Annotated in this window: 60 protein-coding genes and 1 other annotated feature; of the genes, 17 read left to right on the plus strand and 43 right to left on the minus strand. The window is 53.3% G+C overall.

Going from position 1 to position 55,453, the window contains the following annotated elements; translation table 11 throughout:
• Window positions 1-441: 441 nt before the first annotated feature.
• From clpB to rluD, 3 genes are all read right to left on the minus strand, one after another.
• The gene (clpB, locus tag ACOTZB_RS13770) at window positions 442-3,015 is read right to left on the minus strand and encodes an ATP-dependent chaperone ClpB (protein WP_023308864.1); all 2,574 of its coding nucleotides are present in this window, start codon (window positions 3,013-3,015) and stop codon (window positions 442-444) included.
• 129 nt (window positions 3,016-3,144) lie between these two features.
• On the minus strand, window positions 3,145-3,876 hold the full coding sequence (yfiH, locus tag ACOTZB_RS13775; protein ID WP_421627452.1) for a purine nucleoside phosphorylase YfiH: 732 nt from the start codon (window positions 3,874-3,876) through the stop codon (window positions 3,145-3,147).
• A complete protein-coding gene (gene rluD, locus ACOTZB_RS13780) occupies window positions 3,873-4,853 on the minus strand; it encodes a 23S rRNA pseudouridine(1911/1915/1917) synthase RluD (protein WP_023308866.1) in 981 nt (326 codons plus the stop codon). Before rluD ends, yfiH begins: the two co-directional genes overlap by 4 nt.
• Before the next feature lie 131 nt (window positions 4,854-4,984).
• Here rluD and bamD point away from each other — a divergent pair, with 131 nt between their 5' ends.
• From bamD to pheA, 4 genes are all read left to right on the plus strand, one after another.
• On the plus strand, window positions 4,985-5,722 hold the full coding sequence (bamD, locus tag ACOTZB_RS13785; RefSeq protein ID WP_023308867.1) for an outer membrane protein assembly factor BamD: 738 nt from the start codon (window positions 4,985-4,987) through the stop codon (window positions 5,720-5,722).
• A gap of 268 nt (window positions 5,723-5,990) precedes the next feature.
• Window positions 5,991-6,332 carry a ribosome-associated translation inhibitor RaiA gene (gene raiA / locus ACOTZB_RS13790; protein WP_008502470.1) on the plus strand — a complete coding sequence of 114 codons (342 nt, stop codon included), beginning with the start codon at window positions 5,991-5,993 and terminating at the stop codon, window positions 6,330-6,332.
• Window positions 6,333-6,442: 110 nt separating this feature from the next.
• Window positions 6,443-6,568 (plus strand) — a sequence feature (Phe leader region).
• Window positions 6,444-6,491 carry a pheA operon leader peptide PheL gene (gene pheL / locus ACOTZB_RS13795; RefSeq protein WP_100249759.1) on the plus strand — a complete coding sequence of 16 codons (48 nt, stop codon included), beginning with the start codon at window positions 6,444-6,446 and terminating at the stop codon, window positions 6,489-6,491. (Overlaps the previous feature by 48 nt.)
• Window positions 6,569-6,598: 30 nt before the next feature.
• On the plus strand, window positions 6,599-7,759 hold the full coding sequence (gene pheA / locus ACOTZB_RS13800) for a bifunctional chorismate mutase/prephenate dehydratase (protein WP_421627455.1): 1,161 nt from the start codon (window positions 6,599-6,601) through the stop codon (window positions 7,757-7,759).
• Here the strand turns inward: pheA and ACOTZB_RS13805 are convergent.
• The 23 genes from ACOTZB_RS13805 to ACOTZB_RS13915 form a co-directional block, all read right to left on the minus strand.
• Window positions 7,756-8,628, minus strand: coding sequence for an SMP-30/gluconolactonase/LRE family protein (locus ACOTZB_RS13805; protein WP_193805810.1), 873 nt, complete (start codon window positions 8,626-8,628; stop codon window positions 7,756-7,758). The genes pheA and ACOTZB_RS13805 overlap by 4 nt on opposite strands.
• A gap of 700 nt (window positions 8,629-9,328) precedes the next feature.
• Window positions 9,329-11,053, minus strand: coding sequence for a hypothetical protein (locus ACOTZB_RS13810; RefSeq protein WP_421627458.1), 1,725 nt, complete (start codon window positions 11,051-11,053; stop codon window positions 9,329-9,331).
• Between the two features lie 3 nt (window positions 11,054-11,056).
• Window positions 11,057-11,596: a hypothetical protein gene (locus tag ACOTZB_RS13815; RefSeq protein ID WP_032638393.1), complete on the minus strand. Its 540-nt coding sequence runs from the start codon at window positions 11,594-11,596 to the stop codon at window positions 11,057-11,059.
• Complete coding sequence (locus ACOTZB_RS13820) at window positions 11,568-12,290, minus strand: hypothetical protein (RefSeq protein WP_421627459.1); 723 nt, start codon at window positions 12,288-12,290, stop codon at window positions 11,568-11,570. Before ACOTZB_RS13820 ends, ACOTZB_RS13815 begins: the two co-directional genes overlap by 29 nt.
• Window positions 12,280-12,888 (minus strand): tail fiber assembly protein, encoded by a 609-nt coding sequence (locus ACOTZB_RS13825; RefSeq protein ID WP_421627460.1) that lies wholly within the window; start codon window positions 12,886-12,888, stop codon window positions 12,280-12,282. The genes ACOTZB_RS13820 and ACOTZB_RS13825 overlap by 11 nt, the downstream gene beginning before the upstream one ends.
• Entirely contained in the window at window positions 12,888-14,831 is a 1,944-nt protein-coding gene (locus ACOTZB_RS13830) for a phage tail protein (protein WP_421627462.1), read from the minus strand. Before ACOTZB_RS13830 ends, ACOTZB_RS13825 begins: the two co-directional genes overlap by 1 nt.
• Before the next feature lie 7 nt (window positions 14,832-14,838).
• Complete coding sequence (locus ACOTZB_RS13835; protein WP_421627463.1) at window positions 14,839-15,432, minus strand: phage tail protein; 594 nt, start codon at window positions 15,430-15,432, stop codon at window positions 14,839-14,841.
• Window positions 15,425-16,609 carry a baseplate J/gp47 family protein gene (locus ACOTZB_RS13840; RefSeq protein WP_421627464.1) on the minus strand — a complete coding sequence of 395 codons (1,185 nt, stop codon included), beginning with the start codon at window positions 16,607-16,609 and terminating at the stop codon, window positions 15,425-15,427. The genes ACOTZB_RS13835 and ACOTZB_RS13840 overlap by 8 nt, the downstream gene beginning before the upstream one ends.
• Window positions 16,602-16,937 carry a DUF2590 family protein gene (locus ACOTZB_RS13845; protein ID WP_032638403.1) on the minus strand — a complete coding sequence of 112 codons (336 nt, stop codon included), beginning with the start codon at window positions 16,935-16,937 and terminating at the stop codon, window positions 16,602-16,604. The genes ACOTZB_RS13840 and ACOTZB_RS13845 overlap by 8 nt, the downstream gene beginning before the upstream one ends.
• Window positions 16,934-19,012 (minus strand): phage tail tape measure protein, encoded by a 2,079-nt coding sequence (locus tag ACOTZB_RS13850; RefSeq protein ID WP_421627465.1) that lies wholly within the window; start codon window positions 19,010-19,012, stop codon window positions 16,934-16,936. Before ACOTZB_RS13850 ends, ACOTZB_RS13845 begins: the two co-directional genes overlap by 4 nt.
• A 1-nt stretch (window position 19,013) precedes the next feature.
• A complete protein-coding gene (locus ACOTZB_RS13855) occupies window positions 19,014-19,193 on the minus strand; it encodes a DUF6890 family protein (protein ID WP_032638407.1) in 180 nt (59 codons plus the stop codon).
• 8 nt (window positions 19,194-19,201) lie between these two features.
• On the minus strand, window positions 19,202-19,477 hold the full coding sequence (locus tag ACOTZB_RS13860) for a putative phage tail assembly chaperone (RefSeq protein ID WP_032638410.1): 276 nt from the start codon (window positions 19,475-19,477) through the stop codon (window positions 19,202-19,204).
• Window positions 19,478-19,582: 105 nt separating this feature from the next.
• Window positions 19,583-19,963: a hypothetical protein gene (locus ACOTZB_RS13865; protein WP_048962608.1), complete on the minus strand. Its 381-nt coding sequence runs from the start codon at window positions 19,961-19,963 to the stop codon at window positions 19,583-19,585.
• A complete protein-coding gene (locus tag ACOTZB_RS13870; RefSeq protein ID WP_049027674.1) occupies window positions 19,963-20,301 on the minus strand; it encodes a M15 family metallopeptidase in 339 nt (112 codons plus the stop codon). The genes ACOTZB_RS13865 and ACOTZB_RS13870 overlap by 1 nt, the downstream gene beginning before the upstream one ends.
• Window positions 20,288-20,599, minus strand: coding sequence for a holin (locus ACOTZB_RS13875; protein ID WP_048962605.1), 312 nt, complete (start codon window positions 20,597-20,599; stop codon window positions 20,288-20,290). Before ACOTZB_RS13875 ends, ACOTZB_RS13870 begins: the two co-directional genes overlap by 14 nt.
• A gap of 4 nt (window positions 20,600-20,603) precedes the next feature.
• Window positions 20,604-21,062, minus strand: a complete 459-nt coding sequence (locus ACOTZB_RS13880) for a phage protein (protein ID WP_421627467.1) — start codon at window positions 21,060-21,062, stop codon at window positions 20,604-20,606.
• The gene (locus tag ACOTZB_RS13885; protein WP_421627469.1) at window positions 21,059-22,207 is read right to left on the minus strand and encodes a DUF2586 domain-containing protein; all 1,149 of its coding nucleotides are present in this window, start codon (window positions 22,205-22,207) and stop codon (window positions 21,059-21,061) included. Before ACOTZB_RS13885 ends, ACOTZB_RS13880 begins: the two co-directional genes overlap by 4 nt.
• Before the next feature lie 2 nt (window positions 22,208-22,209).
• The gene (locus ACOTZB_RS13890; RefSeq protein WP_421627643.1) at window positions 22,210-22,866 is read right to left on the minus strand and encodes a hypothetical protein; all 657 of its coding nucleotides are present in this window, start codon (window positions 22,864-22,866) and stop codon (window positions 22,210-22,212) included.
• Between the two features lie 35 nt (window positions 22,867-22,901).
• Window positions 22,902-23,378 (minus strand): phage tail protein, encoded by a 477-nt coding sequence (locus tag ACOTZB_RS13895; protein WP_421627471.1) that lies wholly within the window; start codon window positions 23,376-23,378, stop codon window positions 22,902-22,904.
• Entirely contained in the window at window positions 23,375-23,848 is a 474-nt protein-coding gene (locus tag ACOTZB_RS13900) for a head completion/stabilization protein (protein WP_059445697.1), read from the minus strand. Before ACOTZB_RS13900 ends, ACOTZB_RS13895 begins: the two co-directional genes overlap by 4 nt.
• 104 nt (window positions 23,849-23,952) lie before the next feature.
• Window positions 23,953-24,657 (minus strand): phage terminase small subunit, encoded by a 705-nt coding sequence (gene gpM, locus ACOTZB_RS13905; RefSeq protein WP_421627472.1) that lies wholly within the window; start codon window positions 24,655-24,657, stop codon window positions 23,953-23,955.
• A 2-nt stretch (window positions 24,658-24,659) separates the two neighbouring features.
• A complete protein-coding gene (locus tag ACOTZB_RS13910; RefSeq protein WP_048962589.1) occupies window positions 24,660-25,682 on the minus strand; it encodes a phage major capsid protein, P2 family in 1,023 nt (340 codons plus the stop codon).
• A gap of 27 nt (window positions 25,683-25,709) precedes the next feature.
• Window positions 25,710-26,771 (minus strand): GPO family capsid scaffolding protein, encoded by a 1,062-nt coding sequence (locus ACOTZB_RS13915; protein ID WP_421627473.1) that lies wholly within the window; start codon window positions 26,769-26,771, stop codon window positions 25,710-25,712.
• 175 nt (window positions 26,772-26,946) lie between these two features.
• On the opposite strand from ACOTZB_RS13915, the gene ACOTZB_RS13920 reads away from it, so the two are divergent.
• From ACOTZB_RS13920 to ACOTZB_RS13930, 3 genes are read left to right on the plus strand one after another with little or no spacing between them, the layout of a single operon-like run.
• Window positions 26,947-28,764 carry a terminase large subunit domain-containing protein gene (locus ACOTZB_RS13920; protein ID WP_421627474.1) on the plus strand — a complete coding sequence of 606 codons (1,818 nt, stop codon included), beginning with the start codon at window positions 26,947-26,949 and terminating at the stop codon, window positions 28,762-28,764.
• Window positions 28,761-29,825 (plus strand): phage portal protein, encoded by a 1,065-nt coding sequence (locus ACOTZB_RS13925; RefSeq protein WP_421627475.1) that lies wholly within the window; start codon window positions 28,761-28,763, stop codon window positions 29,823-29,825. Before ACOTZB_RS13920 ends, ACOTZB_RS13925 begins: the two co-directional genes overlap by 4 nt.
• 56 nt (window positions 29,826-29,881) lie before the next feature.
• Window positions 29,882-30,139: an ogr/Delta-like zinc finger family protein gene (locus tag ACOTZB_RS13930; RefSeq protein WP_072163863.1), complete on the plus strand. Its 258-nt coding sequence runs from the start codon at window positions 29,882-29,884 to the stop codon at window positions 30,137-30,139.
• Window positions 30,140-30,180: 41 nt separating this feature from the next.
• Here the strand turns inward: ACOTZB_RS13930 and ACOTZB_RS13935 are convergent, their stop codons facing one another.
• The 7 genes from ACOTZB_RS13935 to ACOTZB_RS13965 all read right to left on the minus strand — a co-directional run bounded on the left by ACOTZB_RS13935 (window position 30,181) and on the right by ACOTZB_RS13965 (window position 37,466).
• Complete coding sequence (locus ACOTZB_RS13935; protein ID WP_421627477.1) at window positions 30,181-32,469, minus strand: AAA family ATPase; 2,289 nt, start codon at window positions 32,467-32,469, stop codon at window positions 30,181-30,183.
• 217 nt (window positions 32,470-32,686) lie between these two features.
• Entirely contained in the window at window positions 32,687-35,284 is a 2,598-nt protein-coding gene (locus ACOTZB_RS13940; RefSeq protein WP_421627479.1) for a replication endonuclease, read from the minus strand.
• The gene (locus ACOTZB_RS13945; RefSeq protein WP_047368323.1) at window positions 35,281-35,508 is read right to left on the minus strand and encodes a hypothetical protein; all 228 of its coding nucleotides are present in this window, start codon (window positions 35,506-35,508) and stop codon (window positions 35,281-35,283) included. The genes ACOTZB_RS13940 and ACOTZB_RS13945 overlap by 4 nt, the downstream gene beginning before the upstream one ends.
• A complete protein-coding gene (locus ACOTZB_RS13950; protein WP_421627481.1) occupies window positions 35,505-36,491 on the minus strand; it encodes a DNA adenine methylase in 987 nt (328 codons plus the stop codon). The genes ACOTZB_RS13945 and ACOTZB_RS13950 overlap by 4 nt, the downstream gene beginning before the upstream one ends.
• Window positions 36,492-36,560: 69 nt before the next feature.
• Window positions 36,561-36,944: a hypothetical protein gene (locus tag ACOTZB_RS13955; RefSeq protein ID WP_421627482.1), complete on the minus strand. Its 384-nt coding sequence runs from the start codon at window positions 36,942-36,944 to the stop codon at window positions 36,561-36,563.
• Window positions 36,945-36,966: 22 nt separating this feature from the next.
• Window positions 36,967-37,191 carry a phage filamentation protein Fil family protein gene (locus tag ACOTZB_RS13960; RefSeq protein WP_163310278.1) on the minus strand — a complete coding sequence of 75 codons (225 nt, stop codon included), beginning with the start codon at window positions 37,189-37,191 and terminating at the stop codon, window positions 36,967-36,969.
• Between the two features lie 2 nt (window positions 37,192-37,193).
• Window positions 37,194-37,466, minus strand: a complete 273-nt coding sequence (locus tag ACOTZB_RS13965) for a Cox family DNA-binding protein (protein WP_059445706.1) — start codon at window positions 37,464-37,466, stop codon at window positions 37,194-37,196.
• A gap of 158 nt (window positions 37,467-37,624) precedes the next feature.
• Here ACOTZB_RS13965 and ACOTZB_RS13970 point away from each other — a divergent pair, with 158 nt between their 5' ends.
• Window positions 37,625-37,918 carry a helix-turn-helix domain-containing protein gene (locus ACOTZB_RS13970; protein WP_221703067.1) on the plus strand — a complete coding sequence of 98 codons (294 nt, stop codon included), beginning with the start codon at window positions 37,625-37,627 and terminating at the stop codon, window positions 37,916-37,918.
• Window positions 37,919-37,987: 69 nt separating this feature from the next.
• Complete coding sequence (locus ACOTZB_RS13975) at window positions 37,988-38,968, plus strand: phage integrase (protein WP_221703066.1); 981 nt, start codon at window positions 37,988-37,990, stop codon at window positions 38,966-38,968.
• A 187-nt stretch (window positions 38,969-39,155) separates the two neighbouring features.
• Here the strand turns inward: ACOTZB_RS13975 and tyrA are convergent, their stop codons facing one another.
• Both tyrA and aroF read right to left on the minus strand, forming a co-directional pair.
• Window positions 39,156-40,277, minus strand: a complete 1,122-nt coding sequence (gene tyrA, locus ACOTZB_RS13980; RefSeq protein WP_193805809.1) for a bifunctional chorismate mutase/prephenate dehydrogenase — start codon at window positions 40,275-40,277, stop codon at window positions 39,156-39,158.
• Between the two features lie 10 nt (window positions 40,278-40,287).
• Window positions 40,288-41,358, minus strand: coding sequence for a 3-deoxy-7-phosphoheptulonate synthase AroF (gene aroF, locus ACOTZB_RS13985; RefSeq protein WP_046889730.1), 1,071 nt, complete (start codon window positions 41,356-41,358; stop codon window positions 40,288-40,290).
• Window positions 41,359-41,572: 214 nt separating this feature from the next.
• On the opposite strand from aroF, the gene ACOTZB_RS13990 reads away from it, so the two are divergent.
• The 4 genes from ACOTZB_RS13990 (at window position 41,573) to ACOTZB_RS14005 (ending at window position 44,347) form a co-directional block, all read left to right on the plus strand.
• Window positions 41,573-41,947, plus strand: a complete 375-nt coding sequence (locus ACOTZB_RS13990) for a DUF2799 domain-containing protein (protein WP_193805808.1) — start codon at window positions 41,573-41,575, stop codon at window positions 41,945-41,947.
• A 137-nt stretch (window positions 41,948-42,084) separates the two neighbouring features.
• A complete protein-coding gene (locus ACOTZB_RS13995) occupies window positions 42,085-42,636 on the plus strand; it encodes a YfiR family protein (protein WP_200882513.1) in 552 nt (183 codons plus the stop codon).
• Entirely contained in the window at window positions 42,629-43,849 is a 1,221-nt protein-coding gene (dgcN, locus tag ACOTZB_RS14000; protein ID WP_337281442.1) for a diguanylate cyclase DgcN, read from the plus strand. The genes ACOTZB_RS13995 and dgcN overlap by 8 nt, the downstream gene beginning before the upstream one ends.
• 12 nt (window positions 43,850-43,861) lie before the next feature.
• Complete coding sequence (locus ACOTZB_RS14005) at window positions 43,862-44,347, plus strand: OmpA family protein (RefSeq protein ID WP_126329455.1); 486 nt, start codon at window positions 43,862-43,864, stop codon at window positions 44,345-44,347.
• A 2-nt stretch (window positions 44,348-44,349) separates the two neighbouring features.
• Here ACOTZB_RS14005 and ACOTZB_RS14010 read toward each other — a convergent pair whose 3' ends face one another.
• The 7 genes from ACOTZB_RS14010 to ffh all read right to left on the minus strand — a co-directional run bounded on the left by ACOTZB_RS14010 (window position 44,350) and on the right by ffh (window position 49,767).
• The gene (locus ACOTZB_RS14010) at window positions 44,350-45,720 is read right to left on the minus strand and encodes a PepSY-associated TM helix domain-containing protein (protein WP_421627484.1); all 1,371 of its coding nucleotides are present in this window, start codon (window positions 45,718-45,720) and stop codon (window positions 44,350-44,352) included.
• 38 nt (window positions 45,721-45,758) lie between these two features.
• Entirely contained in the window at window positions 45,759-46,163 is a 405-nt protein-coding gene (locus ACOTZB_RS14015) for a DUF2946 domain-containing protein (protein WP_421627486.1), read from the minus strand.
• Between the two features lie 132 nt (window positions 46,164-46,295).
• Complete coding sequence (rplS, locus tag ACOTZB_RS14020; RefSeq protein ID WP_002914145.1) at window positions 46,296-46,643, minus strand: 50S ribosomal protein L19; 348 nt, start codon at window positions 46,641-46,643, stop codon at window positions 46,296-46,298.
• A 43-nt stretch (window positions 46,644-46,686) separates the two neighbouring features.
• Complete coding sequence (trmD, locus tag ACOTZB_RS14025; RefSeq protein WP_014832949.1) at window positions 46,687-47,454, minus strand: tRNA (guanosine(37)-N1)-methyltransferase TrmD; 768 nt, start codon at window positions 47,452-47,454, stop codon at window positions 46,687-46,689.
• A 31-nt stretch (window positions 47,455-47,485) separates the two neighbouring features.
• The gene (gene rimM, locus ACOTZB_RS14030) at window positions 47,486-48,025 is read right to left on the minus strand and encodes a ribosome maturation factor RimM (protein ID WP_029741020.1); all 540 of its coding nucleotides are present in this window, start codon (window positions 48,023-48,025) and stop codon (window positions 47,486-47,488) included.
• 15 nt (window positions 48,026-48,040) lie between these two features.
• A complete protein-coding gene (gene rpsP, locus ACOTZB_RS14035; protein WP_003863133.1) occupies window positions 48,041-48,289 on the minus strand; it encodes a 30S ribosomal protein S16 in 249 nt (82 codons plus the stop codon).
• Window positions 48,290-48,405: 116 nt separating this feature from the next.
• A complete protein-coding gene (gene ffh, locus ACOTZB_RS14040; RefSeq protein ID WP_014884878.1) occupies window positions 48,406-49,767 on the minus strand; it encodes a signal recognition particle protein in 1,362 nt (453 codons plus the stop codon).
• A 166-nt stretch (window positions 49,768-49,933) separates the two neighbouring features.
• Here ffh and ACOTZB_RS14045 point away from each other — a divergent pair, with 166 nt between their 5' ends.
• Together ACOTZB_RS14045 and ACOTZB_RS14050 are read left to right on the plus strand one after the other, a co-directional pair.
• The gene (locus ACOTZB_RS14045; protein WP_014884879.1) at window positions 49,934-50,725 is read left to right on the plus strand and encodes a cytochrome C assembly family protein; all 792 of its coding nucleotides are present in this window, start codon (window positions 49,934-49,936) and stop codon (window positions 50,723-50,725) included.
• Window positions 50,726-50,744: 19 nt separating this feature from the next.
• On the plus strand, window positions 50,745-52,031 hold the full coding sequence (locus tag ACOTZB_RS14050; RefSeq protein WP_025759264.1) for an HlyC/CorC family transporter: 1,287 nt from the start codon (window positions 50,745-50,747) through the stop codon (window positions 52,029-52,031).
• Window positions 52,032-52,082: 51 nt separating this feature from the next.
• On the opposite strand, the gene grpE is transcribed toward ACOTZB_RS14050, so the two are convergent.
• A complete protein-coding gene (gene grpE / locus ACOTZB_RS14055) occupies window positions 52,083-52,676 on the minus strand; it encodes a nucleotide exchange factor GrpE (RefSeq protein ID WP_023308880.1) in 594 nt (197 codons plus the stop codon).
• A 122-nt stretch (window positions 52,677-52,798) separates the two neighbouring features.
• Here grpE and nadK point away from each other — a divergent pair, with 122 nt between their 5' ends.
• A complete protein-coding gene (nadK, locus tag ACOTZB_RS14060; RefSeq protein ID WP_008502500.1) occupies window positions 52,799-53,677 on the plus strand; it encodes an NAD(+) kinase in 879 nt (292 codons plus the stop codon).
• Window positions 53,678-53,762: 85 nt separating this feature from the next.
• On the plus strand, window positions 53,763-55,424 hold the full coding sequence (gene recN, locus ACOTZB_RS14065) for a DNA repair protein RecN (protein WP_421627489.1): 1,662 nt from the start codon (window positions 53,763-53,765) through the stop codon (window positions 55,422-55,424).
• Window positions 55,425-55,453: the final 29 nt, after the last annotated feature.

Here is a 55,453-nt window from a genome sequence, read left to right on the forward strand (position 1 = left end):
AACTCTTCAATTTAAGTTTGATGCTCGTGAATTAAACTTCGTAATGAATTACGTATGTTCACTCAGAGACTTGGTATTCATTTTTCGTCCGGGGACGTTAAGAATCCATGTCACTTTGAGTGCCCACACAGATTGTCTGATAAATTGTTAAAGAGCAGTGCCGCTTCGCTTTTCGCTGCGGCGCGGGGTGTGCATATTACGCTTTCCCGCTTCAGAGTCAAGCGTATATTTTCGCTTTTCTCTGCTGACCCGGCGGCGTGTGTGCCGTTGCTCCGTGTCAGTGGAGGCGCATTATAGGGAGTTATTCCGAAGCCGCAAGGGTAAAGTGAAAATTATTTACTGACCGCTCACTTTCCAGGCAATATTTACTCCAGACCTCAATTTTCGCCTGGTTTTTAAACAAAAACGAGCCGCAAGCGGCTCGTTTTTGCGTTTTGTGACTTACTGCACTGCCACAATCCGATCGTCGTTGGCTTCCAGACGGATAACTTTGCCCGGAATCAACTCTCCGGAGAGGATCTGCTGCGCCAGCGGGTTTTCGATCTGCTGCTGGATAGCACGTTTCAATGGACGCGCACCGTACACCGGGTCGTAACCATTTTCGCTCAACAGCTTCAGCGCCTCGTCGGAGATATGAATTTCATACCCACGCTCTTCCAGACGTTTGTAAAGACGCTGCAGCTGTATCTGCGCAATCGACGCAATGTGTTTCTCACCCAGAGGATGGAACACCACCACTTCATCAATACGGTTGATGAACTCCGGACGGAAGTTATGGCTGACGACACCGAGCACCAGATCCTTCATATGGCTATAGTCCAGTTCACCGAAACGTTCCTGAATCAGATCGGAACCCAGGTTCGAGGTCATGATTACAACCGTATTACGGAAGTCGACCGTTCTCCCCTGCCCGTCTGTCAGACGACCATCGTCCAGGACCTGAAGCAGAATGTTGAACACATCCGGGTGCGCTTTTTCCACTTCATCCAGCAGGATGACGGAATAAGGGCGACGGCGAACCGCTTCCGTCAGATAACCACCTTCTTCATAACCGACGTATCCCGGAGGCGCACCAACCAGACGCGAAACAGAGTGTTTCTCCATAAACTCGGACATATCGATACGCACCATCGCATCGTCGCTGTCGAACATAAAGTTAGCCAGCGCTTTACACAGCTCGGTCTTACCGACGCCGGTTGGCCCCAGGAACAGGAACGAACCAATCGGGCGGTTTGGATCCGACAGCCCTGCACGGCTACGGCGAATGGCGTTGGAAACCGCCTCAACCGCTTCGTTCTGGCCAATCACCCGATTATGGAGATCCTGCTCCATGCGCAGCAGTTTTTCACGCTCGCCTTCCAGCATGCGCGCCACCGGAATACCGGTCCAGCGAGCAAGCACTTCCGCGATTTCTGCATCCGTCACTTTATTACGTAACAGACGCATCGTTTTCCCTTCTGACTGCGTCGCTATCTCAAGCTGTTTTTCCAGCTCAGGAATTTTGCCGTACTGCAGTTCAGACATCCGCGCCAGATCGCCGACACGGCGAGCCTGCTCAATGGCAATTTTTGCCTGTTCGAGTTCAGCTTTGATGGTCTGCGTACCGGAAAGGGATGCTTTCTCGGCTTTCCACTCTTCTTCCAGCTCAGAATACTGGCGCTCTTTATCGTCCAGTTCTTCATTGAGCATATCCAGGCGTTTCTTACTGGCTTCATCAGACTCTTTCTTCAGCGCCTGCTGTTCCAGCTTGAGCTGAATGATGCGTCGATCGAGTCTGTCCAGCTCTTCCGGCTTCGAGTCAATCTGCATACGAATGCTCGACGCCGCTTCATCAATCAGGTCGATCGCCTTATCCGGCAGCTGACGGTCAGCAATATAACGGTGCGAAAGCGTTGCCGCCGCAACGATGGCCGGGTCAGTGATCTGCACGTGGTGGTGCAGTTCATAGCGCTCTTTCAGACCACGCAGGATCGCGATGGTATCTTCAACGCTTGGCTCAGCAACAAACACTTTCTGGAAACGACGTTCCAGCGCAGCATCTTTCTCAATGTACTGACGGTACTCGTCGAGCGTGGTGGCACCGACGCAGTGAAGTTCACCGCGTGCCAGAGCAGGTTTCAGCATGTTCCCGGCATCCATCGCGCCGTCGGCTTTACCTGCACCAACCATGGTGTGCAGCTCATCGATAAACAGGATAACGTTGCCTTCCTGCTTCGCCAGATCGTTAAGCACGCCTTTGAGGCGCTCTTCAAACTCGCCGCGGTATTTCGCACCGGCCACCAGCGCGCCCATATCCAGCGCCAGTACGCGGCGACCTTTCAGGCCTTCCGGCACTTCCCCGTTGACGATACGCTGCGCCAGCCCTTCAACAATAGCGGTTTTACCGACACCCGGTTCACCAATCAGCACCGGGTTGTTTTTGGTACGACGCTGCAGTACCTGAATCGTACGCCGGATTTCTTCGTCACGGCCGATAACCGGGTCAAGTTTGCCCTGTTCAGCACGCTCGGTCAGATCGACCGTAAATTTCTTCAAAGCCTGACGTTGGTCTTCGGCTCCCTGATCGTTCACGCTTTCACCTCCGCGCATTTTCTCAATCGCCTGAGTCACATTGGCGGTGGTCGCACCGGCAGATTTCAGCAGGTCGGTCAAGGTACCGCGTGATTCAAGCGCCGCCAGAACAAACAGCTCTGACGAAATAAAGTTGTCCCCACGTTTTTGCGCCAGCTTGTCGCAAAGGTTAAGCACGCGCACCAGATCCTGAGAAGGCTGAACGTCGCCGCCGGTACCTTCTACCTGCGGTAAACGGCTCAGCGCCTGATCGATAGCGGTGCGTAACTGGCCAGCATTAATGCCAGCGGACGTTAATAAAGGACGTACCGATCCCCCTTCCTGATTCAGCAAGGCGCTCATTAAATGAAGAGGTTCGATAAATTGGTTGTCGTGCCCCAGTGCGAGGGACTGGGCATCGGCGAGAGCAAGCTGGAATTTATTGGTAAGACGATCCAGACGCATAACTCCTCCCATAACAGGTCAAATTTGCTACTGGAGATTAAATGAGGTCATCCCTCAATTATTCAAGGTTAATGACCTGAATTATGTGAAAAGAAAACGGCACGTACCGGATCGTCTTGATTCTTTAGGTTATATCAGCCAAATGAAACTTGCCATACGCCCCGTGGTCTTGTCGCGACGATAGGAGAAAAAATCACCCTTTTCGGTGAATGTGCAGCGATCGCCGCCGAAGATCTGCGTCACGCCGACGTTATTCAGGCGCTGACGGGCAAGTTGATAAATATTGGCCAGATATTTTTCTCCAACGGGTTTGAAGGCATTAACGGCTTGCGGATCTTTCTCCATAAACGCTTCACGAACCTCCGGGCCCACCTCAAATGCCTGAGGACCAATTGCCGGGCCAAGCCAGGCAATTATATTGTCAGGGGAATCTTTGAAACAGGCGACGGTCTCTTCGAGCACGCCTTCACACAGACCACGCCAGCCCGCGTGTGCTGCTGCCACCTCGGTACCCGCACGGTTACAAAACAGAACCGGCAGACAATCGGCGGTCATCGCGGCACAAACGTTTCCCGGAGTATTACTGTAAGAGGCATCTGCGCGTTTAGAAGCATAGGGTTCTCCCGTCAACTTCAGCACCGCGTTACCATGAACCTGTTCCAGCCAGACCGGTTTCGACGGCAAGTTCCCCGCAGCAAACAAACGTCTGCGGTTCTCTTCAACGTGTTCCAGGCTGTCGCCACAGTGCGCACCGAGGTTCAAAGACTCCCACGCGCCCTGACTAACACCGCCAATACGGGTTGAACTGCAGGCAGCCACGCCTTCAGGCAATGGCCACTCCGGGACAATCAGTTTGGTCATAACCAGTCCACTTGATCCTTATGTTCTTCGAAATCAGCACGCATGGCGTCGATAAGATCCACCATATCCTGCGGGATAGGCGCATGCCACTCCATCTGAATACCGGTGATAGGGTGGTAAAGACGCAGCATGGTCGCGTGCAGCGCCTGACGATCGAATTTACGCAATACGCTGATGAACTCATCCGATGCGCCTTTAGGCGGACGCGGGCGGCCCCCGTAGACCTGATCCCCCACCAGCGGATGGGTAATGTGGGCCATATGCACACGGATCTGGTGAGTACGTCCGGTTTCCAGACGCAGACGCAGGCGCGTATGAATACGGAAGTGCTCCATAATGCGATAGTGCGTCACCGCCGGTTTACCCATCGGATGCACCGACATATGGGTACGTTTGGTTGGGTGACGGCTGATTGGCTCTTCCACCGTTCCGCCAGAGGTCATATGCCCAATGGCTACCGCTTCATACTCGCGGGTGATTTCGCGCAGCTGCAGCGATTCCACCAGACGGGTCTGAGCTGGAACGGTCTTCGCCACTACCATCAAACCGGTGGTGTCTTTATCCAGACGGTGCACGATGCCCGCGCGCGGGACATCCGCGATCGGCGGATAATAATGGAGAAGTGCGTTAAGTACCGTACCATCAGGGTTCCCCGCGCCCGGATGTACAACCAGGTCGCGCGGCTTGTTGATCACCAGAATGTCATCATCTTCATAGACGATGTCCAGTGGGATATCCTGCGGCTCGAAGCGGATTTCCTCTTCGATTTCAGCATTGATGGCGACAGCTTCCCCACCTAACACTTTCTCTTTTGGTTTGTCCCAGATCTTGCCGTTTACCAGCACGCGCTGGTCAAGGATCCATTCTTTTATGCGTGAACGCGAATAATCAGGGAACAATTCGGCCAAAGCCTGATCTAAGCGTTGACCGAGCTGATTTTCGGAGACTGTTGCGGTGAGTTCTACTCGTTGTGCCATAAACTGCTTCTTCGTTTAACGTTGGGTTTTACGGCTTTGCCGTTTAATATAGTGTGCTATTGTAGCTGGTCTTAATCGGGAGCAGGAACAGAGTTTCTCCCGGACAAACATTTGAGGAAAGTCAAAACGTCATGACGCGCATGAAATATCTGGTGGCAGCGGCCACGTTGAGCCTGGCTTTGGTGGGCTGCTCCGGTTCAAATGAACAGGTCCCTGACAATCCGCCGAATGAAATCTATGCGACTGCACAACAAAAGTTGCAGGACGGTAACTGGAAACAGGCGATAACGCAACTGGAAGCGTTGGATAATCGCTATCCATTTGGTCCATATTCGCAGCAGGTACAGTTAGATCTCATCTACGCATACTATAAAAATGCCGACCTGCCGCTGGCTCAGGCAACTATCGATCGTTTCATGCGTCTGAACCCGACTCATCCTAACATCGACTACGTGATGTACATGCGCGGCCTCACCAACATGGCGCTGGACGACAGTGCGCTGCAGGGCTTCTTCGGCGTGGATCGTTCCGACCGTGACCCGCAGCATGCGCGTGATGCCTTCAATGACTTCTCCAAGCTGGTGCGCGGCTATCCGAACAGCCAGTACGTGACCGACGCCACCAAACGTCTGGTGTTCCTGAAAGATCGTCTGGCAAAATATGAATACTCCGTAGCGGAATACTATACCCGCCGCGGCGCATGGGTTGCCGTGGTTAACCGCGTAGAAGGTATGCTGCGTGATTACCCGGATACTCAGGCAACGCGCGACGGCCTGAAGCTGATGGAAAATGCCTATCGTCAGATGCAGATGACCGCTCAGGCTGAAAAAGTGGCGAAAATCATCGCCGCGAACAGCAGCAACACCTGATCTTGCCTCAATGCAAAACGGCAGCCCGAAGGCTGCCGTTTTTTTATTCATTTTAGCGCGTCGCTGAAGCGCTTAAGCCCCAACACATCCAGTCAACTATGGCCCCAATTTTTTCCTTCGACAAGGTAAATCTCACCTCTTCCTGCCCTGCCTCACAAAAAAGATTCCCTGACAAAAACCGACAAAATAACGTGATCTAAATCACACATTTTGACATTAGGTCGGGTATGCTGGAATCACCAAGACGGAAAGACAAGAGGTAAAATTTATGACAATGAACATTACCAGTAAACAAATGGAAATTACTCCGGCAATCCGCCAGCACGTCGCAGACCGTCTCGCCAAACTGGATAAATGGCAAACTCATTTGATTAATCCACATATCATCCTGTCCAAGGAGCCGCAGGGTTTCATCGCTGACGCAACTATCAATACTCCAAACGGCCATCTGGTCGCCAGCGCAAAACACGAGGATATGTACACCGCAATTAACGATTTGATCAACAAGCTGGAACGGCAGCTCAATAAAGTGCAACACAAAGGTGAAGCCCGTCGCGCCACGACGTCGGTGAAAGACGCCAGCTTCGCGGAAGAAGTTGAAGAAGAGTAATCCTTTAAATTGAGTGTACCGCCAACGCGCCTCCGGGCGCGTTTTTTGTTTTTTATTGACAGGGTGAAAACAGTACGGGTACTTTAACGGTATCAATCACAGGATGACTTCATGAAACTTACGCCGTTCTTCTTCGCATTCTTTTTTACCTTCCCCTGAACGGGAGGCGTTTCGTCGTGTGATAAAGAATGCGAAGACGAACAACAAGGCCTCCCACACCGGGGGGCCTTTTTTATTGATAACGATAAAATGAGACCGACAACACTATGACACCGGAAAACCCGTTACTGGATCTGCGAGTAAAAATCAGCGCGCTGGATGAGAAACTGCTGGCGCTGCTGGCCGAACGCCGCGCGCTTGCCGTTGAAGTGGGCAAAGCCAAGCTGGATTCCCATCGTCCGGTCCGTGATATTGACCGCGAGCGGGATCTGCTGGAACGTCTTATTCAGCTCGGCAAAGCGCATCACCTCGATGCCCACTACATTACCCGGTTATTCCAGCTCATCATTGAAGACTCCGTTCTCACCCAGCAAGCGCTGCTCCAGCAGCATCTGAACAAAACCAATCCACACTCTGCGCGTATCGCCTTCCTCGGTCCGAAAGGATCTTATTCTCACCTGGCCGCACGTCAGTATGCCGCACGCCATTTCGAAGAATTTATTGAGAGCGGCTGCGCGAAGTTTGCCGACATATTTAATCAGGTTGAGACCGGCCAGGCGGATTACGCCGTCGTACCGATTGAAAACACCAGCTCCGGCGCCATCAACGACGTTTACGATTTGCTGCAACACACCAGCCTGTCGCTGGTTGGCGAGCTGACGATCCCAATCGATCACTGCGTGCTGGTCTCCGGATCAACCGACCTGAGCAAGATCGAAACGGTTTACAGTCATCCACAGCCGTTCCAGCAGTGCAGCCAGTTCCTGAACCGCTATCCGAGCTGGAAAATTGAGTACACCGAAAGCACCTCGGCGGCGATGGAAAAAGTGGCGCAGGCTAACTACCCAACCGTCGCTGCTCTCGGCAGCGAAGCGGGCGGGGCGCTGTATGGTTTACAGGTGCTGGAACGCAACCTGGCGAACCAGACGCAAAATATCACCCGCTTCGTGGTGCTGGCCCGCAAGGCAATCAATGTATCAGACCAGGTGCCGGCCAAAACCACGCTGCTGATGGCGACCGGCCAACAGGCCGGTGCGCTGGTTGAAGCCCTGCTGGTACTGCGTAACCACAACCTGATCATGACCAAACTGGAATCACGCCCTATCCACGGTAACCCGTGGGAAGAGATGTTTTATCTTGATATCCAGGCCAACCTGGAGTCTGCTTCCATGCAGAAGGCCCTGCGCGAACTGGGCGAGATCACGCGCTCCATGAAGGTGCTGGGCTGCTATCCGAGCGAAAACGTCGTCCCGGTCGATCCAACCTAACGTTCGATAAAGCGGCTTTTCTTCATCCCTGCCACGTTCACCGGCAGGGTGAAGATGGCGCCGGAGAGCGGATACTTCGCCACCTCGTCCGCATCCATATTTTCCCGCGTGGTGGTAATAAACAGCGTTTTCATGTCATCGCCGCCAAAACAGACCATCGTCGGGCAACGTACCGGCATGCGATATTCTTCCAGCTGTTCCCCTTGCGGAGAAAAACGCGCAATACGCCAGCCGTCAAACAGCGCGCTCCAGTAGCAGCCTTCCACATCCATCGCCGCGCCGTCCGGTATCCCTTCGCCCTCTTTAAACTGACGAAACACCTCACGCCTGCCGGGTTCGCCCTGCTCATCAAGCGGCGTACGGTAAATAACGCCATTTGGCGTATCTGAAGTAAACATCCACTGCTTATCCGGGCTAAACGCTAAGCCGTTGTGGCCGTGAATATCACACTGGATCACTTTCGGCGTCAGGTCGTTGTCGATGCGCATCAGCAGGGCACCGTTGTAATCTCCCGGCCCCCAAAACGTGCCCGCGTAGAATCGTCCCAGAGAATCGGTGCCGCCGTCGTTAAAGCGTGCGAGCTGTGGGTTAGAGGGGTTATCGCACACCTTGCGCTGCAGGAGGCCATGCTTATCGGCAAGCCAGATGCCATTACGCATGGCGACGATAAACCCGCCGCGCTCCCGCAGCGCGAAACAGCCCACCTCTTCATGGAAAGAAAGCACAGTGTGTTCTTCCGTTGGCAGATGGTAGCGGTGGATCTCCCCTTCCAGAATATCGGCCCAGTAGAGCGCGTGCTCTTCTGCGCTCCACGTCGGGCATTCAGGCAAATGCCCGGTGTAATTCAACAGCAGCTGCGGTTCAGCCATGACAGTTCCCCAAAATAAAAAAAGCCAGCATTGCTGTTTTAATTTTAGACGCAATCCCATGAAACAAAAGGATTTGTTTCTTACGATGTCCACACGTCGTCCACACATCGAAAAAAAGCGTCCACGGACGCACACCAAACCCCGCTTTTCTGCGGGGTTTTTTACATCTCATTTGCAGATCGTTTTGATGGGTAAAAGTCGCAGCGTTTTGCAAAAACTAAATTATCCCCAACAGTCCGCCAGCCAGCGCCGTGCATGGCCTGACCGCATTACCTTTTAAAAAACCAGACAACCGCCGCTCACATTTGATCGTGACGGAAAGTAAAACGATCCTTTTAAAAACATCATGTTAACCAATCGGTTAGGCGCTGACTGGTCGGCAACTTTTGCAAAGCGCTGCAAATCCTTGCGCGGTGTGCAAACGCCAGCAGACCGCAGAAGCCCAGCGGTGGCGCGGGCTGACGGGTTGCTTTGCGCAAAAATTCTTTTGCAAAATTTTTATGATCCAAATACCGCAGGCGGGTGCGGTGTAGCGCCGTTTCCGTCTCGGATCCGCTTCCGTCTGCGCTCTGTCGCTTCGTCTCTGGGGCGTGGTTAAACGAACGCAAAAAAGGCCGAACGGTGTCGGCCTTATGTTTCTGCGCTTGCTGTGGGGCGTTCTGTGGCGTCTGGTGACGTGATGGTTTTCGCCTGCGTTTTGTCAGGCAATAAGGGGGCTGTATTTAGCTTTCAAAGCGTTGGTTTTTTCGGCGGTTCCGGTGAACTGCGATGCCTGCCCGCTGGCTCCCGTGTTGGGGTGCGTATGGGTCGCACATAACTGCGCCAGTTCGCGGACAACGTCCAGGGTGTCTGTCAGCAACGTCAGGACGTTGGTTTCCTCGCTGCCCAGCTTAACGGAATCCCCGATCAACTGCTGCGCTGCGGCAACGCTTTTTTTAATGCCTGCGATTTTCTCGTTAAGCGCTCCGCCGATAGTGACGTCGGCGTTACCCTGGATGTTGTCTTCCAGCTTGCCGCCTACATCGCGTTTTACGTTCTGGCCCACACTGACAGAATTGTCTTTGCTGCAAGTCACCGTCAGGTTGCCAGACGTGCCGACGCTGTAATCACCCTCGCTTACATGCACAACCGCACCGGCCAGAAGTGTGGCCGTTCCCAGCACGGTTGTTTTATCCGTGGCCTGGACTGTTGTTTCACGGGCAACCAGCTTTCGCTTTTCATCATCTGCGGTCACTTCCCGCGTCATGGATGTTTCGCTTATCGCCTGGTCGGTCTGGCGCACCCAGTCACCGGCAACGGTAACGCGCTGTGATACCCCATCGCGCTGTTGCTGTAACTGTTCGCCAGGCTTAACCGCTGGCAGGTTATGCCCCTGCGGCATGATCTGACGAATAAACGGTTTATCCTGTCGGCCCTCCACGAAACCAATCTCAACCAGCGTGCCAGGCGGCGGAAACTGAAACATTCCCGATTCACTCCCGGCCATTGGAACCGGCAGCGGCACAGCGGAATAAACCGGCGTGTTGGCCGCCGCGTTGCCGTCTTCATCCAGCAGTTGCAGATCCACAGCGTAACGGGGCCGGAATGGGTCCGCGATGTTACCCCCTGAAACGTCTTCGCTTGGCGCTTCTACCCTGGCGAGTTTTGGCAAATGCAGCCCGGAAGCCAGTTCCGGGTATACGCTTTCTATCTGGCGCTGAATCGGTGATTTTTGCAGTGGCTTGCCGGTTGCCTTATTGCGTGGCAACCAGGTGATTGTCATATCGTCATTGTTAAGCTGAACCTGGCTTAAGCGCTGGCCGTTGACCTCAACACCGGGGCGCAGGCTCTGGATCATCGGCACAACCATTGAATTACCGGCTGCGGATGCCTGGCTAAATTCGTGTGGGATCTCCACTGGCTTACCGGCAAAAAGGCTATGCTCTGCTGCGCCGGTAAAGACGGCCCCGTCCGGCAACTGATACCAGACATAATCTTTGATTGAGAAAGCCCGCCCCAGGCTGGCTAATAGCTGATAGCCGGTTCCGCTGTGGGTAAAGTGCGGGATAGGTTTATCCGCATAAGCCGCACCGGCAGGCGGTGCCACGGTTAACCCGCTTTGCTCCGTTAACCAGTCAGTGATCTGGCGTAACGTTGGGTGCTGGAACGAACACGGCCACAGCTTATCGAACACCCCGACAAGCTCACGCACGAACAACCGGCAGGCTCCATTATCAGCAGGCTGCGACCGCTCAACATAGCCGGTGAACCAGCGCAGGACCAGCCCGTCATAACCCACATCGACCCGAACCAATTTGCCGGTGTAATCCATTTCAGTGCTGGCCGTGATGAATCCACGCCCGCAGGCGTTTTGCTCAAGCACGATATTGCAGTCCACCATGTGGACCGGGTCACTGGACAGGAAAAGGCGTTTAATTGGTTTCATGCTTTACCCCAGCGCATCATTGACGGGTTTCAGGACTTTTTCTTCAAACCAGCTCATTTTGTCGGCTGGTTCATCTGCCGCTGCGCCACCTTTACCCCCCGCGCCTGTTTGCTTCGTGCTGGCGGTTGCGTTGCCTTTTCGTGCCTGGCGTTTTTCCGGCACGCTGTTTTTTTCCCGCAGCGTGAAACTGACCTGCCAGGCGAGGCGGTCTTCCTGGGGAACGGCATCAATCTGACCGGTAAAGGTGGCTTCGCGGAAGTTGATTGCGGTTGCCGTGGCATTGGCGACGCGATAAGTTTTCAAGGCTCCGCTGGCCTCTGTAGCGGATGCCAACTGGAAAAGGCGCTGTAAAACTGCCTCGTCGTCAAACGTCACCAGGCCCGACACGCGCAATTCTTTGGCTTTGATGCCCTGTTCGGAATTGGTCGTGCTCGATGTCTGGCCTGACTGGTCTTTTTCCTGAAATTGCATAGAAGGGGAAACCAGCATGTTTTGCATCGCGATCCCTTCACCATTAAGCGCGAGTAGTGCGGTCTGGCTCATTAATCATCTTCCCCAAATCTGCAAGCGAATCACCGATAAACATCATTGCCGCTGTATGCACGGCGGTTGCCTGCGGTATGTCTTTTAGCAATTCAATAGCCGCCATTCTGTGATTGCCGGTGTAACTGAATGACCAGGCTTTCGCGCTGGCCCCTTTCAGGTCTTCAAGCGACTGACTAACCGAAGAAAGCAGGCCAGCACGCGCCTGGACGAATTCGGCAATTTGTTTTTTCAGCCCTTCGGTTGTCGTGCTGACAGCGGCAGCTAGCTGCGCGGTGGCAACCCGCTGCGCGTTCACCGCAAGGCGGTTTGTCGCGACGGACAGCGGCGCGGCGACCGGCAGCGAACTGGATTTCGACGGCAGTTGCATTTTAACCGTGCTAAGTTCGGCCGCCGCAGCCGCCATGCGGCTAACCTGGGTAAATGCGGGCGCAGGAAATACCGTGGCAAGCCCGTTCAGGGCTTTCATAAATCCATCATGGGTATTTTCGGCAATCATCATCACGATAACGTCACCGCTCCCGCTGCTGGTTGCCAGCTTCCCCGCCAGATAGCCCAGGGCATTAGCCGGACTCAGATACCCCCCTGAATCTGCCGACTGACCCAGACCATAAACCCACGGATGCGCCGGGATGATTGAGCAACTCAACCCCGCCATATCGTCGGCAATTTTAATAACTGAATCACGCCACATCTTCGGGAGGCTCCGGCCATTCGGGCCTGGTGGTATCAACCCGGTTTAATAAAACGCGGTATTTTCTCCACTCCGGCAGGTTTTTTTCCTCTTTATTGGTCGCCATACCCAGATCAACGGCATCCTGAAGCGTGGCAATCACGTTATTCGCCTGGTTTAATAACTCCAGCTTTTTACGTTCTGCCTCTGCCTCATAATCAATAGGCGCGGCAATGATCTCCCCACCATCAAAAAGAAATGCGCCGCCTAATGCTTTCTCGCCCGCTGCGGTAAATTCATCCGGTACACTCTCCGGCGCGACTTCAACGACAATCTGATTAATCGGGAAAATCGCGCTTGCATCATAAGAGAAATGGATAATTTCTTTCGTGTCAGGGTTAAATGATACCTTTAGCGTTTCCTGTGAAAGCGTTTTAAGCCACAAATACCAGTCATTGCCGTTATCATCTTTCAGGAAAACAATATTCACCTCTGGCGATTTTGCAACGTAATATAATTCGAGTTCCTCCGGTGATAGTTTGGCTACCTTCGCCGGGGTGTATTTCCCCCACTTATCTAATGGGTCATATTTTTTAAACACTCCAGATTGCTTCGTCATTAAGCCACCCATGCTGTGTACCAGTTTCCGCCGATGTTATATTGAAGAGAACGATATTGTACCGCCGTGTAATTCGTTTTTTGCTGCACAGCAGTAACTACCGTTCCGTTAGGCGCATACGCAAATTCGTTATCATTATTTCCGTTTGTGGCGACTCCTGCTGATGCCAGCCTAAGCCCCCCTTGCAGGAAGTTAGCGATAGTCCATGATGTTGTTGCATAAGCGCTTAAATTTGGGGGGTTGTTCGAAGAATAAACCCGCACACCCGGAGTATCGAAAACGCCAGCGCCAGCTACCAATTTGTCACCTGCGGAAATTGCACCGGAAGATATTAAATTACCATTCTTATCTATTCTTAGGCGCGTATATCCGTTGTGCTGAAATACTAAACCGTTTGTGCCGGTGCTTCCGTCGCGGGTGATGCCGACTGTAAATTTTTGACCGTACCAGTTAAATTCAACACCTGACACAACCCCACCATCACCTGCCCGTACATTATAAAGGGCAGACATATTTGATTCTGTAGGCAAGGTTTCAACTCTTCCCAGCTTGAATGTGGCGTTATAATCACCTCCATTCGCTGACACCGCACCAATATCTGACGGTGTAGGTTTATTGGCTGAGTCATACTGTTTTGCCCAGGGTGTCCATGCGCCATTATAAAAAATCCGGATATATGAGCGTGAATCAGCATAAATCCGATATACCTGCGTAACACCTGCATGTTTGTAAACTTCAAGCGACCCTGCCACCGTTTCGGGATAGTTAGTTCCAGCTTGCGCCTGCGCATTGGATGACTGGTAATATAATCCCGGTGTAGTAAAGCTATTCAGATCGGCAGCATTCCCAATCAGCACGGCCTGACCATTAAAAATGTCCTGCGAAGTGATATTGATATCTTCTGTCAGCGCTCGCCCGTTAACCTTCCGCCCTGACGGCACGCGGCCATTTGCGTTGTCATTAGCAGCTTTTACCGCTTTCGGTGTTGCGGCTTCCGTTTCTGATTCGCTATCGACTGCGCTACTTAGCTTTGTAAATCCCTTTTCGGTAGTGGTCGCGTCAGGGTGATTTCGTGATTTTTCATGCTCTTTGATTGACTGGTCGTTAAGGGAGCCTTTCGGGCGCAGATCGGTAATATTGCCGCTTGCGTCGATGCTCGCCACGGCAAACACATAATGCTGGCTACCGTTTTCCACATAATCGGCATGACTCGCAGCCACAGTAATTTTGCTCTTTACAGCCCATTCGCTTGTCAGCGTTCCCGACCAGGACACATCCAGCCAGACCTTTACCGGCCTGGCCGAAACGGTGATGTTCTGATTCTCGGCCAGTTCTGCACGTAGCCCGGCAACGTAGCCCGCACCTTTTGTTACGTAATATTGTGCGCCACTTTTGGCGACCAGATAACCGCTATCAAAAAATGCCGCCATACCATAAAGATCGATATTCTCCCGGCGCTGACGTTCGTCAATTGCCGCCAGTCGTGCGGTAAAGTCAATCTGCCAGGTTTCTGCTGGCGTGGTGATATTGGTTGCCGACTCAGCCCCGCTATACTCCATAAGCATGGAACGGACCAGGACGTTACCTTGTTGCCCGCTGGCGTTCTTAATTTTGCTCTGGGTAGGGGCGTGAATAATCATCGCCAGCGCACCGGTTGCTTTGTTCGCCAGACCGATCCAGTTGAAATTAAAGTCGCCGACGTCCGCACCCAGAGTGACGGAATACACAACGGAATTCGCATTAACCACGCCTGATTTGCTCACCGCCTGGCGATGGACGATTTTATCGGCAGGTGGCAACCCCTCTGTATTCTCAACCGGCTTTGTCACATCCAGATCGGGAATATAGGCGAAAATAAATTCATCCAGATTAACCGGCTGATTATCAATTGCCTGTTGGGCTTTCCACTCTGTGAACGCTTTTGTAATGACTGTCTGAGCCATAATTCCTTTACTCCAACCTTGCGCTAAATGTCGCGCTTAACTCGTTTTGCACATCGCCCAGGGTCGCAGGCCAGCAAACATAATCACCCTGATACCATCCAACATTGATATGCAGCGGCATGGTGGTGATCACTTCAAACTGATAACGGCGGCAGGTCCGACCATACTTGCGGATAATCTCCAGCAGGAGATCGCTGTTATCCGCTATCTGGCTATCAGTGACGCGGACGGTAATCACGTCCCAGTCCATCCCCTCCTGGCGTTCCAGTAGTTCGACATACCCGATCCCGAGCCGCTCAAAAATGGCAATAAACCCCGCCACCTCGCCCGCCTGCTGCGCATTGATAAAGGCGTAGCTGACTCGTTTACGAAACAGGCTTAACGGCTCACCTTTAAAGCGGGTGATATCACGTTCCCATGCGATCAGGTTCAACACTGGCTCGACGCAGGTCAGCGGGTCGAACTGCCTCAACGGCCAGGTGATCCACTCGTAAACCTGCAACCAGAATTTCACGCAGGCACGCAGCAGTCGCGCGGGGTCGCCACGGCCCATCCATGACGGCAGCTTCAACCCGGCCAGCAGTCTGGCAAACTCAGTCATTGAGGATCTCCACTGATAAGGAGGCCAGACGCGGGACCGATAATTCGCTGACAATATCTGTCAGTGAAAAACTCAGTGAATCTATGACCGGGAATGCTTTGTGAATCTCCCGGCCCAGGTTCGAAAAGGAATAACGCGAATACGGCCACGTCTTTTTAACGTCGTAATTGGCGTTTTCCCTGAATGCGCACCGGATCAAATCTGAAACCCCGCTTTCTAAGTGGCTCAGTTCTTCCGGCTCCATATTTTCTTTGCTTTCCACATACACCTTTACCGCCAGCGCGTGGGTCGTTTCCGGCATCGCGTAGCACTGCAAATCATCGCCGTGGCCGTGGTGACCCTGGGAGTTAACGTAATCGTTAACCGCATCAATAAAGGGCTGCGACGTTTCCCCACTATCCAGTAGCAGGTAGGCATTTGCGGTTCCCGGTCCGCGCGGGGCGTCATGCAAAAAGAAAATGCGATCAATGCTCAATCCCACAACACCCGCAATCATGCTGCGGTATATGGCATCGGTGTGGTAATTGCCCACCAGGTTGAACTGGTTGCGCGTTCTGTCGCGTAACTCGTCGTCGCTTTCCTCGTCTGCGCCCGGTGTGATCAACCAGTCTTCCTCATTCACTGCGCTGGCGATACCTGCAACGGCCACGGGCAAAATACGAAAATATCCCGGCGCAAGGTTGTAACCGCTGCCGGTGTCGGTCGCGGTAACGGGAACAAGCCCGCTTTCAAGACCCGCCCCCAGTGTCGTGTCTTCGTTGACGGCCAGCACATAGATCACGCCGTTGATTCGCTCCGTCTGAATCAACGTGCCGGCAGGCACGATCACAACGTCCGAAGGATTTGTCTTGTAAAAGCGGATTACCCCTGCGGCAGCGCTTGCCGGTTTCGGGGTGATGTTCACCGCCCAGGCGAGCAAGCGCAGCATTGCACCCGTGGCGGTTGCCACAAACATGTTTCGCAGGACGACATTGATTAGCGCAGCCTGCAACCACAGCACGGGTGTGGTGACAATTTTCGAAATCAGACGCCAGAACGGTGACATTCGGGAAGTATTGGTAATAAATCCCTCAGCCTTAACCGTCTCTTTAAACACGGCTGTGATTTCCGCTTCCGTCGTTGGCATCCCGCTGTCACTCAGGACTTTTTCGAAATCAACTTCCGGTTTCTCAGTCATAATTCACCTCCGTGCCAACGCTGCCGAAATCGTAGGTTTCAGCGGTGACATACAGCCGCGTGATACTTTCTTCTGTGATCACAATCGTGCCGGGGACCAGACGTTCGTCACTTTCAACCAGTAGCGATAGCTGGGTCAGCGCGTCGCCTCGCATGGTCGGGCTTCGTTCACCGATCAGGCGCGTGGTGATGCCGCTTTCCAGAATGCTGTGGATTATGTCCTGGGCTATGCTGTCGCGGTTATTGCACCGCTGCGGCTCGTTGCCACTGTCCAGCGTGAAATCGCCGTCAGTGATCAAAAGGTCGATGTATAACGGTTCGGTACTCATCCGGCGTTAAGCTCCTGCCATTCGGCCAACTGGGCCGGGGTGATTCCATTCGGGGCGTTGATATAGGTATCGCCCCACGTCTTGCGGCTATCCACAACGGTTTTACTGTCGGTTTTTACCTGCCCCATCAGGCCGCCACGCGGGATATCTGCATTAACCGTGTTACCCGTCAGCAAGGACGGGCCGTTCAGTTTTGGCGGCGCTCCGGCTCCCGCAGGCGGGGATACGTTTTTCAGATCGATATTGACGCCGGGGATTTTGTTTAGCTTTTCCGCAATCCAGTTATAGGTGGATGCAAACGTACTTTTCAGGACGTCAAAAAGCTTGCTGAATACACCGCCGATGGTGTCCGCGAATCCTTCAAATGTGGCGAGTGGTGAAAGACCGGCGAAGAACGCAACCACAGAATCCCAGCCGTCAGTGATGGATTTCCAGACGTCAGAAAAGACCTGGCCCACCTGACCGGCAACATCCATCACCCATGCAAAAGCCTCGGTATTCATTACCGCCGCTTTCAGCTCCTCCCAGTGATTCACTACATACCAGACACCCAGCGCCAGCAATGCCAGGGCGGCAATAATCAGGGTGATCGGACTGGTCAGCAGTTGCATGGCCACACCGGCAAACATGGTCGCAACGCCATAAATGCGCATGGCAACCGCACCGGCTTTTAACACAACGTTCCAGGCGGCCAGCGCGACACGACAAACGCCGGTCCACAGGGCTAACAGCTTTGACTGGATCCACAGTGCGGCCAGCCCGATGCGGGTTGTAAGCAATGACGGGCGCAGCAAGTTAAGGGTCCATAACAGGGCTTTCCATACATTGCCCAGACCTTTGGCGATACTGGTCAGGCCCGTCATCGTGAAACCAAAGATGCCCATCACGATATTGGTTGCCGCACCGGCCAGCCCGAAGGACAGCACGCCCAGGGTGATATAACCCAGCCAGCGGGCAATGTTGGGGAACATCTCCAGCCAGCGGGCAAATTTTGCCCCCACGTCGGCGACACGGTTCATCATCGGCGTAAGGATAGGGATCAGCGTATTACCCAGCGCGACGCGCATCGCGTAAAACGTCGCGACGATGCGTTCCCACGGCTTCGCCATACGTTCGGCCATTTCCTGGGCGCGCTTCATGCCGTCATTGCGCCCCAGTTCTGCGATGCTGCGATTTAAATCATTCTGCTGGCCGTACAGCTTTTTAATAACATCAGCACCGCCGCCGAAGGCCGCGTCCAGCGCCTGCTGGGCTTTGACGTTCCCTTCAATGCTGGCCCCGTATTTGTCCTGCAACTTTTGCAGGATGTCGCCCATAGGCAGCATTTTGCCGGTCGCATCTACAAAGCTCATGCCCAGCTTTTCAGCCGCTGCCGGTGCGCTTCGCAAAAACTGCTCGTAAATGCCGCTGGACTCCGTGCCCAGGGTGCGCGAAAGCGTACCCAGCACCGCGAACTGTTCATCCATGCTGACGCCAAAATCAGCACCGGCGTTTTTGGTCCCCTCGATAAGCTCCTGCATGGTCTGCATTTTCACGCCGAAGTTTTGCACCATGTACGCCGTTTTACCGGCCAGTTCTTCGGCAAATTTCACATGCCCCAGGCTGGACAGTTCCGCGTTGAAACGGGATGCCATCGCGCCGATATATTCGCCCGCTTCCTCGCCGCTGGCCTTAACGCCTGCCGCCAGGGTGTTGGCCGCCACTGTCACGCGTGGCAGATCTGCATCGCTCAGGCCGGACATTGCGCCTTTCATCGCATAGCTGGAATTCACCACATCAACCGCGCTTTTACCGTAGCGCATGCTGAATTTCAGGACTTCGCTGGACAGCCTTTTCAGCGTGTCTTCTGCTACGCCTTTGGCGCCCACTTCGGAAAGCGCAGCATTCATTTCATACGCGGGGCCAACCACGCCCGCGATGGACTGGGCAACACCCCAGACCGCCGCCGCACCGATGCCGATCTTTGCAAAAGACGCCTGCGATTTTTCGGCAAAGCCAGTCAGCGAAGACTGGGCCGTTTTTAGTGGCCGCGTCAGCTTATCAATCAGGCTCAGCGTAAAATCCAGGTGACTCATATCAGCTTCCGTTTAGTGCAATGGCGATACCTTCCGCCGTTTTATTCGCCCTGGTTTTGGCGAAATACTCGTCCAGCCAAAGGGCGCGGGCGATGCTTTCTTCGTCGTCGGGTTCATGCGGGAGGTAGTAGCGGCGAAGGGCAAGGTATTGCTCCAGCCCGTTCGTGCGAATGGCCGCCACCCGCGCCGCTAGTTTTTTACTTCGATCTCAAGCTTCGGCGAGTAAATCTCATTAACCTTCTCGACGATCTGCATTTCACAGCCTGGGTAATCTTCCATCAGCTTGTTTAATGCCTCTTTGGATTCGGCATCAACAATGCGGCCCAGATAGGTGACCATCGGCGCAACTTTGTTGGTCATGGTCATTTCGTTAATCAGGTTGTTGTAAGCGGTTTTGTTTGGCTCAAAGCTCAGGCTGACGCCCGCAACGGCCAGGGCAATTTTTTTAGAATCAGACTTGCTCATTTTGTTAAATCCTTACGTTGTCGAATGATGCCCACCAGGGCGTTATGTCTTACGGCGCAATCGGTGTACATCTGCCGATAGGCAGTTAACGCCGCGTCAAAGTCGTTACCGGTTGGCCCTGCCAGTCTGGGCAGATTCACCGGGCAAAGCGTTAGCTGGTTTTCCTGATAATGCTCGCTCGGCGCGATCTGCACTTTCGTTGAACAACCGGACGTAATCATCAGAAGCGCAAACGTTGCTAAATACCGGCTTGATGATTTCGGTGCGAATTTCCCGTTCCGTGTGGATCTCATTACCTTTTAGCTCCGCGATTTTTGCTTCCAGCGCTTCACCAGACTGCCGCGTCACTTCGGCGACAATCTGGCGGGTTTGCTCTGCCGATTCGTTGGCGGCCAGCTTTAGCTTTGCGTCGTGCCAGTCGTGCGCCTGCCACCCTGCTGACATGGCAGCAATCAGGATCAGCAGCAACCCCAGCAAATTACGCATCAGCGCACCCCGTTATGCTCAAGGGAAAAATGATTGCCGTCCGGCTTACTGAAACGGCCACCCCATGAGCCGCCGATTGATTCCCAGTATTCGCCCAGCGGGCGATAGGCGGCGCTGTCGGTCTGGTACTCCCCATTGATAAACAGGTTGAAATCCACGGCCAGGCGCTGGGTATGCAGGCTGTTTGCAATACCGCTGCCTTTTTTGGCATTTAGCGCGGCCTGCTCAGGCGTGCGGTATGCCTCGCCAAACGTCAGGCGGTAGCCTTTTTCCTCCGCGAAGTGGATCAGATTTGCGATCATCACGGTGAAAAGCTGTTGTTTTTCACTCAGTTTCATGGCGTTTGCTTCCCCATCGTTTAATCCAGTATTCCGCGAGGCGTTTTAAACCCGCCTCGATAAAGGCGCTCCCCAGGATGCCCAGGGCGCAGGCAATGCCCACGACAACCAGTTCCGGCATATCGGGAAATTTCAGCAGCGGGATTGCGGCGAGCGGGGCCACCGCAGCCCCCAGAATCATCCGCCCGACCAGCAGGCGGGTTGTGATCTGCTCACTGCTGACCATCAGTTGCCCCAGGCCGATCACGGCCCCGATCAGCAGCAGCTTTGCCAGCAGTGATGTTTCTCCATTTGGCATCTTGTTAACCTTTCAGATCGCGGGTGTCGCGGGCTGACAGGTACGGAACGCCGTCAATCGCCATAAAGTCGGGGCTGGTCACCATGAATTTAATTTTCTTCGTGGTTTTGCTGGCCTCGTTGGGGTTGATGTTGACGATGTCAGACAGCGCGGGAACGCAGCCAAACACCTCGATTTTTTCTTCGTCGTCTCCGGCGTTCGCATAGAACAAAAAGTCCTTTGCGGGGATGCCGCGCCACGAACCGGCAGCGCGGGCCACGGCGGTGAATTTTTTAAAATTCTGGGAATCGACTTCGATTTCCACATCCGCCGACACCGATCCCTTTGTGTGGCCGTTCGGAACGCCACGCGTTTGCGCCACGGCGCTGTTATCCGTAATGGTGACGGTTGCGTTTTCGACGTGAATCATGACGCCGTCATAGTTCACATCGAACGAACCGCCGCTAATGCGTTCTCCGCTCATGCCTGATTCTCCAGTGATGAATCCAGTTCGATGCTGACGCCGATTTCCTTCGCGCTCTCATACGGGCGGACAATCAAATAAATCTGCACCGCAACGCTACTGATCCAGGTGATAGTGACGTCGCCATCTTTTGGCGGTTTCACTTCACCGGGGAACTCCACGCCGTTGATCTGCGTTGCAATCGACATTTCGCGCAGCGGCTTGCCGAAATAGGTTTCATGCGCCGCAATGCTGCCCGGTGTGCTGTTAAGCGAGCGATCCGCGATTTTTGGAATGGCGCGTAAACGGACGCGGCGGGATGCCTTATCCACGACGCGGACGTTTTCAATGACCTGATAATCGCCGCCCTCAACATCCAGCGTGCGACCGTCTGACCAGTAAATCCCGTCATAGTCGTGATACCACATCGGCACGCTGAAGCGGTTTGCCTGCAATCCCTGCAAGACGGCCAGATCAATTTCTTGCCCGGTTCCGTCTTTCGGCAGGTCGTCACTGCCCAGCGCAGTGACCGCGCCGGTTGCTACACGGGCCGGACTGTCTGCGACGGTCACCGCACGGTTGCACAGGCGACCGGCGAGAACGCCCGGTTCGTTGCCCCACAGTCGCGGCACAAGCTGGACGCCAGGCGATGCGATACCGTTTTCAAGCGCAGCCATGCGCGTCTGGTAATCCGCCCAGGATTCGTCTTCCTCCGGGCCACCCACAGACAGCACAAACCAGACAAAGCGCCCGAATTTAGCCTGTAAGGTCGTTCGCATTTCTGTGGCGCGGCTGATGGTCGCTTTTTCAGTCACATCAACCGCCAGGACAACCCCTTCAACGGATGCGACGGACTGGGCAGCCGTGACGGCTTTCATCCACGCATCATCGAATTTGTAGTCTGCATTGTCTGGATCTGGCTCAGGCATGACATGCACATAAGCAAACCAGTTCTGACCGGCGTTATTGGCGGCTGCGGCCACAATCCGCTTTAACAGGCTGTCGGTATCGCCCAGCGCCTTATCCAGATCGGTATCGGTGTTGACCGCCTGGGTTTTGTCGGTGTTGGTGTCACCGTAACCGACATACAGGACAACGCGTTCGATATCGTTCGTCGTGCCGTTGTAGCGGTTTTTCTGACTAACTGTGACATTCGGCCACGTCATTTTTACCCCCTGATATCCTGCGCGTTGACGTCCCAGCCGAAGCCGATTGCCTGCATTTGCCGCGCTATGATTTGGTTAAATTCGTCGTTACTGACACCCAGAAAAACGCGGCCCGGTATGTCTATGGTCCATGTGCGTTTGGCCGGTGTGCCTTTCAGCTTGCGGATAACCAGCCCGGCCTGCGCCATGCTCATGGTTTCCATGATTTGTTTGCTGGACGGCTTCACCCAGCGCTTGCCCTTGCGGACCTTGTACCCCAGCGCCCGCAGCCGCTTTGCCTGGCGCGGCAGCGCTGGCTGATTCGTCTGCGGTTTACGCGGGGCGTTGCTGGCTTTCATCTGGATCCGCGCACCGTCCTGCTGGACCGCGCCGACCAGACCCGCCGCGACGGGCTTATTTCCGTTGCGATAATTACCGCCTTTTAGATAAACCCGGACGCCCTGAATTTCCGGCATTTCCCGGACGGCCAGCAGCTTGGGCAATCCCTTTAGCATCTTTCCTTTGCCGCGCTTACGTGGTTCCCACGGCGTGCCGTCCGGGGCCGCCTGCTGGCGCTGGTGACGTTTGGCGGCCGTAATAATTCCCAGCTTTGCGACACGCCACAAAAGGCGCTGGCGCTTCCGTGGTGGCAGGTCAGCTTTTGCCAGCGCTTCGCGCATTTGCTTTAGCTGTTGCTGGTTTAACTCCCCACGGATCACGACGCATCACCATGCTGGACAATGAATTCCGCTTCCTCCGCGACCCAGATTTCCGGGTTGACGATGTCCCAGGCTTTGCCCCTGAACGGGATCGGACCGTCTTCCACTTCGCGGATAATCACCGGATCAGCCAGCCCGACCACCACATCAAGAATGCAGCTTCCTTCGTCGTCGAACTCCGGGTCCACAGTGGGATCGGGTAATTTCAGTTCGTCGCGCAGCTCGTTGGCATGTTCATCCACCCAGGCCAGCACCAGGGCATAAATCAGCCCCGGTGAATATTTGCGAAACGGGAAGTTATCCCACGACAAACGAGCGCTATACGTCAGCACACCGATGCGGCGTTGATTGTTCCCCAGCGCTTTGGCGCTGCGGACCAGTTCGCAATCGTCCATTGAACTGGAAAACATCTGCATGGCGTCGGGCGGCAAATTCGCCGTGATAAACGCCGTCAGGCTTTCAAGCTGGCTCATATCAGATGCACCCCCACGCGTGGCTGTTGCAGCATGTTGCGCATCACGTTGGCCGCTTCGGCCAGCAGATTGGCGCGGGTGTCCAGGCTTTCCTGGCCCGGGTGCGACTCACGTCGCCCGATGGTGGCGAACTCGCCCAGCAAATCGGCTTTTGCCCGCGCATAAACTGCTTTTTTGTACTGGGCTGTTAACTGGTTTTCGTCTCTCAGCTTTGCGCCCGGAACATCGGCGGCCCGCTCGCATCCTTTCCCGTTCCAGTAGGCCACCACGTCGGCCAGCGTCGTGTTTACCTCCGCAATGGCGGCCAGCAGGGCAACGCCTGCGGTGTCTGGCGGCAGGTCAGCGGGCAGGGTGCGCGACGTCTGAAATTCAGCCAGATCCAGATCAGGCCAGAACGTCACGCCATTGGTGATCACCGTTGGCGTCACCGTTAACGGCTTGCCGCTAATGCTGAAACTTGGACCACTCATGGTTTACACCTTGTTTGCAAAAGAAACGGGCTAACGGGATCCATAGCCAACAACCCAAAAGAGTTGATGCCTCCCCCGCGCCCGTCCCGGCTTTGCGGGAGTCGTTATTGCTTTGTCAGGCTGTTAATCCGGGCGCGAATCTTGTCGCGCGCGGTCCTGACGCCAGAGTTATTGTTAAAGGCGTGCGCCTGGGCCAGCAGGGCATCGGCCTGTTCAAGCGTTTCCACATCCTCCACGGCAGTGGCACGCGGGCGGCCCCGTTCGTCGCGCAGCAGATAAAGCCCCGCGAACTTGAACCATTTCGCGTTAATGTCTTCGTGCAAACGCCACTTTTCGCGGATGTTTTCAAACGTGCGGCTGAAATACGGCTCGATGCTGTGACCGGCTTCCGCCTGGCTCGTTGCCCACTCCAGCACCGTATCGGCCACAAAGGCGGGCAGGGTACTTTTGAAGTTTTCCGGCATCGCCTGGTTTTCAGTGATAGCCACGTCGGCCCAGTCCAGCGCCTGGCTCATTTCCCCCGTGTCGAACAACCAGATCACGCAGTAGACCAGGGCCGGATTTGCGAAGCGGGCATCACCGGCAAGATAGGACTCAACGGTCGGCATCCAGCGCGGCAACAACACATCGCGTTTACATTCGATGCGGTCTTCGGTGCGCGGCAGGCTGCGGAGTTGCTCAACATCTTTTGCCAGTTCCAGCATTTGCAGGTGGAAGCTGACCGGCGACGACGCCAGGGCTTCGCGTTTATCCAGCGTCTTTGCGGTCTTAATGCGTGCGCGGTGTCGCTGACACAGGGAAAGAGCCATGATTATTCGCCCCCGCCTGAAGCTGGCGCGTCGGTTGCCAGGGTAATTTTGTCGTATGCGGCGTAAAGCTCGTCATGCTCGACGGCGTACCCTTCCATACGCAGGTAGTTATTTTCAAAGCGTTTGCGGTCGTCGTTCCATTCGGCCTTGCGCTTGCGGGTTCCCTGCTGGGTGTAGATATGCAGGTTGTCCAGCGTGGTGACGATCAGGCGACCAGACGGCATGAATGGCGGGGTGTACACTGTGCGGCCCGCGATCTGGCGGCCAATCAACTGCGCCGCAACTTTCTCAGTCGGACGATCAATCTTATTCATCAGCGTGGTGACGTCTGCGCCGATAAGGTCAGCGGATGCCAGCACAACCAGACGCGGGTCATTGCGATAAGGCTCATAAATGCAGCTATGCACCAGATCGGTGACCGCTGCGTCCAGCCCCATAAAATCAGCATTCGCACCACCGATAGTGACGTCGCCGGTGATGATTTGCTCGGCTGAACGGTCCTTAACAATTTTATGCCAGCCGATGTTAACGTCTTCACCGTTCGGGTTCGCTTCCGGGTCGGTGTTTTCTGCAACTTCTACACCGTTGAACGCCACGCGCAGCATATCCAGTGCAAATTGCTCATTGCTGTTCGCCTGAATGCGCTGGAAGAACTCGTCTTCACTGCCCGCGTTAGCCCAGGTCACAAGCATGGAATATGACAAATAAGAACCGGAATCCGTTTCGGCCAGCTTATATTCGTTTCCGCCCACGCCCATCGCACGCGAGAATCGACCATCTTTTTTGCGGCCCGTGTAGATACCCACCTGGCCTGTGGTTACCACCTGGCCGGTGATCTGGTCCACGTCCAGCACGTTAGGCAGCAGGCGCAGGAATTCAGAACTTGCCAGCAGCGCATCACGCAACTGGGTTTCTTTAGGTGGTGTCAGCGAGAAGAATCGCGACGTGTCCGGCTGGCCGTTGGCTTTCGCCAGGCCTGCGGCGTACTTACGCAACATCTGCTCTGCTTTTGGGGTTAATTGCATTTCGTTTTATCCCTGGAAAGAAATTGATTAACAGAAGTCAAACGGCTTGTTGCTGCCGCCTGGCGCATTATTCGGGCGCTGCGTGCTGCCGTTTTCCATCGTTGACAGCTTCGTCATGACGGTGGTCAGTTGCGCGGTCAGCGTGTCCATCTGGTTTCCACCAGACTGGCGACGCGCTGAAAACTCACGGCGACGGCTGCGGCGCGGGCGTTTGGACGGGGTCACGTTGAAAGCTTTCATTGCTTTAGCCAGGTTGGCTTTTGCAACGCTGAACTCCGCCGCTTTGACTTCGTCTTCCGGGTTCTCTGCCACTTCCTCGGCAAGATCGGCAACCTCTGCCGCAGCTTCGGCGATATCTGCGGCGATATCTGCCACTTCGTCGGCGGCCTGTTCTGGCGTATCGACGTTGTCAGCGTCGCCGTTAGCGGCCTCTTTGCCGCTTTTGACTAAATCCAGCAGTTGCTGGATGAGGGCTTTTAACTCTTCCATTTTTTGTTCCTCGCCCTCATTGGGCTTGTCGGTGTTAGGTTCTGGTGTTGGCGTGAACTCTTTACGGGCCGAAAATAATCTCGACCAGAAAGAATCTTTTTTTTCTGGCTTGCCTGCCTGCAAATTACCCAGGCTGAAAGTTTCCAGGCTTCCGCGCTCGCCGTCCTTTTCTTCCCCGGCGAGAATAAATTTAAGCCTTTCAGTTCCGAGGCTCGCGGGAATATCCGTAACAGCCAGCCCGAAAAGATAATCGCGTCCGCTTCCGCCAAAATCCGGTATAAACTCAGCAGACGTAAAAAGCTTTTGCTGCATTCGGTTGGCATCAATAAGAAACTGATTTGGGATTAACTGGGCATATAATTTTGTGACGTCACCTTCCGTCTCTACTTTCAGCGCGTCCACAGTACCCAGATTGCAGGTAAACTCACGCTCCCCAATAGCATTTTGCGGATGATGCGGCCAAATCATGGCGGTGTAAGTTTTCGGAGTATAAGTCTCTGCCGCGTCAATTAACCATTGCGCTTCAATGGTACGACCGTCCACGGCCTGCCCCGATGTGGCGATGCATAGCCAATCAGTTCGGTAACTGGGTTGCGTCATAACTGACCTTTAATAATGAAATGAATAATACAATTCGTTTGTGATGGTCAGTATTGCCAATAAAAAAGAATGTCGCGACCGCTTTATTTCTTATGCATTCGGTTATAAATGGATAACCACTTTTTGCCGATATTTAATTATCAGGTTGGTCAAATAATCCCGTCATAATAGCCTCATGGCTAAATATTCCGATGAATTAAAAGAAGCGGCCCGCACGCTTTACATTAAAAGCTGGACGCCGAAAGATATTGCGCAGGAATTGAATATTCCACCGCGCACCATATACCACTGGGCTGACGTCGGGGAGTGGGCATCACTGCTGCCCGTCGAATCAGTGGAAAATGTCATCGCCCGCCGCATTGACCAGCTTTCCCGCCGCGAGAAAAAAACGGCGCTGGAACTGGAAGAACTCCGCGATCTGATTGCCCATCACGTCAAGCTTATGGCGCAGCGCAATAAGCACGCCGAAAAACTGGCCGAAATTCAGGCCAAAAAAGCATCCTATGACGGTGAAGGCTACTGCCTCAGTAGCGCAGGCGGGGAACCGGGGGAAAGAGAAGGAAAGCGCCGGTATAAGAAAAACGACGTTTCCGGGCTGACACCTGAAATGCTCGACACCTGGGCGCGGGAGCATCTTTTCGAATATCAGCTACATTGCCGCGAGCATAAAGGCGAAGACTGGCGCTTTATTCTGAAAAGCCGCCAGGTCGGCATGACCTACTATTTTGCATGGGAAGCCTTTGAAGACGCGGTAATAAGCGGTGATAACCAGGTCTTTTTCTCCGCATCCCGCGCACAGTCTGAAATCTTCCGCGAATACATTGTCCAGATTGCGCAGAACCATTTCGGCATCACGCTGACCGGCAAAAATATCCGCCTCAGCAACGGCGCAATCCTGCGCTTTCTGTCCACGAACGCCAGCACCGCGCAGGGCTTTAACGGCCACCTGTATGGTGATGAAGTCTTCTGGATCCCGAAATTCACGCGTCTGCACGAAGTTGCGAGCGCAATGGCGACGCACAACAAATACAGAACGACCTACTTTTCAACGCCCAGCGCGAAGACGCACCAGGCCTACCCGGTATGGACTGGCGAAGAATGGCGCGGCGATGATCCGAAGCGAAAAGGGATTGAGTTTCCAAAAGAAAACTCCATGCGCCAGGGCATCATCTGCCCGGACGGGATCTGGCGATACATCATCACGATGGAAGATGCTATCGAAGGCGGGCTGGGTGCGCTCGTCGATATTGAGCGGCTCCGAAACAAGTACAACCCGACCGCGTTCGCCATGCTCTACATGTGCCAGTTCGTTGACAGCAAAGACGCGGTCTTCAAATTCTCGACGCTGGTCGGCTGCGAAGTGGACCGGGCAACCTGGGGCGATTATGATCCGACCGCCGCGCGGCCCTTCGGTAACCGCGAAGTGTGGGCGGGCTTTGACCCGTCGCGCTCCGGCGACAACTCCACTTTTGTGATAATCGCGCCCCCCATTCACGACGGTGAACGCTTCCGCGTGCTGGCCTGCTGGCAATGGCAGGGCTTTAACTTTAGCTGGCAGGCTGACCAGATACGCCAGCTTATGCGCCGCTTTAATATTACCTACATCGGGATCGACACAACCGGCATCGGGAAAGGGGTGTATGACCTGGTCAGCAAGTTTGCTCCGCGCGAAGCGAACGCCATTCTTTACAACGTCGAAAGTAAAAACCGCCTGGTAATGAAGATGATCGACGTCGTGGAACGTAAGCGCATCGAATGGGCAAAAGACGCCATAGACGAAACCAACAAAGAGCGCGTCGAAATCCCCGCGTCGTTTATGGCTATCCGGCGCACCACAACTAACAGCGGCAACGCGTTAACGTTCGTTGCTGAACGTTCCGACGCAACCGGCCACGCGGATGTTTTCTTTGCTATCTCGCACGCCGTAATAAACGAACCTATCGATCACGAATTTGACCGCCCATCGACCTGGGCTTTTGGGAATGCAGCATGACGACAGAGAAACAGCGTAAAGCGAAAAAATTCAGGGCAATGACCGGCAATAACGTTGAAACGTTCACCCCGGGGCGCGGCAGCGTGATCACGTTTGGCGAACCAGAACCCATCCTGACGACTGGCACCGATTATCACAATATCTGGTATGACAACGAGGCGGATCACTGGCGGCTTCCGATTGACCGGCTGGCGCTGGCTCAGTTGCCAAACCTTAACGGCCAGCATGGTGGCGTATTGTATGCGCGGCGTAACATGGTTGCCGGTGGCTATATCAGCGGCGGCCTGACGCCTGACCAGGTCGAACAAGCGGTCTTTGATTATCTGCTGTTTGGCGATGTCGCAATCCTGAAAATTCGTAATGTATTCGGGGAGGTGATCGACCTGCTGCCGCTGCCGTCGCTTTATCTGCGCTGCCGTAAAGACGGAGCGTTCGCCGTTCTCCAGGAAGGGCCTGCGCTGATTTATGACCCGGAAGACATTGTCTTCTTTAAAATGTATGACCCGCGTCAGCAGGTCTACGGCCTGCCGGATTATATCGGCGGGATCCATTCCGTTTTACTTAACAGCGAAGCGACCATCTTCCGCCGCCGCTACTACAACAACGGTGCGCATATGGGCTTTATTCTGTATACCAGCGACCCAAATTTAACGCTGGAAATGGAAAACGAAATCAAAGACAAGATTGCGCAGTCCAAAGGGCTGGGCAACTTCCGCAACATGTTTATCAACATCCCGAAAGGCGACCCGGACGGGGTCAAAATCCTGCCGGTGGGTGAAGTCAGCGCAAAGGATGAATTCCAGAACATCAAAGGGATCACCGCGCAGGATATCTTTACCGCGCACCGCTTCCCGGCTGGGCTGGCAGGTATCATCCCGACAAACGGCGCGGTAATGGGTAACCCTGAAACTGCCCGCACGACCTACCGGAAAGACGAAGTTATCCCGTTACAGCGTAAATTTATGAATGGGGTTAACAATGACCCAGAAATCCCGCCGCGCTTACACCTTAATTTTGACGTTGAATTGCCGGTAATTACCGCCGATAAGGGCGAAAAATGAACGTAATTAGTTTAAAATCATCCCCATTGTTAGCAATGTCGTGCGGGGTGGTGAACATGCGAGTTTTTAAAATTAAATGTCCTGAATGCGGTCAACCGGCCATCATTCGTAAATCTGACTGGAAAGACAAAAAACTGGCGGATTTATACTGCGCTTGCACCGAAGTTGAATGCGGCCACACGTTTGTTTTTAACGCCTCGTTTTCTCACACTCTCAGCCCCAGCGGGTTGACCGGTAACAAGCTGGTCAAATTCCTGATTGACCGACTCAAGCCAGAAGAACGTCAGTTCGCGTTAGACTTATTAAAAAACTGAAAATCAGTTGTTGCTCCTTTATAAAGGAGCAACCATTTTAACTAAATCGAGCCACGATAAACAATATTGAGCGCTCTTGAACAAAATGCAGATAGCTCCCCATGAATAACTAGCTCATTAGCTGCATTAGGATTTGTGTCATGATGGAACCTACCTGCATAACTATTGATCTGATTCAATTCATCAGTAATCGATAATGCATTATGAAGAGGCGTATTAGGCTGCGCTGACAATATCAACTGAATAATTTCACCAAAAAGTTTCCCCGGTGAAATATGCCCTGGGAATCGACGATGCAAATAACCTTCCAGAAGTGGCCTGATAGCAATAGCTACATCTTGCGGATTGAATTGCTCTCCATTTAAATAACCACTCACTAGCCTATGATTTTTATAGTAAGGACTCTCACATTCATCATCAAGATTTAGAGTCATCAAATCACTGAATTGTCCTTGCGCATGCACTACCTTTATCAATGAAAGAGTATTTACATCCACTCCCCTTTTCAAGAATTCATCTCTTAAACTTTTTATAAAATAAGCATCATGTGCCAGTATAATTAATTGTTTGCACCTGTCATTTAGGAGTTTTAATTCTGTAATGGTTTGCTGTTTTCTATGAGTATCAAAACTGCACATTGGATCATCGATTAGTACAATTTTGTCATTTAAATTTTCATCTTCCGAAATTACTGCAATGAAGAATGCAAAAGCTAGAGTTCTCTTATCTCCTTCACTCAAACAGGTTTTAAAGCCTGCGTCTTCTCCTTGCAATGTAATTTCACTGCCTCTTAGCTTCAACCCATACTCGGTTCTTGGCTCACCGGTTCCAAGATAATTATAACTTATCTCTTCAATGGTAAAAGCCGCGCCGAATTTGAGTAATAATGAATTAATAGCCGACTCGTATCTACCGAGAGTCGTTTGCATAATAGTATCTAGCGCTTCTCTTTTAGCGGCCTTTGTTGCCTTAGCAGCCGTTTCATTAGCTTTCGCTATAGTGTACTCATCAATTAAATCTTGCACTGCTTTTGAATGTCGTATTTTGATTGCGTTTAGTCTTGTATTTTCTTGAGTAAGAGCTTGAACATTTATATTCTCCAAACTCGACTGGTACTCATCAATTTGGTTGTTCAAACCATCAATTAGAGTATTAAAATCGCTAACACATTGGCCCATTTCATTTATTATTGCTTTAATTCCCTCCTCATACTTAACATCTAGCTTCGAAAGAGGATTGGATGATTTGAACTGAACGCACTCTTTTAATTGTGCATCAAGATTATCTTTCAGTTCTTTCAGTTTTTCGAAGTTAGGATTAGATATATTTAATTGTAAGAATTCGCTCCAAGAATGAATACCATCAGTTACATTGACATGCTCCTGCTCGATAGCTGGCAAGTTAAATTTTGATAAAATTGATATTCTCTTACTATCTAGAGAAGCAATTTCTGAAATGAAATTACTATACTCAACGTTGAAATAGTTTTTATAAGCATTTATTAAAGCAATACCTTCAATGTTTTGAGCGCAGAAAGGGCAAGTATTTTTATGAATGAATTGCTGACCTTCCCCTATCCATTTCTCGCTCCCATCGGCAGGAAAATGCTGAAAATGCTCTTTCACGATCACACTGGCATTTTCATCAATTTCATCAACAGTTTTGTACATTATGTTGAAAAAAGAATCCAAACTACAATTGAACTCGGTTAATTTCTTTAATTTATTTTTTCTTTTTATTAGATCGATTTGTTGGGATTTCCCTTGCTCAGCAACATTTGCTGCAATCAAATCATCAATGTTATTTTCATTGCTTAATCTTATGTATTGAGAAATAGTTAACTGTCCACGATACCCTGTTAATTTTGCTTCTGCCTCTCGTTTTAATCTAGTACATTCGGTGACTGCTGAATTAGATGCATCAAATTCTGCCCTGGCGTTTACCGCTGAATGCCCTAATGCAAAACTCAGTAATTGCTGTCTATGTCCCGGGCTGATTTCACCGCCAGAGTAAACATTCGTATCGATAAAGTCCAAATCGAATACGTGAAAGTCAGAAAACTTCGCATTCCAAGATTCATTTTCGAATTTAGCTCTTCTTCCCCCAGTAAATTGTAAATCAACTAGTTGCGATAGAGTTGAATTTAAAGTCTTTCTTTTCAATAAGATTGATGGGGCTGTTTTTGTGTAAGAGCGCATTATTGAAGCAAGCGTGGATTTGCCCCTACCATTATCCCCGTAAATCAATGAAGTTTTTTTAAAAGAAATCCTAGTAGGAGCAATGTCATTAAACAAACCAACACTAGTAATCCTTTGTATTCTATCAAGCATAAAAATCCCTCAGAGAAAAAATGGAACTGACAATTTACGATTTTGATTTGAAAGCATCAACTCTAATGGCAATAATTTTATGGCAAAAATTAATAGTTTGATTAAGATCACTTTTTGATACTATAGAGGTAAAAAACTGATTTAAACTAATTAATATTATGATCTATTAATTTCAAGAAACAACTATTAATCACCTAACAATCTCTTGTAGAAAAACTTATTTGTTATGCTTATATCTTAAATTTTTAGCATACTCACCCATTGGGTCAAATCGTATACGAGTTGAACAAATGCCATGATTATCTCTTAACCATTCCCATAGTTTGTTTACCGTCTGCCCTCCGTCAGGTTGTTGACGTGTGATTAACTCGCCGTCCGAACTAGTGCGGTAAACCTGCCCGTTAATTTCCAGCCTGCTGCCTTTCAGCAGTGAAATTGCCTGTGCTTCAGAAATATCCAGCCCATAGAGGGAGGCATCAGCCAGCAAGCTGGTAATCGCTGGCGCAAGCGCGGCCCGTTTGGCGCTTTCCTCAGCCGATTTTGAGTTAATTTTCTCAACTGCGACACGCCAGGAGACATCCAGTTCACTACCGGGATCATACGGTGAATCTGTTTTTACCCTTCTGATTGGCATTTCCCGCAACCGGCGAACCAGCTTGCGCCGAGTGGCCTCATCCATGTTTTCAAAATCGACCATTTCTTCCTCTGAATCGTCTGTCACATCCTCCACGTGTGGCGCAAAATCGGTGATTTTTTCGTCTTCCGTAGAGTTATTGACAGAACTCCAAGCGTCGCCGGGTGGCGACGGCAAAACGTCAACCCCCAAACTAGGACCGCTTTTGGCCCCGGTGGCGGCTTTGGGTTTGGCGCGGATTGTCCACTTAACCAGACGCGTGCAAATGCGCGACCCTTCGCCCAGACGTGGCGACCAGACCCCGAAGACCTTTTCCGGGATCTCACAGTAGGCGTTCATTTCATCGGCTGGCTGATAGGCGAGGCGGACGACATAGTTTTCACGCGGGATCAACACACCGCCCTGGCGCAAAATGTATGTGGCGAAGCAACCCACATCGGCAGCGGCGCAGACCGCATCCATTTCTGGATCTGCCAGCATTGCCGCGCCACGTTTGAAGGTATTCGCGATTTTGCGTTGGTTGGTTAGCTGGTTGCTCAGTTTGCGCAGTTCGCGATAAACGGACACAGGCGGCTGGCCCAGCGGCTGAAACTGGCGGATGCGGTGAAGCGATGCCCACGCCATTGCATATCTGGCCGTTTCATTCAGCGGCTTGCCCGTCTCGTCGTCCAGCTCACCGGCCAGCGCGTGGCCGTCGATATTCTTGGAAATATATTTCGCGATGTAGGCCGTTGCTGACCCCTTGCGCGGGTCCATTTTTTTGGACTTGAAGCGAGCGCCGGTATTGCGGCCCAGTTCGTCGCTGTCCTCCGCAATGAAGTAAGCACGAAGGATCGCGACGGTGGCTTTAACTTCCGCCTGCGGCATGAATAACAGGGCGTGCCAGTGTGGCGTGCCGTCGTGGTGTGGCTCTGCGACACGGAAGCCATAAGGGCGCAAATCTTCACGCTTCAGTTTGGCGGTTGCGCGGTTCCAGACGCGGCATAAATACCGCTGCGCCTGGGCAACGGTGGTGTGATTCCACTTGCCGTTATGGTGACCGGATTCGACATTGCTGTGATATTTGGACGGGCAAGTGATGGTCAGGAAGATGCCCACATCGCCGCGCTGTTGTGCGACAAGCTCCACGCCAGCCATACGCGCCATTAACTCATGGCGGCGGATCGCCGGATTGGATGTGGACTTGTTTATCATATCTTCAAGCGATGAAACGTTGCCGTCTTCGTCTACAAGCTCATGACTCTTGAAAAATTCGCGGTTCTTCCGGCGCTGTTCCTGCCACTCAACCAGGCTTGATGCGCTTACATAGGCGTGGGCCTTGCGATGAACTGCACCGACTGCACGCAACTGGTTTTCGCGCCAGTCACAGCGAAGACGCCAGATTTTACGGCCCCACCAGTCCGGCGAGCACATACGCAGAATGGCGGTAAAGATCCGATCACGTTCCCACGGCGCGGTCCATGCGGGCGGCACAACGCGAAGGGCCAGCATTTCGCGGCCCAGGTGGCAATAAATCCAGTCCAGTTCCTCAACGCTCATGCCCTCGGCGGTCAGGCCCAAAGCGGCGCATTCGGTTTCAAGCATTTCAGCCAGGCGGTTGGCAATCTCATGCGCGGCGCTTAACGCTTCCCGTTTGGTGAAATCTGCCAGGCGTTGCCAGCGTCCATGCCAGTAGGCGGCCAGTTCGCTGTTAATGTCTGTTGCAACGCCTTGTTTGCTGCGCACGACATCAAGACGCAGTAATGATTTTTTCACGGTCCCCATAAGAAAATCATTAATGTGTCGGGCTTCACGGTTGGCGCGTAACCAGACGATTTTTTTGCGCCAGACTTCGCGGATAAAAAACGGCTCAGACAACAAACGGGCCTCCACACCTTCCGGCGTACTGGCCCATGCGGCTGCGGCGGCCTTTGCGGCGGCCATATCTTTTCTTACCATTTCTTGATGTACGGCGAACGGCAGGCCGTGCGGCTCGTATTTGTCCAGCGCATGGATCAGCGATCCACGATTCCGAACCTCAGCCGGGTTATAACCGGCGCGTTTGATAAGCCGGTCGATATGCTTTTCAACGGCAGGATGATGCGCCACCGCCCCGGCGAGCGGGGCAAGTTTTGCAGATTCAAAGGTAAACGCCCCGATAGCGGGGCGGGGCTTATTCCATGGCCAGGCGAAATCCGTCATTTCTTACTTTCCACGTTGTACTTTTCGTGGGTCAGCAATGACCAGACCTTGCCTCCGTCCTTACTCAACAACCGCCAGCGGCAACCCAGACGGATCACCAGGTAATGATGTGGCGCAATGCGGGAAAAATTTCTCCGGCCTTTCACGTACTGGCTTAATTCAGCGGTTGCACGCTTGCTTACGCACAGCGGTGCGGCGCATGAAATCTGCAAACGGGTAGTCACTGGAAAACCTCCACACCATTCGCCGCAGCCGTCGCGATCATTTCTTTGTATGTCGCATTACCCATTACTGGGCCGCAATCAGGGCAGCAACCGCCACCGGCACGCCCGCAGCCGTCGCACACTTTGAGGACGCCGATCACCTCGCTGGCGGCTCCCCTGGTAATGGCGTTCGCACTCACTGAACGGTTAACGCTGATTTCCTGGAATTTGAAAGCGCTGTAAATATCACGGGTGGCGGGGGTATCACTGTTTGACAGGATCACCGGCGAACCAGTCAGGCGGTTGGCAGCCAGCAGGGCCGCAGCTAACTGGCGGTGTTGTTTCTCACCAAACGGGGCGGTGTGGTACTGGGTAAAATTGGCTGTTTCGCTCGCTGGCAGGTACGGCGGATCGCAGTAGATAACGGCATCGCTGCCAATCATGATTTTTAATGTGCTCTGGTAATCGCAACAAACGAAAACGGCCTTCGTGTCGTTGGCCTTTTCAGAGAACAAGCGGATCTGTTCTTCGGGGAAGTAAGGTGGGGTTTTATGCTTACCAAAGGGAACGTTATATCCGCCCTGGCGGTTGTAGCGCACAACGCCGTTATAGCCGTGGCGATTCAGATAAAGGAATTGCGCAGCGCGAAGGATCTTGCCCGCGTCCGGGCCGTTTTCGAAAACTTCACGCGAAGAAAGATTATCTCTGGCACGGGCGTTGAAATCATCCCGGACCCACTGATAGCCGTCTTTATCGCCATACACCTTAAACAACGGGCGAGCGGCGTTAATCACCGCGTCCGGCCAGCGCGTTATCTGGCGGTAAAGGTTAATCAGGTCGGGATTAATATCACCCAGGATATAGCGGCGATATTCAGTATTGAGGAAGACAGAAGCACCGCCGACGAACGGTTCAACCAGGCAATCCGCTTTAGGCAGAACGGGCAGCAGATCGGGAATTACGCGGCTTTTACCACCAGGCCATTTCACAAGCGAACGAATCATTTTACTTTCTCCAGAGTGCAAGAAGCCCGACGCGTTAGCGCCTGTTTCTTTTTTGTGGTCAGTTATTTGTTAATTGGTTGGTTTGTCTGGCTCTGGCGGCTTGTCACGTAAAGCCTGCATTTCAGCGCGGGGCGCGGCGTAGTCCTCAAATTCCCACGGCATTGACGCGGCGAACTCTGAAAGGCGCTTAATCCCCATCATCAGGCAGGTTTGTTCCGCTTCGGTCAGATCAGCAAAAGCTAAATTCAGGTGGCGGCGGGTCAGTAGTGGTAAACCGGCCACGCGGCTGGCCGCATCATTCGCCAGGATGAAAACCACTTTCTTGCGAGTTTCATCCAGGCGATTGAAGCGGGTTGCCGTATCGTTCACGCGGTTGGCGTTCAAACTGGCTTGCAGTCGGGCGCGTTGTTTCAGAAAACTGCGGCGGCCCGGTTGCTGTCCTGTTTTATCCATGAACATATCCACCTCACCAGAACTAAGCGAAGATGCCCATCAGGCGGGCAAACCAGCGGCGCTTATTGCGCGGGCGAGACATAAACGGCAAACGTGACTGTTTGATGAACTGCACGTCGGTTGCCTTTGGCTGGAAGAAGCGACCGTCTGGAGTTTCAATCCAGCCACGGGTGTGGGCGCGGTGTGTTACCTGCTGGCTTCTGGTTAACAGGCTTGCGAAAGAAGGGCTAGTCGTCAGCGTTGTCATGATCACAGCCCCATCCATAAAAGCCACGCATCGCGCTGTTCAACCGGACGGTTGTAAAACGCTTCACGAACACCGCGATTGAACTCTGGAACATAGACCAGCTTGTCACCTGCGCGGGCTTTCGGTTTTGTAGGATCGCGAAACTCAACGATCGGCAGTTTGTTTTTTTCAATCATCGCGGCTACTGCGGTGCGGGGTTTCCCCAGCAGTTCCGCGAACTTATCAGGGTGCACCGCATCAAGCGGATACTGGATAACGTAGTCGTTTGCTTCCATGACACTCTCCATTCTCATCTGGTTACATGCTAACCTTGTAGGATCCAGCGTCTTAAAAACGGTTCAGGAAGCTTCCTGAAGCGCTGGACTTACGCCCAAAAAGGTAATCCATTTATTACCTTGATGGGGAATATAAGTCACCAATAGGTTACTGTCAAATGCAGACATTTGAAAAATTAAAAGCCATCAGAAAAGCCGAAGGACTAACTCAGACAAAATTCAGTGAATTGAGCGGGATAGCTTTAGGAACAATCAAGAATTATGAAAGTGGGCAAAAGGATCCGGGGTTAAGTGTTGTTCTTCGAGTCACTAACGCTCCCCAATTTCAGAAATACACCCTATGGCTTATGACAGATAAAACCGCCCCGCAAGCTGGTCAGATCGCACCGGCTTTCGCACACAGTGGGCAAGAACCAACAGAATCAGACCACTCCGAGACGAAGATTGGCTAACTCTCTATAAGCATTACATTTTCACTATTTGTTACCAAGATAGTTACAACCCCACCGGAGGGCTTTCTTATGTCAATTAAGAAGCTCGATGATGGTCGATATGAAGTGGACATCAGGCCGCGCGGGCGCGAAGGACGTCGCATTCGCCGGAAATTTGAAAGGAAAGCCGAAGCGTTAGCATTTGAACGCTACACGTTGGCGAACGCTAATACCAAAGAGTGGGCTGGTCAGCGGGCAGACAGGCGAACGTTAAAAGAATTGCTGGATGTATGGTGGAAGTATTACGGGCAAAACCTGGAGCGCGGAACGAAGGAGTTTAATCACCTGGTTAAAACCATGGACGACATTGGAGATCTACCCGTCACCAGATTAAACAAACGGATCTTGATGGATTACCGTTCCGCGAGGTTGCGCGACGGTGTTAGCGCATCAACGATTAACCGTGACCTGTACCGTTTATCTGGCATGTTCTCCAAGTTGATGCAACTGGACGAGTTTGCCGGTCCGCACCCCGTTCGTGGCCTGCCGCCTTTGGCAGAAGCTAATCAGGAAATGGCGTTCCTGGACAAAGCCGAGATTTCACTGCTGCTGAATTCCTGCACAGGGGATGATCTGCTCGTCGCGCTTCTCGGACTCAGTACGGGCGGAAGATGGACGGAACTCGTTACACTGAAACCAACGCAGTTAGTTAACGCGCGGGTCACGTTCCTGAAAACGAAGAACGGAAAAAAACGCACGGTTCCAATCTCTGCCGAACTTGAAAAGATGATCAAGGAAAAGGCCAGCGGGAAGTTTTTCAACGTCGATTATGTGAGTTTTTGCAAGATACTGAAGATGGTCAAGCCCGACATCCCAACAAATCAGGCAACGCATATTCTGCGGCATACCTTCGCAAGTCATTTCGTGATGAATGGGGGCAACATCATTGCACTACAGAGAATACTGGGCCATGCGAACATCCAGCAAACTATGACGTATGCGCACCTTTCGCCGGAGTACCTCCAAAATGCGGTTGCATTGAATCCGCTGGCCGGAGGCATATCGCTGTAAAATCTTACACCCCGGAGTGTCCACATTGCGTCCACACTTCGGGGTGTTTGAAACGGTTCCAGATGGTTACAGATTTTTTTAAATTACTGTTTTTTAAAGGTTTTACATGTAAGTTATTGATAAGCAGTAACCATGCATTATATGGTTAAAGCCAGCATTGCTGGCTTTCAGTATATACATCATCGCATTACTGGCGACTGTCATTTGCCTGGCGCAACAGCGTCCGGCTCTCACTCTGGAAACGCTGCGCGTAATCGCCAAACCAATGCTCGACCTTGCGGAAGCTGTCGATAAACGCCTGCTTGTCTCCGTGCTCCAGCAGCGTAATGGCTTCGCCAAAGCGCTGATAATAGCGCTTGATGAGCGCCAGGTTGTTCTCGGAGGACATAATAATGTCCGCGTAAAGCTGCGGATCCTGAGCAAACAGGCGCCCGACCATCGCCAGCTCCAGACGATAGATAGGTGAAGAGAGTGCCAGCAGCTGTTCAAGCTGCACGTTCTCTTCCGCCAGATGCAGACCGTAGGCAAACGTCGCAAAGTGGCGCAGCGCCTGAATGAATGCCATGTTCTGATCGTGCTCAACCGCGCTAATGCGGTGCAGTCGCGCGCCCCATACCTGAATCTGTTCCAGGAACCACTGATAGGCTTCCGGCTGACGACCGTCGCAGTAAACCACCACCTGCTTAGCCAGGCTGCCGCTGTCCGGGCCAAACATCGGGTGCAGACCCAGCACCGGGCCCGTATGCGCAGCCAGCATCGCCTGCAGCGGACCATTTTTGACGGAGGCCAGATCCACCAGGATGCAATCTTTCGGTAAAGGAGGAAGCTTCCCGATGATCTGCTCCGTCACGTGGATCGGTACGCTGACGATAACCATCCCGGCATCTTTCATGAGTTCCGGAGCATGCGCCCAGTCATCTTTTTCCAGAATGCGCACCTGATAGCCAGAAAGCGTCAGCATTTTTTCAAACAGACGCCCCATTTGCCCAGCCCCGCCGACAATCACCACCGGCCGCAGGGACGGGCAGAGGGTTTTAAAGCCCTTGTCGTTTTCGCTGGAATAGGATTCCCGCATCACGCGACGCAGAACATCTTCAATTAAATCAGGCGAAACGCCCAGCGCCTGGGCCTCTTTGCGACGAGAGGCCAGCATTGAGGCTTCGCGCTCCGGGACGTAAATCGGCAGGCCGTATTTGCTTTTCACCTCACCGACTTCGGCGACCAGCGCCATGCGGCGCGCCAGCAGGTCCAGCAGCGCCTTATCCACTTCATCAATTTGATCGCGCAGTGCGGTCAATTCAGCAACCATAACTAACCTCTTAAGCCAGACGCGTCGCCAGCTGGCCGTTCAAATCTTTGTGGATCTCACGCAGCAGCGCATCGGTGGTTTCCCAACTGATGCAGGCATCCGTCACGGAGACGCCGTGCTTCATTGCGCTACGCGGTTGTTCCGATGACTGATTGCCTTCATGAATATTGCTCTCAATCATCAGACCGATAATCGAACGATTGCCATCTTTGATCTGTGCGACCACGGATTCCGCAACCGCAGGCTGGCGACGGTAATCTTTATTCGAATTACCATGACTGCAATCTACCATCAGTGCCGGGCGCAGTCCCGCCTGCTCCATCTCTTTTTCACACTGCGCCACGTCCGCCGGGCTATAGTTCGGAGCTTTCCCGCCGCGCAGGATCACGTGACCGTCCGGGTTGCCCTGCGTTTGCAGGAGGCAGACCTGGCCCGCCTGGTTGATACCGACGAAACGGTGCGGCATGGCGGCAGCGCGCATAGCGTTGATCGCCGTCGCCAGGCTGCCATCGGTACCGTTTTTAAAGCCAACCGGCATCGACAGGCCAGACGCCATCTCGCGGTGGGTTTGCGATTCCGTGGTACGCGCGCCAATAGCTGACCAGCTGAACAGATCGCCCAGGTACTGCGGGCTGTTCGGGTCCAGCGCTTCGGTTGCCAGCGGCAGCCCCATGCTGACCAGCTCCACCAGCAGGCGACGCGCAATCTTCAGGCCTGCTTCCACATCAAACGAGCCATCCATGTGCGGATCGTTAATCAACCCTTTCCAGCCGACGGTCGTACGTGGCTTCTCAAAATAGACGCGCATCACCAGATAGAGGCTATCGCTGACCTCCTCCGCTAACGCTTTAAATCGACGAGCATATTCAATGGCGGTTTCAGGATCGTGAATGGAGCAAGGACCGCATACCACCAGCAGGCGCGGATCGCGGCCGGCGATAATGTCAGAAATGGTCTGGCGAGATTGCTCAATCTGAGCTTCCTGCGCGACGCTCAGCGGAAATTCCGCTTTCAGTTGATCCGGAGTGATTAACACCTGTTCGTCAGTGATATGTACGTTGTTCAGCGCGTCTTTTTGCATGATGGCGATCCTGTAAAGCTCGTTTGCGATAGTTGTATTCCTCAATGAGGTGAAACCACGATACCATAAAAAGTAAACATTTCAATCCAAAATACGTACACATTAGTTTACACAAGCCAATTTATTGCAAAAATCAGTCGATAAAAATGTAAACTTTAAATTACATACAGATTTTCTTTAGCCAGGCTATGCTGAAGAAAAAAGGAGAATGGCTATGCGTTCAATTGCTTTCGCGCTGTTGTCGCTGTTTTTAACGGGCTGTCAGATCAATCCTTACACCTTCCAGCCCGACTGGACCAGCCCATCCTGGTTTGATGCAGGTAAAGAAGACGCCATGAATGGCCTGCCGGTTAAAGATAACCAGACCCTGGCCGATAGTTTTAACGACACACACGTTGATCGTAGCGAATATCTTCGCGGCTATGCTGACGGTCAGAAGAAAGTCTGCGAAGAAGGGTTTATTCACGCCTGGGGATTAGCCGGCAAATCTTTCCCTGCCAGTTGCGATACAGCCGAAAACGCGGCAAAACTGCGTGCGTCATGGCAGCAAGGGATGGATGAAAGTATGCGCTCCAGCAGACTGAATTAATCTATTTTTATCCACCGGAAAATAAACAACAGTAGGATTTAGCTTAGGTCGGCCTCATGCTATTTCTGACATAATGACGGCCCTGATAAACAATGGTATTCTGCCCGCAACTCTTAAAGACATCTATTTCCGGAGCGATGTGGCGGATTCTGGTGAGAAATTTATTCTTGATCTCTTTTTTCCGACTCTCTCTGGTGTTAATGCTGTTCCTTATGGTGGGCCCTGCTGCGGCAGGCACGCTTTCGGAGACGGATAAATCGGTACGCTCGATTGTCTCAGGTATTGTGAGCTATACGCGATGGCCGTCACTTTCCGGGCAGCCTAAACTCTGCATCTACGCCACTTCTCACTATACGCACGCCCTCAGCGGCGATGAGGGGCATAGCGAGTTACCTTATACGCCAGTTATTGTACGTAACGATCGGGAAGCCCTGGCCGCGACGTGCGATGCGATCTATTTCGGGTCTGAATCACCGGCAAAACAACTTGAATTAATAAGCCAATATCAGGGCAGAGCGTTGCTATTAATCTCAGAGCAAAATCCGGAATGTGTAATTGGCAGTGCCTTTTGCCTGATAATCGATCGCGGCCAGGTACGGTTCGCCGTCAATCTGGATGCATTGACGCGCAGTGGCGTAAGAGTCAATCCGGATGTATTAATGCTGGCACGGAATAAGCAGCATGGATAAAGATTTCACTTCAACGCCACGTCCGACGTTTAAAAGAACGTTGAGGCGAAACAGCATGATAAGCGTCATCATCACGATGACGTTAATATGGCTGCTGCTCTGTTTTGCTTCCGTCGTGACGTTAAAACAATACGCTCAAAAGAATCTCGAATTAACCGGCGCAACAATGAGCCACAGCCTTGAAGCGTCGCTGGTGTTCAACGACTCGCTGGCGGCCAACGAAACGCTGGCTGCGCTGGGCAAACAGGGGCAGTTTGCCGTGGCCGAGGTGATTAACGCGCATAAAAAGCGGTTTGCCTACTGGTCCTGGAACCCGGAGGACAACAACGACACGCTGGGTGCACTGGTCAGCCGCTGGCTTTTCCCCGTACCGGTTGCGCAGCCCATCATGCATAACGGCGCAACGATCGGCGAAATTCGCCTTACCGCGCGTGACAGCCTGATCGGCCATTTCATCTGGATGTCGTTTGCCGTACTGACCGGCTGCATTCTCTTTGCCGCCGTGGTTGCGCTCATCATTACCCAGTCTTTGCATCACGGGATGGTCACGGCCCTGCAGAACATTACCGACGTCGTGCATGACGTACGCACGAACCGCAACTTCTCCCGCAGGGTGAAAGACGGCCGTATCGAAGAATTTCACCAGTTTGGTGAGGATTTCAACAGCCTTCTGGATGAGATGGAAGAGTGGCAACTGAAACTTCAGGCCAAAAATGCCCAGCTGTTGCGTACCGCCATGCACGACCCGCTTACCGGTCTTGCCAATCGCGCGGCGTTTCGTAACAGCATTTCGGCCTTAATGAATGACCCTTCTGCCAAAACAAACTCGGCCCTGCTCTTCCTCGACGGTGATAATTTTAAGTTTATTAACGACACTTGGGGACACGCGGCAGGAGACTGCGTGCTGATAGAAGTCGCCAGCAGAATGATGGAGTTTGGCGATAAACGTCATCAGTCGTACCGCCTTGGCGGTGATGAATTTGCCATGGTGCTCTACGGCGTTCACTCTGAGCTTGAGGTTCAACACATTTGTGCTGCGCTTTCGCAGCAGTTTATCCGTCCGTTTGATCTTCATAACGGACAAAAAGCATCGATGTCACTCAGCATTGGCTTTGCTCTGGCGTGGGAAAATGCTTCCGTGGAAGCGTTACTGGAGAGGGCTGACCGCAACATGTACCAGGTGAAAAACCAGCGTACGAAAACAATAAGTTAGAAAGGATACACTATGTTAAAACGTTACTTCGCGCCGATAGTACTGGCCTCACTGGTTCTGGCAGGCTGCCAGTCGCCGCCGGAAGGCAAATTCACTCCTGAGCAAATTACGGCGATGAAGTCTTACGGTTTTAACGAGCTGAACGGTGACTGGTCCCTTGGCATGTCGGACACCATCCTGTTTGATAAAAATGACGCCAGGCTGCGCCCGGAAAGTGAAAAGCAGATCCAGTCCATGGCCTCTCGTCTGGCAGAAACCGGCCTGAACCACGCGCGGATGGACGGTCACACGGATAATTACGGTGAAGAACGCTACAACGAAGCGCTGTCGTTAAAACGCGCCAACGCCGTAGCCGATGCCTGGGCGAAGGGCGCCAATATCCCGCGCAGCAATCTCACCACGCGGGGGTTAGGTCAAAAATACCCGGTTGCGAGCAACAGCACTCCGCAAGGGCGCGCTGAAAACCGCCGCGTTGCAGTGGTGATCAGCACGCCATAGGGTTATTTAGCGGATGATTCGGCGAGCGTCACCCTGGTTGCCGCTCGCCAGCGCAGCCAGTCTACCACAACAAACAGCGCCAGACTCATGCCCATAACGGGCAAGCACAGCCCCAGCAGCAGGCTAACCATCGCCGTAACGCCTCTTCCCCATCCTGACAGCGCCAGCCAGCTCTGACAAAGCGTCTGTACCGGACTCACTGCCGACTGTGCCGGACGACGCATCCACCACATCCGATATCCCCAGATGATGAGCACGCACAGGGCGAGGCCGAACGCCACCAGCAGCAGCTGATTCACCAGCCCGAATAAGATCCCCATATGGAAATCCACGCCCCAGCGGGTCAGTTTTGCCATTAACGGGAAATCCTCGAATCGGGTTCTGTCCAGGATCTGCATCGTAGAAGGATCAACCGCCACGGCGTCCACCTGAGTCGGCCAGCTGCGATCGATTTCCGTCACGGTCCAGGCGCGATCTGCCGTTTTTGCCGGGCGGATCTCCAGCCTGTTGGCATCAATTCCTGCTTTACGGGCCGCACTTAATACTCCGTCAAACTGCGTCAGATCCATCGCCATTTCCGGCATCATCATGCCGCCGTGATGGCCACGGTGTTCGGCGTGCTCATCCACGATCTCCTGTTGGCCGGAAAGCGTCGTGTTCACCTGCGGGGTAAGCCAGTTCATCTCTGCCCGCAGCTTATCAACGTTCCCGCCTGCCCATTGAGACCAGGTCAGGCCGGTTGCAGAGAACAGCAACATTCCGCCCAGCAGACTCCAGCCCAGCGTCACGTGCATCCGACGACGATTCTGGAAGCGATTATTGATCCGCCGTTTGGGCCGGGTATAAAACCACAGGGCAATACCGCCCAGCGCGGCGACCCACATCCACGAGGCCGCAAGCTCGCTGTAAAGGCGCCCAATGTCGCCCAGCATCAGGGACGTATGCAGGTAATCAATGGTCTGACGCAGGGGTAAAATCCCGCTGGTGCCGTATACCGTCAGATCTCCCAGCATCGCCAGGCTCACCGGATCGATAAAGATAGCCCGGTTCTCCGATGGCCCAAGTTTCGGGTCAGCAAACATCACGCGGGTGGTTTCACCCTCAACCAGCCCCGGACGCACGGCGTGCAAACGTAAATCTGATCCAACGGTTTTTTCCGCCACGGCGATTTGCTCCGCCAGCGGCTGCGGCTCGCCCACGGAATCCGTGTGGAGCGCGTGCCGGTAGAGCGCATTCTCCAGCTGCGGAGTCGCCACATACAGCGTACCGGTCAGCGCGGCAAAGAAGATAAACGGGCCGACAAAAAGCCCGACGTAGAAATGAAGGCGACGCAGCAGGTTTCCCCATGCCGCGCGCGGAGTGCAGGTAGTCATACTTTTCCTTTTTAAGGCAAAAAGTTATCGATTAATTTTTAAAGGGAAAAAGCAGACTGCCGCGGCGGCGCGCGGGTATCAGGATAAAGCCAGGGGAAAAAGTGCCAGTGGCTGACCGCCCGGCGCGGCGGCTTAACGCGAAGCCTCTGCAGCATCACGCTGAGCAGGACGATCAGCGCCAGCATCACGCCAGGGACATGCGCTAACAGCACGCAGTAGCCGCAAGCTTCCGCATGATCGACAGGCATCGTATGCGGCATATCGCCCTGATGCTCATCCATCGACATCATGCTCATATCATGATGCATGCCCGGCATCGCGCTCATGGGATCTTTCTGCAATGAGACGGAGATAAGGGGTGCTACCACGATCAGCAGGATCGCAAACAGCGCGGTCAATGCCGCTGCGCGTTTCCGGTCAGGCTGATGCAGTACGTTATCCACTTCCCCTCCATTCAAGAGGCAAGCATTGTAAATGATTTATGACGAAAGGGTTAATGCGAGAGGTGCGATGGGATAAAAAAAGGGCCAGCCTTCCGGCCAGCCCTTTCTAACAGGATGTCGCTTAAGCGAATCTTAGTTCAGACGCTCTTTAATACGAGCAGACTTACCAGTACGCTCACGCAGATAGTACAGTTTAGCTTTACGTACAGCACCACGACGTTTAACAGCAATGCTGTCAACTACCGGAGAGTGAGTCTGGAAGACACGCTCAACGCCTTCGCCGTTGGAAATTTTACGAACAGTGAATGCAGAGTGCAGACCGCGGTTACGAATAGCGATAACCACGCCCTCGAATGCCTGCAGACGTTTTTTGGAACCTTCAACAACCCATACTTTCACTTCCACGGTGTCACCTGGACGGAAGGAAGGTACGTCCTGCTTCATCTGCTCTTGTTCAAGTTGCTTAATAATGTTGCTCATAATTTAATCTCTTATCCTGGGTAAACTGATATTCGGGAGCGTATTACGCATTCCCATCATGTTCATGCTGCTGGTGCGCGTGTTCTGTTTTGAACTCGGCCAACAACTTTGCTTGCTCTTCAGTCAGAGCCAGGTTTTCCAGAAGTTCAGGTCTTCTAAGCCAGGTTCGGCCCAGCGACTGCTTCAAACGCCAGCGACGTATCTCGGCATGGTTTCCAGACAGTAACACTGCCGGCACTTCCATCCCTTCTAACACTTCAGGACGAGTATAGTGTGGACAGTCCAGCAACCCGTCGGCAAAGGAATCTTCCGTTGCCGAAGCTTCATGGCCCAGAACCCCCGGAATGAACCGGGCGACGGAGTCAATCAGCGTCATTGCGGGTAACTCACCACCGCTGAGAACGTAATCGCCGATAGACCATTCTTCGTCAATCTCGGTTTGAATTACGCGCTCATCTATCCCTTCGTAGCGCCCACAGACCAGAATCAGCTTTTGATTCGTCGCTAGTTCGCTCACGCCCGCTTGATCAAGCTTGCGTCCCTGAGGTGACAGATAAATCACCTTTGCGCCTTCACCTGCCGCGGCTTTTGCTGTGTGAATGGCGTCCCGTAAGGGTTGCACCATCATTAGCATCCCCGGTCCGCCGCCGTAAGGACGATCGTCCACGGTACGGTGCCGGTCATGAGTAAAGTCACGAGGACTCCAGCTCTGGATGCTCAGCAGGCCATTCTTTACTGCCCGGCCAGTTACCCCGTAATCGGTAATCGCGCGGAACATTTCAGGAAACAGGCTAATTATGCCAATCCACATAGCGCCGTCTTTTACCGTTTATCCGGAGAATTTAAAAACCAGGATCCCAATCTACTTCAATGGTTTGAGTAGTGAGATCGACTTTCTTGATAACCTGTCCATCGAGGAACGGAACCAACCGCTCCTTGATGCCAAATGCATCTTTCAGGTTTGCCTTAATGACGAGAACGTCATTTGACCCGGTTTCCATCATATCGATGACTTTCCCCAGGCTATAGCCTTCGGTAGTGACTACCTGGCAACCCATAAGATCTTTCCAGTAGTAGTCGCCCTCTTCCAGCTGTGGCAACTGCGACGAATCCACGACAATCTCACAATTAGTCAGCGCATTCGCAGCATCACGATCGTCAACGCCTTTCAGCTTGATGATGATGTCCTGATTGTGGTGACGCCAGCTTTCCAGCTCGACCTCTTCCCACTTACCGCCTTTCTGGATAAACCAGGGCTGGTAATCAAAAATGCTATCAGCGTCTTCAGTGGAGGAAAACACTCTGAGCCAACCACGGATACCGTAGCAAGAACCCATTTTTCCCAATACGATCGGTTCAACAGGTGCTTTATTGCTCATCATGACCACCGTGACAGATTAAGCTGCTTTGTTTGCTGCTTTGATCAGCGTAGCAACGCGATCGGAAACAGTAGCGCCCTGGCCAACCCAGTGAGCGATACGATCCAGATCCAGACGAGTTTCTTCTTCTGCGCCAGCGGCCAGTGGGTTGAAGAAACCAACGCGCTCGATGAAGCGACCGTTGCGTGCATTACGGCTGTCAGTCACAACAACCTGGTAGAACGGACGCTTTTTAGCGCCGTGACGAGCTAAACGAATAGTTACCATAACATCCTCTTGTGTGAATAAAACAACCGGGCCCCATCGAGGAACGGAGCCCGGGTGTCATATTAAAAGCCCGAAAATTTTACTCATTTTCGGGCAAAAAGCAATCTCAAAAGCGATTAACGCCCTGGAAAACCGGGGGGCATCATGCCTTTCATGCCGCGCATCATCTTCGCCATGCCGCCTTTCTTCATTTTCTTCATCATGCGCTGCATGTCGTCGAACTGTTTCAGAAGGCGGTTAACGTCCTGCACCTGCATGCCGCAACCGGCTGCGATACGGCGTTTACGGGAACCTTTGATGATGTCCGGGTTAGCGCGTTCTTTAAGGGTCATCGAGTTGATGATCGCCTCCATACGCACCAGCACCTTGTCATCCATCTGCGCTTTTACGTTGTCAGGGATCTGGCCCATGCCCGGCAGTTTGCCCATCAGGCTGGCCATGCCGCCCATGTTTTTCATCTGACGCAGCTGCTCAAGGAAATCGGTGAGATCGAAACCGTCACCTTTTTTCAGCTTGCTGGCCAGCTTCTCGGCCTGCGCGCGGTCAACCTTGCTCTCGATATCTTCGATCAGCGACAGCACGTCGCCCATGCCGAGGATACGGGATGCAATACGATCCGGGTGGAACGGCTCGAGCGCTTCAGTTTTCTCGCCCACGCCGAGGAATTTAATCGGCTTACCGGTAATGTGACGAATGGAGAGCGCCGCACCGCCGCGGGCGTCACCGTCCACTTTGGTCAGCACCACGCCGGTTAACGGCAGCGCTTCGTTAAACGCTTTCGCGGTATTCGCCGCATCCTGACCGGTCATGGCGTCGACAACGAACAGGGTCTCTACCGGGTTGATAGAGGCATGCACCTGCTTGATCTCGTCCATCATCGCTTCGTCAACGTGCAGACGACCGGCGGTATCCACCAGCAGCACGTCGTAGAATTTCAGCTTCGCTTCTTTCAGCGCCGCGTTAACGATGTCGACAGGCTTCTGCGCCACGTCGGACGGGAAGAAATCCACGCCAACCTGCTCGGCCAGGGTTTCAAGCTGTTTGATCGCCGCCGGGCGATAGACGTCCGCAGAGACCACCAGCACTTTCTTCTTGTGCTTTTCACGCAGGAATTTACCCAGCTTACCGACGCTGGTCGTTTTACCCGCCCCCTGCAGGCCCGCCATCAGCACCACGGCCGGCGGCTGAGCCGCCAGGTTAAGCACCTGGTTCTCTTCGCCCATCGCCGAAACCAGTTCATTACGAACGATTTTGACGAACTCCTGACCCGGGGTCAGGCTCTTGTTAACTTCATGACCAACCGCCTTCTCTTTTACGCGGTTGATAAAATCACGAACAACCGGCAACGCGACGTCTGCTTCCAGCAGCGCCATGCGCACTTCGCGCAGCGTTTCCTTGATGTTCTCTTCAGTAAGGCGTCCGCGGCCGCTGATGTTGCGCAGCGTGCGCGACAAACGATCGGTTAAATTATCAAACATTGTCTCTCGCCTGAGTAGAAACGTTGGGCCGCCATGGGCGACACATACACAGAATTTTGCCGGAGTATAACATGAAGGCGCCTTTGTTGTTATGCAACGGTTGGAGCAGGCGTCACGTAACGTTATACTGCTTCTCTTTCTTATTAAGACAACTGTCGATGCCTATATGCCTGTTTTCGCACTGATCGCCCTTGTTGCCTACTCTGTCAGCCTCGCGCTGATCGTTCCCGGACTGCTGCAAAAAAACAGCGGCTGGCGGCGCATGGCTATTCTTTCCGCGGTGATCGCACTGATTAGCCACGCGTTTGCGCTGGAATCACGCATCATTCCCGGCGACGGCAGCGTGCAAAACCTGAGCGTCCTCAACGTCGGCTCGCTGGTCAGCCTGATGATCTGTACGGTAATGACCATCGTCGCGTCTAAAAATCGCGGCTGGCTGCTGCTGCCGATTGTCTATACCTTCGCGCTGATCAATCTGGCCCTCGCCACCTTTATGCCTAATGAATTCATTACGCATCTGGAGGCGACGCCGGGGATGCTGGTGCATATCGGCCTGTCGCTCTTTGCCTACGCGACGCTGATCATCGCCGCGCTTTACGCCATGCAGCTCGCCTGGATTGACTACCAGCTGAAAAACAAAAAGCTGGCGTTTAACCATGAAATGCCGCCGCTGATGGTCATTGAGCGTAAGATGTTCCACATCACCCAGGTGGGCGTGGTGCTGCTGACGCTGACGCTCTGCACGGGCCTGTTTTACATGAAGAACCTGTTCAGCGTGGAGAATATCGATAAAGCGGTGCTCTCCATCATCGCGTGGTTTGTCTATATTGTCCTGTTATGGGGCCATTACCATGAAGGCTGGCGCGGTCGTCGCGTGGTCTGGTTCAACGTCGCGGGTGCGGGCATTCTCACCCTTGCCTATTTTGGCAGCCGCTTCATACAGCAATTTGCTGGCTAAGTAACAAAAGGAGTTCCCCCTGGAACACATCTCTACCACCACGCTGATCGTTATCCTGATCGTCATGGTGGTCATCTCCGCCTATTTCTCCGGCTCGGAAACCGGCATGATGACCTTAAACCGCTACCGGTTACGTCATCGTGCTAAACAGGGTAACCGTGCCGCACGTCGTGTTGAAAAACTGCTCCGCAAGCCGGATCGCCTGATAAGCCTGGTGCTCATCGGCAACAACCTTGTCAACATTTTGGCCTCCGCCCTCGGCACTATTGTCGGGATGCGCCTGTACGGCAACGCCGGGGTGGCGATTGCCACCGGCGTGCTGACGTTCGTGGTGCTGGTGTTTGCCGAAGTGCTGCCGAAAACCATCGCCGCGCTTTACCCTGAGAAAGTCGCCTACCCGAGCAGCTTCCTGCTGGCACCGCTGCAGATCCTGATGATGCCCCTGGTCTGGCTGCTGAACATGGTGACGCGCGTACTGATGCGGATGGTGGGGATCAAAGCCGATGTCACCATCAGCAGCGCGCTCAGCAAAGAGGAGCTGCGCACCATCGTGAATGAATCCCGCTCGCAGATCTCCCGGCGCAATCAGGACATGCTCCTGTCGGTGCTGGATCTGGAAAAGGTGAGCGTGAACGATATCATGGTGCCGCGTAACGAAATCGTCGGTATCGACATCAATGACGACTGGAAAGCCATCGTCCGCCAGCTGACGCACTCCCCACACGGACGCATTGTGCTCTATCGCGACTCGCTTGATGACGCCATCAGCATGCTGCGCGTACGCGAAGCCTACCGTCTGATGACCGAGAAAAAAGAGTTCACCAAAGAGGTGATGCTGCGCGCCGCCGACGAGATTTACTACGTGCCGGAAGGAACCCCGCTCAGCACGCAGCTGGTGAAATTCCAGCGCAACAAGAAGAAGGTCGGCCTGGTGGTCAATGAGTACGGCGACATTCAGGGGCTGGTGACGGTCGAAGATATTCTGGAAGAGATTGTCGGGGACTTTACCACCTCAATGTCGCCTTCCCTCGCGGAAGAGGTCACTCCGCAAAACGACGGCTCGGTGCTGATTGACGGTAGCGCGAACATTCGTGAACTCAACAAAGCCTTTAACTGGCATTTGCCGGAAGATGAGGCTCGGACCATTAACGGGATGATTCTGGAAGCACTTGAAGAGATCCCGGCGGCGGGCACGCGTGTGCGCATTGAGCAGTACGATATTGATATCCTGGACGTGCAGGACAATATGATTAAGCAGGTGAAAGTCCTGCCCGTAAAACCCCTGCGCGAAAGTATCGCGGAGTAAGGTTGTAGGCCGGGTAAGGCGCAACCGCCACCCGGCACTACGAATGGCAAATTAGGCTTTCGCTTTCGCCACGGTCACCATCGCCGCGCGAATGGTACGGCCGTTCAGGGTGTAACCTTTCTGCATCACGCCCAGCACTTTACCGGCTTCGACCTCTTCGGACTCCACCATTGCAATCGCCTGGTGAACGTTTGGATCCAGCGGAACGTCGGTATCGGCAATGACTTCTACGCCAAACTTACGCACCACGTCGAGCATGGATTTCAGCGTCAGCTCGATACCTTCGATCATCGCTGCGTTGTCCGGATTCGCTTTGTCAGCCACTTCCAGCGCGCGGTCGAGGCTATCGATTACCGGCAGCAGTTCGTTGACGAATTTCTCCAGCGCAAATTTATGCGCCTTCTCAACGTCCTGCTCGGTACGGCGACGCAGGTTTTCCATTTCCGCCTTGATGCGCAGAACACCATCGCGTTCGCGATTCTGCGCTTCTACCAGCTGGGCTTCCAGATTCGCAATTTTTTCATCGCGCGGGTCCACCTGCTCAGCAGACGCGTCTGGCTCTACAGCCTCAACTTCATCGTGCTGTTCCGTGATAATTTCTTCAGGGGCTTGCCCCTCAGGCGTTTTCTGTTCTTTACTACTCATGAATTTCTCCGCGTTTTTCTGCATTCATCTCGCTAACTTCGCTTATTATGGGGATCAGTTTCCGGGATTCAAGGGAACAAGACAGATTGTCATCATTCATCAGGCACAAGGACCTCCAGAAAATGAATAATCATTTCAGGTGTATTGGGATCGTCGGGCATCCGCGTCACCCTACCGCACTAACGACACATGAAATGTTGTATCGCTGGTTGTGTAGCAAAGGCTATGAAGTGATGGTCGAGCAGCAGATTGCTCAGGAGCTGCAGCTGAAGAGCGTCAAAACCGGCACGCTGGCGGAAATTGGCCAACAGGCCGATCTCGCCGTGGTAGTGGGCGGCGACGGCAACATGCTCGGCGCAGCCCGCACGCTGGCGCGTTATGACATCAAGGTCATCGGCATCAACCGTGGCAATCTCGGCTTTTTAACCGACCTCGACCCGGACAATGCGCAGCAGCAGCTGGCCGACGTGCTGGAAGGGCACTATATCAGCGAAAAACGCTTTTTACTGGAAGCGCAGGTGTGCCAGCAGGACTGCCAGAAGCGCATCAGCACCGCGATTAACGAGGTGGTTCTTCACCCCGGAAAAGTGGCGCACATGATCGAGTTCGAAGTTTATATCGACGAAATTTTTGCCTTCTCCCAGCGTTCTGACGGGCTGATTATCTCCACTCCAACCGGCTCAACCGCCTACTCGCTTTCTGCCGGCGGCCCGATACTGACGCCTTCGCTGGATGCCATTACCCTGGTGCCAATGTTCCCGCACACGCTCTCCGCCCGCCCGCTAGTCATCAACGGCGACAGCACGATACGCCTGCGCTTCTCGCACCGCCGTAACGACCTGGAGATCAGCTGCGACAGCCAGATAGCGCTGCCAATTCAGGAAGGTGAAGATGTCCTTATTCGTCGGTGTGATTACCACCTTAATCTGATTCACCCGAAAGATTACAGCTATTTCAACACATTAAGCTCGAAGCTTGGCTGGTCAAAAAAATTGTTCTGATTTTGCATCCAGTACTTTACTGTATAAAAAACCAGTTTATACTGTATGAAAACACAGTTATGGTTTTTCATACAGGAAAACAATTATGCTGGCACAACTGACCATCAGCAACTTTGCCATTGTTCGTGAGCTTGAGATCGATTTCCACAGCGGCATGACGGCGATCACCGGGGAAACCGGTGCAGGTAAATCCATTGCCATTGATGCCCTCGGCTTGTGCCTTGGCGGCCGCGCAGAGGGCGATATGGTGCGCATGGGCGCAAACCGTGCCGACCTGTGCGCCCGCTTCTCCCTGAAAGACACCCCTGCCGCCCAGCGCTGGCTGGAACAGAACCAGCTTGAAGATGGACGTGAGTGTTTACTTCGCCGCGTGATCAGCAGCGACGGTCGTTCACGTGGCTTTATCAACGGCACGGCAGTTCCGCTCTCCCAGCTTCGCGAACTCGGCCAGCTGCTTATCCAGATCCACGGCCAGCACGCGCATCAGCAACTCGTCAAACCAGAACAGCAGAAAGCGCTGCTCGATGGCTATGCGGGTGAGTATGCGCTTACTCAGCTTATGGCGGAGCACTATCGCCAGTGGCATCAGAGCTGCCGTGAACTTGCCCAGCACCAGCAGCAAAGCCAGGAGCGCGCTGCACGTGCGGAGCTGCTGGCGTACCAGCTTAAAGAGCTGAACGAATTCAACCCGCAGCCGGGTGAGTTTGAGCAAATCGACGAAGAGTACAAACGTCTGGCGAACAGCGGTCACCTGCTCTCAACCAGCCAGAATGCGCTCAACCTGCTGGCGGACGGCGAAGACGTGAACCTGCAAAGCCAGCTGTATAACGTCCGCCAGCTGATTACCGAACTGGTCGGCATGGACAGCAAGCTTTCTGGCGTCCTGGATATGCTGGAAGAAGCGGCCATTCAGATCTCCGAAGCCAGTGACGAACTGCGCCACTACTGTGAACGTCTGGATCTCGATCCGAACCGTCTGTTTGAGCTGGAGCAGCGTATCTCCCGTCAGATTTCACTGGCGCGCAAGCACCACGTCACGCCGGAAGAGCTGCCGGGCTACTATCAGTCTCTGCTGGAAGAACAGCAGCAGCTTGACGATCAGGCTGACTCGCAGGAAACCCTCTCTCTCGCGGTGAATCTGCACCATGAACAGGCGCTGGCGACAGCGCAAAAGCTGCATGAAATCCGTCAGCATTACGCCCATGAGCTAAGCCAGCACATCACCGACAGCATGCACACGCTGGCGATGCCGCATGGCGTCTTCACCATAGATGTTCGCTTTGAAGAAAACCACCTGACGGCAGAAGGTGCGGACCGCATCGAGTTCCGCGTCACCACCAACCCGGGGCAGCCGCTGCAGGCAATCTCCAAAGTGGCATCCGGCGGTGAACTGTCGCGTATTGCACTGGCGATTCAGGTGATTACCGCGCGTAAAATGGAAACCCCGGCGCTGATTTTCGATGAAGTGGATGTCGGCATCAGCGGCCCAACGGCGGCAGTAGTGGGCAAACTGCTGCGCCAGCTAGGTGAATCAACGCAGGTGATGTGTGTCACCCACCTGCCGCAGGTCGCGGGCTGTGGTCATCACCACTTTATCGTCAGCAAAGAAACCGACGGAGAAATGACCGAAACGCATATGAAGCCGCTGGATAAACGCGCGCGTCTGCAGGAGCTGGCACGCCTGCTCGGCGGCAGCGAAGTTACACGTAACACGCTCGCAAACGCGAAAGAACTGCTGGCAGCATAAACTTTTTCGGGATCTCAGGGTCATACAGA

The organism is Enterobacter cloacae complex sp. SHL020 (assembly GCF_049236945.1).
GTDB classification, from domain to species: Bacteria; Pseudomonadota; Gammaproteobacteria; order Enterobacterales; family Enterobacteriaceae; genus Enterobacter; species Enterobacter dykesii.

Coding starts and splice junctions, on each gene's coding strand:
- clpB (WP_023308864.1), bottom strand. CDS start 3,015: ATGCGTCTGGATCGTCTTACCAATAAATTCCAGCTTGCTCTCGCCGAT.
- yfiH (WP_421627452.1), bottom strand. CDS start 3,876: ATGACCAAACTGATTGTCCCGGAGTGGCCATTGCCTGAAGGCGTGGCT.
- rluD (WP_023308866.1), bottom strand. CDS start 4,853: ATGGCACAACGAGTAGAACTCACCGCAACAGTCTCCGAAAATCAGCTC.
- bamD (WP_023308867.1), top strand. CDS start 4,985: ATGACGCGCATGAAATATCTGGTGGCAGCGGCCACGTTGAGCCTGGCT.
- raiA (WP_008502470.1), top strand. CDS start 5,991: ATGACAATGAACATTACCAGTAAACAAATGGAAATTACTCCGGCAATC.
- pheA (WP_421627455.1), top strand. CDS start 6,599: ATGACACCGGAAAACCCGTTACTGGATCTGCGAGTAAAAATCAGCGCG.
- ACOTZB_RS13805 (WP_193805810.1), bottom strand. CDS start 8,628: ATGGCTGAACCGCAGCTGCTGTTGAATTACACCGGGCATTTGCCTGAA.
- ACOTZB_RS13810 (WP_421627458.1), bottom strand. CDS start 11,053: ATGAAACCAATTAAACGCCTTTTCCTGTCCAGTGACCCGGTCCACATG.
- ACOTZB_RS13815 (WP_032638393.1), bottom strand. CDS start 11,596: ATGAGCCAGACCGCACTACTCGCGCTTAATGGTGAAGGGATCGCGATG.
- ACOTZB_RS13820 (WP_421627459.1), bottom strand. CDS start 12,290: ATGTGGCGTGATTCAGTTATTAAAATTGCCGACGATATGGCGGGGTTG.
- ACOTZB_RS13825 (WP_421627460.1), bottom strand. CDS start 12,888: ATGACGAAGCAATCTGGAGTGTTTAAAAAATATGACCCATTAGATAAG.
- ACOTZB_RS13830 (WP_421627462.1), bottom strand. CDS start 14,831: ATGGCTCAGACAGTCATTACAAAAGCGTTCACAGAGTGGAAAGCCCAA.
- ACOTZB_RS13835 (WP_421627463.1), bottom strand. CDS start 15,432: ATGACTGAGTTTGCCAGACTGCTGGCCGGGTTGAAGCTGCCGTCATGG.
- ACOTZB_RS13840 (WP_421627464.1), bottom strand. CDS start 16,609: ATGACTGAGAAACCGGAAGTTGATTTCGAAAAAGTCCTGAGTGACAGC.
- ACOTZB_RS13845 (WP_032638403.1), bottom strand. CDS start 16,937: ATGAGTACCGAACCGTTATACATCGACCTTTTGATCACTGACGGCGAT.
- ACOTZB_RS13850 (WP_421627465.1), bottom strand. CDS start 19,012: ATGAGTCACCTGGATTTTACGCTGAGCCTGATTGATAAGCTGACGCGG.
- ACOTZB_RS13860 (WP_032638410.1), bottom strand. CDS start 19,477: ATGAGCAAGTCTGATTCTAAAAAAATTGCCCTGGCCGTTGCGGGCGTC.
- ACOTZB_RS13865 (WP_048962608.1), bottom strand. CDS start 19,963: ATGCGTAATTTGCTGGGGTTGCTGCTGATCCTGATTGCTGCCATGTCA.
- ACOTZB_RS13870 (WP_049027674.1), bottom strand. CDS start 20,301: ATGAAACTGAGTGAAAAACAACAGCTTTTCACCGTGATGATCGCAAAT.
- ACOTZB_RS13875 (WP_048962605.1), bottom strand. CDS start 20,599: ATGCCAAATGGAGAAACATCACTGCTGGCAAAGCTGCTGCTGATCGGG.
- ACOTZB_RS13880 (WP_421627467.1), bottom strand. CDS start 21,062: ATGAGCGGAGAACGCATTAGCGGCGGTTCGTTCGATGTGAACTATGAC.
- ACOTZB_RS13885 (WP_421627469.1), bottom strand. CDS start 22,207: ATGACGTGGCCGAATGTCACAGTTAGTCAGAAAAACCGCTACAACGGC.
- ACOTZB_RS13890 (WP_421627643.1), bottom strand. CDS start 22,866: ATGCGCGAAGCGCTGGCAAAAGCTGACCTGCCACCACGGAAGCGCCAG.
- ACOTZB_RS13895 (WP_421627471.1), bottom strand. CDS start 23,378: ATGAGCCAGCTTGAAAGCCTGACGGCGTTTATCACGGCGAATTTGCCG.
- ACOTZB_RS13900 (WP_059445697.1), bottom strand. CDS start 23,848: ATGAGTGGTCCAAGTTTCAGCATTAGCGGCAAGCCGTTAACGGTGACG.
- gpM (WP_421627472.1), bottom strand. CDS start 24,657: ATGGCTCTTTCCCTGTGTCAGCGACACCGCGCACGCATTAAGACCGCA.
- ACOTZB_RS13910 (WP_048962589.1), bottom strand. CDS start 25,682: ATGCAATTAACCCCAAAAGCAGAGCAGATGTTGCGTAAGTACGCCGCA.
- ACOTZB_RS13915 (WP_421627473.1), bottom strand. CDS start 26,771: ATGACGCAACCCAGTTACCGAACTGATTGGCTATGCATCGCCACATCG.
- ACOTZB_RS13920 (WP_421627474.1), top strand. CDS start 26,947: ATGGCTAAATATTCCGATGAATTAAAAGAAGCGGCCCGCACGCTTTAC.
- ACOTZB_RS13925 (WP_421627475.1), top strand. CDS start 28,761: ATGACGACAGAGAAACAGCGTAAAGCGAAAAAATTCAGGGCAATGACC.
- ACOTZB_RS13930 (WP_072163863.1), top strand. CDS start 29,882: ATGCGAGTTTTTAAAATTAAATGTCCTGAATGCGGTCAACCGGCCATC.
- ACOTZB_RS13935 (WP_421627477.1), bottom strand. CDS start 32,469: ATGCTTGATAGAATACAAAGGATTACTAGTGTTGGTTTGTTTAATGAC.
- ACOTZB_RS13940 (WP_421627479.1), bottom strand. CDS start 35,284: ATGACGGATTTCGCCTGGCCATGGAATAAGCCCCGCCCCGCTATCGGG.
- ACOTZB_RS13950 (WP_421627481.1), bottom strand. CDS start 36,491: ATGATTCGTTCGCTTGTGAAATGGCCTGGTGGTAAAAGCCGCGTAATT.
- ACOTZB_RS13955 (WP_421627482.1), bottom strand. CDS start 36,944: ATGGATAAAACAGGACAGCAACCGGGCCGCCGCAGTTTTCTGAAACAA.
- ACOTZB_RS13960 (WP_163310278.1), bottom strand. CDS start 37,191: ATGACAACGCTGACGACTAGCCCTTCTTTCGCAAGCCTGTTAACCAGA.
- ACOTZB_RS13965 (WP_059445706.1), bottom strand. CDS start 37,466: ATGGAAGCAAACGACTACGTTATCCAGTATCCGCTTGATGCGGTGCAC.
- ACOTZB_RS13970 (WP_221703067.1), top strand. CDS start 37,625: ATGCAGACATTTGAAAAATTAAAAGCCATCAGAAAAGCCGAAGGACTA.
- ACOTZB_RS13975 (WP_221703066.1), top strand. CDS start 37,988: ATGTCAATTAAGAAGCTCGATGATGGTCGATATGAAGTGGACATCAGG.
- tyrA (WP_193805809.1), bottom strand. CDS start 40,277: ATGGTTGCTGAATTGACCGCACTGCGCGATCAAATTGATGAAGTGGAT.
- aroF (WP_046889730.1), bottom strand. CDS start 41,358: ATGCAAAAAGACGCGCTGAACAACGTACATATCACTGACGAACAGGTG.
- ACOTZB_RS13990 (WP_193805808.1), top strand. CDS start 41,573: ATGCGTTCAATTGCTTTCGCGCTGTTGTCGCTGTTTTTAACGGGCTGT.
- ACOTZB_RS13995 (WP_200882513.1), top strand. CDS start 42,085: ATGTGGCGGATTCTGGTGAGAAATTTATTCTTGATCTCTTTTTTCCGA.
- dgcN (WP_337281442.1), top strand. CDS start 42,629: ATGGATAAAGATTTCACTTCAACGCCACGTCCGACGTTTAAAAGAACG.
- ACOTZB_RS14005 (WP_126329455.1), top strand. CDS start 43,862: ATGTTAAAACGTTACTTCGCGCCGATAGTACTGGCCTCACTGGTTCTG.
- ACOTZB_RS14010 (WP_421627484.1), bottom strand. CDS start 45,720: ATGACTACCTGCACTCCGCGCGCGGCATGGGGAAACCTGCTGCGTCGC.
- rplS (WP_002914145.1), bottom strand. CDS start 46,643: ATGAGCAACATTATTAAGCAACTTGAACAAGAGCAGATGAAGCAGGAC.
- trmD (WP_014832949.1), bottom strand. CDS start 47,454: ATGTGGATTGGCATAATTAGCCTGTTTCCTGAAATGTTCCGCGCGATT.
- rimM (WP_029741020.1), bottom strand. CDS start 48,025: ATGATGAGCAATAAAGCACCTGTTGAACCGATCGTATTGGGAAAAATG.
- rpsP (WP_003863133.1), bottom strand. CDS start 48,289: ATGGTAACTATTCGTTTAGCTCGTCACGGCGCTAAAAAGCGTCCGTTC.
- ffh (WP_014884878.1), bottom strand. CDS start 49,767: ATGTTTGATAATTTAACCGATCGTTTGTCGCGCACGCTGCGCAACATC.
- ACOTZB_RS14045 (WP_014884879.1), top strand. CDS start 49,934: ATGCCTGTTTTCGCACTGATCGCCCTTGTTGCCTACTCTGTCAGCCTC.
- grpE (WP_023308880.1), bottom strand. CDS start 52,676: ATGAGTAGTAAAGAACAGAAAACGCCTGAGGGGCAAGCCCCTGAAGAA.
- nadK (WP_008502500.1), top strand. CDS start 52,799: ATGAATAATCATTTCAGGTGTATTGGGATCGTCGGGCATCCGCGTCAC.
- recN (WP_421627489.1), top strand. CDS start 53,763: ATGCTGGCACAACTGACCATCAGCAACTTTGCCATTGTTCGTGAGCTT.